The 47,810-nt window shown below is 47.5% G+C and carries 52 protein-coding genes, 1 pseudogene and 1 other annotated feature (1 of these 54 only partly in view); of the genes and pseudogenes, 41 read left to right on the forward strand and 12 right to left on the reverse strand.

Annotated elements, in window-relative coordinates; all coding sequences use genetic code 11:
• Positions 1-695 carry the 5' portion of a hypothetical protein gene (locus Q0339_RS00625; protein WP_298076840.1) on the reverse strand. Its footprint begins 235 nt before the window's first position, so only the first 695 of its 930 coding nucleotides appear in the window; its start codon is at positions 693-695; its stop codon lies beyond the left edge, outside the window.
• A 195-nt stretch (positions 696-890) separates the two neighbouring features.
• On the opposite strand from Q0339_RS00625, the gene Q0339_RS00630 reads away from it, so the two are divergent.
• From Q0339_RS00630 to Q0339_RS00640, 3 genes and pseudogenes are all read left to right on the forward strand, one after another.
• Positions 891-2,084 carry an acetate kinase gene (locus Q0339_RS00630; protein WP_298076841.1) on the forward strand — a complete coding sequence of 398 codons (1,194 nt, stop codon included), beginning with the start codon at positions 891-893 and terminating at the stop codon, positions 2,082-2,084.
• Positions 2,085-2,356: 272 nt separating this feature from the next.
• Positions 2,357-3,982 (forward strand): annotated as a pseudogene (locus Q0339_RS00635) (PTS transporter subunit IIBC); the annotation flags it as partial.
• Between the two features lie 81 nt (positions 3,983-4,063).
• A complete protein-coding gene (locus Q0339_RS00640; protein WP_298076842.1) occupies positions 4,064-4,900 on the forward strand; it encodes an endonuclease/exonuclease/phosphatase family protein in 837 nt (278 codons plus the stop codon).
• Positions 4,901-5,391: 491 nt separating this feature from the next.
• Here Q0339_RS00640 and Q0339_RS00645 read toward each other — a convergent pair whose 3' ends face one another.
• From Q0339_RS00645 to Q0339_RS00680, 8 genes are all read right to left on the reverse strand, one after another.
• Positions 5,392-6,054, reverse strand: coding sequence for a hypothetical protein (locus Q0339_RS00645; RefSeq protein ID WP_298076843.1), 663 nt, complete (start codon positions 6,052-6,054; stop codon positions 5,392-5,394).
• A gap of 17 nt (positions 6,055-6,071) precedes the next feature.
• Positions 6,072-6,710 carry a hypothetical protein gene (locus Q0339_RS00650; protein WP_298076844.1) on the reverse strand — a complete coding sequence of 213 codons (639 nt, stop codon included), beginning with the start codon at positions 6,708-6,710 and terminating at the stop codon, positions 6,072-6,074.
• 20 nt (positions 6,711-6,730) lie between these two features.
• Positions 6,731-7,333, reverse strand: coding sequence for a hypothetical protein (locus Q0339_RS00655; protein ID WP_298076845.1), 603 nt, complete (start codon positions 7,331-7,333; stop codon positions 6,731-6,733).
• 14 nt (positions 7,334-7,347) lie between these two features.
• Complete coding sequence (locus tag Q0339_RS00660; RefSeq protein WP_298076846.1) at positions 7,348-7,953, reverse strand: hypothetical protein; 606 nt, start codon at positions 7,951-7,953, stop codon at positions 7,348-7,350.
• Between the two features lie 167 nt (positions 7,954-8,120).
• On the reverse strand, positions 8,121-8,384 hold the full coding sequence (locus Q0339_RS00665; protein WP_298076847.1) for a hypothetical protein: 264 nt from the start codon (positions 8,382-8,384) through the stop codon (positions 8,121-8,123).
• A 9-nt stretch (positions 8,385-8,393) separates the two neighbouring features.
• Positions 8,394-8,954, reverse strand: coding sequence for a hypothetical protein (locus Q0339_RS00670; protein WP_298076848.1), 561 nt, complete (start codon positions 8,952-8,954; stop codon positions 8,394-8,396).
• A gap of 118 nt (positions 8,955-9,072) precedes the next feature.
• On the reverse strand, positions 9,073-10,311 hold the full coding sequence (locus Q0339_RS00675; protein WP_298076849.1) for a toxic anion resistance protein: 1,239 nt from the start codon (positions 10,309-10,311) through the stop codon (positions 9,073-9,075).
• On the reverse strand, positions 10,311-11,342 hold the full coding sequence (locus Q0339_RS00680) for a 5-bromo-4-chloroindolyl phosphate hydrolysis family protein (RefSeq protein WP_298076850.1): 1,032 nt from the start codon (positions 11,340-11,342) through the stop codon (positions 10,311-10,313). Before Q0339_RS00680 ends, Q0339_RS00675 begins: the two co-directional genes overlap by 1 nt.
• Before the next feature lie 169 nt (positions 11,343-11,511).
• On the opposite strand from Q0339_RS00680, the gene Q0339_RS00685 reads away from it, so the two are divergent.
• The 8 genes from Q0339_RS00685 to rnhC all read left to right on the forward strand — a co-directional run bounded on the left by Q0339_RS00685 (position 11,512) and on the right by rnhC (position 17,119).
• Entirely contained in the window at positions 11,512-12,093 is a 582-nt protein-coding gene (locus Q0339_RS00685) for an NUDIX hydrolase (protein WP_298076852.1), read from the forward strand.
• On the forward strand, positions 12,086-12,592 hold the full coding sequence (locus tag Q0339_RS00690) for a hypothetical protein (RefSeq protein ID WP_298076853.1): 507 nt from the start codon (positions 12,086-12,088) through the stop codon (positions 12,590-12,592). The genes Q0339_RS00685 and Q0339_RS00690 overlap by 8 nt, the downstream gene beginning before the upstream one ends.
• Positions 12,593-12,612: 20 nt before the next feature.
• Positions 12,613-13,314 carry a 5'-methylthioadenosine/adenosylhomocysteine nucleosidase gene (locus tag Q0339_RS00695; RefSeq protein ID WP_298076854.1) on the forward strand — a complete coding sequence of 234 codons (702 nt, stop codon included), beginning with the start codon at positions 12,613-12,615 and terminating at the stop codon, positions 13,312-13,314.
• Positions 13,314-13,862, forward strand: a complete 549-nt coding sequence (locus tag Q0339_RS00700) for a DNA-3-methyladenine glycosylase I (RefSeq protein WP_298076855.1) — start codon at positions 13,314-13,316, stop codon at positions 13,860-13,862. The genes Q0339_RS00695 and Q0339_RS00700 overlap by 1 nt, the downstream gene beginning before the upstream one ends.
• Positions 13,863-14,107: 245 nt before the next feature.
• A complete protein-coding gene (gene rpsD, locus Q0339_RS00705) occupies positions 14,108-14,716 on the forward strand; it encodes a 30S ribosomal protein S4 (RefSeq protein ID WP_023391913.1) in 609 nt (202 codons plus the stop codon).
• Positions 14,717-14,809: 93 nt separating this feature from the next.
• Entirely contained in the window at positions 14,810-15,070 is a 261-nt protein-coding gene (locus tag Q0339_RS00710) for a DUF3378 domain-containing protein (protein WP_298076856.1), read from the forward strand.
• A gap of 415 nt (positions 15,071-15,485) precedes the next feature.
• The gene (locus Q0339_RS00715; RefSeq protein ID WP_298076857.1) at positions 15,486-15,947 is read left to right on the forward strand and encodes a DUF3378 domain-containing protein; all 462 of its coding nucleotides are present in this window, start codon (positions 15,486-15,488) and stop codon (positions 15,945-15,947) included.
• Between the two features lie 212 nt (positions 15,948-16,159).
• Positions 16,160-17,119: a ribonuclease HIII gene (gene rnhC / locus Q0339_RS00720; RefSeq protein WP_298076858.1), complete on the forward strand. Its 960-nt coding sequence runs from the start codon at positions 16,160-16,162 to the stop codon at positions 17,117-17,119.
• A gap of 60 nt (positions 17,120-17,179) precedes the next feature.
• Here the strand turns inward: rnhC and Q0339_RS00725 are convergent, their stop codons facing one another.
• The gene (locus Q0339_RS00725; protein WP_298076859.1) at positions 17,180-18,091 is read right to left on the reverse strand and encodes a DMT family transporter; all 912 of its coding nucleotides are present in this window, start codon (positions 18,089-18,091) and stop codon (positions 17,180-17,182) included.
• A 166-nt stretch (positions 18,092-18,257) separates the two neighbouring features.
• On the opposite strand from Q0339_RS00725, the gene zapA reads away from it, so the two are divergent.
• From zapA to Q0339_RS00800, 15 genes are all read left to right on the forward strand, one after another.
• Positions 18,258-18,596 carry a cell division protein ZapA gene (gene zapA, locus Q0339_RS00730; RefSeq protein WP_298076861.1) on the forward strand — a complete coding sequence of 113 codons (339 nt, stop codon included), beginning with the start codon at positions 18,258-18,260 and terminating at the stop codon, positions 18,594-18,596.
• Positions 18,597-18,626: 30 nt separating this feature from the next.
• Positions 18,627-19,190: a CvpA family protein gene (locus Q0339_RS00735; RefSeq protein WP_298076862.1), complete on the forward strand. Its 564-nt coding sequence runs from the start codon at positions 18,627-18,629 to the stop codon at positions 19,188-19,190.
• 20 nt (positions 19,191-19,210) lie between these two features.
• The gene (locus Q0339_RS00740) at positions 19,211-21,565 is read left to right on the forward strand and encodes an endonuclease MutS2 (protein WP_298076863.1); all 2,355 of its coding nucleotides are present in this window, start codon (positions 19,211-19,213) and stop codon (positions 21,563-21,565) included.
• A gap of 74 nt (positions 21,566-21,639) precedes the next feature.
• A complete protein-coding gene (gene trxA / locus Q0339_RS00745; RefSeq protein ID WP_298076864.1) occupies positions 21,640-21,951 on the forward strand; it encodes a thioredoxin in 312 nt (103 codons plus the stop codon).
• A 396-nt stretch (positions 21,952-22,347) separates the two neighbouring features.
• Positions 22,348-23,067, forward strand: coding sequence for a F0F1 ATP synthase subunit A (atpB, locus tag Q0339_RS00750; RefSeq protein WP_070755101.1), 720 nt, complete (start codon positions 22,348-22,350; stop codon positions 23,065-23,067).
• Positions 23,068-23,101: 34 nt separating this feature from the next.
• Positions 23,102-23,317: a F0F1 ATP synthase subunit C gene (gene atpE / locus Q0339_RS00755; RefSeq protein WP_023391924.1), complete on the forward strand. Its 216-nt coding sequence runs from the start codon at positions 23,102-23,104 to the stop codon at positions 23,315-23,317.
• Positions 23,318-23,356: 39 nt separating this feature from the next.
• Positions 23,357-23,869, forward strand: coding sequence for a F0F1 ATP synthase subunit B (gene atpF, locus Q0339_RS00760; protein ID WP_298076865.1), 513 nt, complete (start codon positions 23,357-23,359; stop codon positions 23,867-23,869).
• Positions 23,866-24,423: a F0F1 ATP synthase subunit delta gene (locus Q0339_RS00765; RefSeq protein WP_023391926.1), complete on the forward strand. Its 558-nt coding sequence runs from the start codon at positions 23,866-23,868 to the stop codon at positions 24,421-24,423. Before atpF ends, Q0339_RS00765 begins: the two co-directional genes overlap by 4 nt.
• Entirely contained in the window at positions 24,424-25,944 is a 1,521-nt protein-coding gene (gene atpA, locus Q0339_RS00770; protein WP_298076866.1) for a F0F1 ATP synthase subunit alpha, read from the forward strand.
• A gap of 22 nt (positions 25,945-25,966) precedes the next feature.
• Entirely contained in the window at positions 25,967-26,908 is a 942-nt protein-coding gene (gene atpG / locus Q0339_RS00775) for an ATP synthase F1 subunit gamma (RefSeq protein ID WP_023391928.1), read from the forward strand.
• A gap of 3 nt (positions 26,909-26,911) precedes the next feature.
• Positions 26,912-28,369, forward strand: coding sequence for a F0F1 ATP synthase subunit beta (gene atpD, locus Q0339_RS00780; RefSeq protein ID WP_291431010.1), 1,458 nt, complete (start codon positions 26,912-26,914; stop codon positions 28,367-28,369).
• Positions 28,370-28,382: 13 nt separating this feature from the next.
• Positions 28,383-28,829 carry an ATP synthase F1 subunit epsilon gene (atpC, locus tag Q0339_RS00785; RefSeq protein WP_298076867.1) on the forward strand — a complete coding sequence of 149 codons (447 nt, stop codon included), beginning with the start codon at positions 28,383-28,385 and terminating at the stop codon, positions 28,827-28,829.
• A gap of 112 nt (positions 28,830-28,941) precedes the next feature.
• Positions 28,942-29,619: an MgtC/SapB family protein gene (locus Q0339_RS00790; protein ID WP_291427650.1), complete on the forward strand. Its 678-nt coding sequence runs from the start codon at positions 28,942-28,944 to the stop codon at positions 29,617-29,619.
• A gap of 332 nt (positions 29,620-29,951) precedes the next feature.
• Positions 29,952-32,600, forward strand: a complete 2,649-nt coding sequence (locus Q0339_RS00795; protein WP_298076885.1) for a valine--tRNA ligase — start codon at positions 29,952-29,954, stop codon at positions 32,598-32,600.
• Positions 32,601-32,686: 86 nt separating this feature from the next.
• A complete protein-coding gene (locus Q0339_RS00800; RefSeq protein ID WP_298076868.1) occupies positions 32,687-34,006 on the forward strand; it encodes a Mur ligase family protein in 1,320 nt (439 codons plus the stop codon).
• A 95-nt stretch (positions 34,007-34,101) separates the two neighbouring features.
• On the opposite strand, the gene Q0339_RS00805 is transcribed toward Q0339_RS00800, so the two are convergent.
• Entirely contained in the window at positions 34,102-34,305 is a 204-nt protein-coding gene (locus Q0339_RS00805) for a cold-shock protein (protein WP_023391935.1), read from the reverse strand.
• A 211-nt stretch (positions 34,306-34,516) separates the two neighbouring features.
• Positions 34,517-35,212: a DNA repair protein RadC gene (radC, locus tag Q0339_RS00810; RefSeq protein WP_298076870.1), complete on the reverse strand. Its 696-nt coding sequence runs from the start codon at positions 35,210-35,212 to the stop codon at positions 34,517-34,519.
• A gap of 184 nt (positions 35,213-35,396) precedes the next feature.
• Between radC and Q0339_RS00815 the strand changes: the two genes are divergently transcribed.
• From Q0339_RS00815 to mutS, 15 genes are all read left to right on the forward strand, one after another.
• Entirely contained in the window at positions 35,397-36,419 is a 1,023-nt protein-coding gene (locus tag Q0339_RS00815; RefSeq protein WP_298076871.1) for a rod shape-determining protein, read from the forward strand.
• A gap of 22 nt (positions 36,420-36,441) precedes the next feature.
• Positions 36,442-37,278: a rod shape-determining protein MreC gene (mreC, locus tag Q0339_RS00820; protein ID WP_291453915.1), complete on the forward strand. Its 837-nt coding sequence runs from the start codon at positions 36,442-36,444 to the stop codon at positions 37,276-37,278.
• Between the two features lie 2 nt (positions 37,279-37,280).
• Positions 37,281-37,823, forward strand: a complete 543-nt coding sequence (gene mreD, locus Q0339_RS00825; protein ID WP_298076872.1) for a rod shape-determining protein MreD — start codon at positions 37,281-37,283, stop codon at positions 37,821-37,823.
• Positions 37,824-37,941: 118 nt separating this feature from the next.
• Complete coding sequence (locus Q0339_RS00830) at positions 37,942-38,385, forward strand: MarR family winged helix-turn-helix transcriptional regulator (RefSeq protein ID WP_298076873.1); 444 nt, start codon at positions 37,942-37,944, stop codon at positions 38,383-38,385.
• Entirely contained in the window at positions 38,382-39,113 is a 732-nt protein-coding gene (locus Q0339_RS00835; protein ID WP_298076874.1) for an ABC transporter ATP-binding protein, read from the forward strand. The genes Q0339_RS00830 and Q0339_RS00835 overlap by 4 nt, the downstream gene beginning before the upstream one ends.
• Positions 39,106-40,623: an ABC transporter permease/substrate-binding protein gene (locus tag Q0339_RS00840; RefSeq protein WP_298076875.1), complete on the forward strand. Its 1,518-nt coding sequence runs from the start codon at positions 39,106-39,108 to the stop codon at positions 40,621-40,623. The genes Q0339_RS00835 and Q0339_RS00840 overlap by 8 nt, the downstream gene beginning before the upstream one ends.
• A 108-nt stretch (positions 40,624-40,731) precedes the next feature.
• Positions 40,732-40,805 (forward strand) — a sequence feature (ribosomal protein L21 leader region).
• A gap of 36 nt (positions 40,806-40,841) precedes the next feature.
• Entirely contained in the window at positions 40,842-41,150 is a 309-nt protein-coding gene (rplU, locus tag Q0339_RS00845; RefSeq protein ID WP_298076876.1) for a 50S ribosomal protein L21, read from the forward strand.
• A 5-nt stretch (positions 41,151-41,155) separates the two neighbouring features.
• On the forward strand, positions 41,156-41,500 hold the full coding sequence (locus Q0339_RS00850; RefSeq protein WP_023391945.1) for a ribosomal-processing cysteine protease Prp: 345 nt from the start codon (positions 41,156-41,158) through the stop codon (positions 41,498-41,500).
• Positions 41,501-41,513: 13 nt separating this feature from the next.
• Positions 41,514-41,804 carry a 50S ribosomal protein L27 gene (rpmA, locus tag Q0339_RS00855; RefSeq protein WP_070755088.1) on the forward strand — a complete coding sequence of 97 codons (291 nt, stop codon included), beginning with the start codon at positions 41,514-41,516 and terminating at the stop codon, positions 41,802-41,804.
• A gap of 162 nt (positions 41,805-41,966) precedes the next feature.
• A complete protein-coding gene (locus tag Q0339_RS00860; RefSeq protein ID WP_298076877.1) occupies positions 41,967-43,238 on the forward strand; it encodes an FtsW/RodA/SpoVE family cell cycle protein in 1,272 nt (423 codons plus the stop codon).
• Positions 43,228-43,611, forward strand: coding sequence for a YlbG family protein (locus tag Q0339_RS00865; RefSeq protein WP_298076878.1), 384 nt, complete (start codon positions 43,228-43,230; stop codon positions 43,609-43,611). Before Q0339_RS00860 ends, Q0339_RS00865 begins: the two co-directional genes overlap by 11 nt.
• Positions 43,608-44,174 carry a 16S rRNA (guanine(966)-N(2))-methyltransferase RsmD gene (rsmD, locus tag Q0339_RS00870; RefSeq protein WP_298076879.1) on the forward strand — a complete coding sequence of 189 codons (567 nt, stop codon included), beginning with the start codon at positions 43,608-43,610 and terminating at the stop codon, positions 44,172-44,174. Before Q0339_RS00865 ends, rsmD begins: the two co-directional genes overlap by 4 nt.
• A gap of 12 nt (positions 44,175-44,186) precedes the next feature.
• Positions 44,187-44,696, forward strand: a complete 510-nt coding sequence (gene coaD, locus Q0339_RS00875) for a pantetheine-phosphate adenylyltransferase (protein WP_298076880.1) — start codon at positions 44,187-44,189, stop codon at positions 44,694-44,696.
• A gap of 110 nt (positions 44,697-44,806) precedes the next feature.
• Entirely contained in the window at positions 44,807-45,607 is an 801-nt protein-coding gene (locus tag Q0339_RS00880) for a TIGR00282 family metallophosphoesterase (RefSeq protein WP_298076881.1), read from the forward strand.
• An 18-nt stretch (positions 45,608-45,625) separates the two neighbouring features.
• Positions 45,626-47,810, forward strand: a 2,185-nt coding sequence (gene mutS, locus Q0339_RS00885) for a DNA mismatch repair protein MutS (protein ID WP_298076883.1), incomplete at its 3' end; no start/stop codon positions are given.

The following is a 47,810-nucleotide window of genomic DNA, read 5'->3' on the forward strand; positions in this document are numbered from 1 at the left end:
CCATCAACTACTTGGAAGCGATAGGTGTTTTGCTTGCTATCGTTGAGGTAGTTGAAGGACATGGTGTAGTTGGTGAACTCAAGGCTGTAATCACTTGGCGCATTGACAGCTTGTTTGTGATAGGTCAATGGGCTTAAGTTTTTGGTGTCCACCCGGTAAGGGGCTTGATCTGCCGGTACGGCTTGGACAGTATTGTAGTCAGGTTTTTTGGTACCAGACTCCAAGTACTCAACATAAGGCGTAGCTGGATCTGGTTTTTGAAGGGTATTGGAAGCTAATTTAGGGAAAGCCAGGGAAATGGTCCCAAATTTGTTATAGAAGAGGTAGAATTGATGACCACGAATGGCTAGCCCATTGCTTGGGTCAGTATTAACTGTTACCCGAGTATTGACATAGATGGTCCGAATCCCTTCTTCAGGGTAAGCCGATTGCAGTTGAATGGTTTGGGTCGGAATTTGTTCGAAACTGACGGAGTATCTTGCAGAGTTAGAAATCAAGGTGCTGTTTGCAGCATCGAGTTGGAAGTTATCAGGGTTTTGTCCTAAATCTACATTTGGACGTCCATAGGTACGGTTGCCAAGATTCTCTACAGGTACTCCATAGATGTAATCATCTTGGGCGGATGCTTGGCTGAGAGGTAGGGTCAGTCCTAGCACCAAACCTAAGGCCAAAATAAGCTTAATAAATCGTCGCATTCTTATTACCTCCTTAATGCGAATTGAAAACGTATTTACCTTATGTTCCCATTATAAATTTCTAGGCAAATAGATTCAAGGGAAAAAAGTTGACTTTTTTGCGTTTTTCTAATGTCTTTTCTATGCAAAGGCTTGCCAAGGGTGCTATAATAGGAGTATCGATTATTTAAAACTCAGAATGGAGCGATTAAGACCATGTCAAAAACAATGGCGATTAACGCTGGTTCTTCAAGCTTGAAGTTCCAATTAATTGAAATGCCACAAGAAACGGTAGTTGCAAAAGGTTTGGTAGAGCGGATTGGTTTGGATAACTCAATCTTTGCGATCGAGTATGGCGACGACCAAAAATTTGAACTTGTAGAAGAGATTGCGACCCACGACCGGGCAGTTGAACTCTTATTCGAACACTTAACCGAATTAGGGATTGTTAAAGACTACCACGAAATCACTGGGGCTGGTCATCGTGTCGTAGCAGGGGGCGAACTCTTCAAGGAATCTGCCTTAATCAATGATGAGGTCATCCAACAAGTGGCTGACTTAGGCGAATTTGCACCGCTCCACAACCCAGCGGAAGCTGCGGTAATGCGCGCCTTCAAAGAACGCTTACCAGAAATCACCATGGCAGCTGTCTTCGATACTTCTTTCCATACAACCATGCCAGCGGTTAACTACCTCTACAGCTTACCATACGAGTACTATGAAAAATTCAAGGCTCGTAAATACGGGGCGCACGGGACTAGCCACCACTACGTAGCACGTCGTGCAGCTGAAATGATGGGCAAAGACATCAAAGACCTCAAGATTATTACCTGCCACTTAGGGAATGGGGCTTCTATCACCGCTGTAGACGGCGGAATCTCTGTTGATACTTCTATGGGCTTCACACCATTAGCAGGTTTAACCATGGGGACTCGTACTGGGGATATCGACGCATCCTTAGTAGCCTTCGTTATGCAAAAATTAGGCATTAGCGATGTAGCTGAAATGGTTAACATCCTTAACAAGAAGTCAGGTCTCTTAGGGATCTCTGGCGTATCAAGCGATATGCGTGACATCTTATCAGCAGCTAGTGAAGGCAACGAACGTGCCCAATTAGCTCATGATATCTTCGTCAACCGTATCCAAAAATACATTGGTCAATACATTGCGGTTATGAACGGGGTAGATGCCATTGTCTTCACTGCTGGGATTGGGGAGAACTCTATCCAAATCCGTGAGGAAGTCATCAAAGGCATCACTGTTTTCGGCTGTGACATTGATACTGAACGTAACAACACGCGTAAAGAAGCCATCATCTCACCAGAAGGTGCTAAGGTTACCGTCCTTAACGTACCAACTAACGAAGAAATGGAAATCGCTCGCGAAGTTGAGCGCCTAAAACAAGCATAATAAGAGCATGACAAGGACTGGGACAGGGTGCCCAGTCCTTTTTTGACACCATATCAGCAGGCAATTTATCAGTTTTTATGATACCGATATCAATCGTAAATCTTTCCCTTTATGAGCTTTACTTTTAGACTTGAAAACGCTAATATATAAGTGTAAGTACGTGTTGGAATCTTCATGTCATTATTATTGATTGTCACTTTGCCAACTTGAGATTCCGACAACATGTGCGAAGGGTAGAGAGACAATTAGCACTTATAGAAAGGAGACACAAGATGAAAAAATTCTTGAGTTTTGAGTTCTGGCAAAAGTTCGGTAAAGCCCTCATGGTCGTTATTGCCGTTATGCCAGCAGCTGGTCTTATGATCAGTATCGGGAAAACCTTAGCGATTAGCTTTGGGTCTATTCCATTTTTAGTTACTACCGGTGGTGTCTTAGAAAACATCGGTTGGGCAATCATTGTTAACTTGCACATTCTCTTCGCGCTTGCGATCGGGGGGAACTGGGCTAAGGACCGTGCGGGCGGTGCCTTCGCAGCAGGTTTGGCCTTCATCCTCATTAACCGTATTACGGGTGCAGTCTTCAACGTGAGCGACAAGATGCTCTTAGATGAAGCTTCTACCACCCATACCTTGTTTGGTACCCCAATCATGGTTAAAGGTTTCTTCACCAGCGTGTTGGGTGCACCTGCACTTAACATGGGGGTATTCGTTGGGATTATCTCAGGTTTCTTAGGGGCTAACGCCTACAACAAGTACTACAACTTCCGTAAGTTGCCTGATGCCTTGGCCTTCTTCAACGGGAAACGTTTCGTACCGTTTGTTATTATCTTATGGTCAGTGATTACTTCTTTAGTAATGGCAGTTGTATGGCCATTTATCCAAATCGGGATTAACAACTTTGGTCTCTGGATTGCAACTTCGCAAGACTCTGCACCAATTGTTTCACCATTTGTCTTCGGGACCTTGGAGCGTCTGCTCTTACCATTCGGTCTCCACCACATGTTAACAATCCCAATCAACTACACCGACTTAGGTGGGGTTTACCAAATCCTGTCTGGTGACAAGATTGGTGAAATCGTTCGCGGTCAAGACCCACTCTGGTTAGCATGGGCATCTGACTTAGCTCACTTCCGCAACATTGGCGACATGTCTCAAGTCGACTACATCTTGAAGAACTGGACTCCAGCTCGTTTCAAAGTAGGTCAAATGATTGGTTCTATGGGGACCCTCATGGGCTTGGCTTACGCTATGTACCGCAATGTGGACAAGGATAAAATGGCTGAATACCGCACCATGTTTATCTCTATCTGCTTGGCTGTCTTCTTAACAGGGGTAACCGAGCCAATCGAGTTCCTCTTCATGTTCGCCGCAATGCCATTATACTTGGTATATTCAGTGGTTCAAGGGGCATCCTTCGCTATGGCAGATATCTGGCCATTACGTGTTCACTCCTTCGGTTCTATCGAGCTCTTAACTCGTACACCAATGACTATTCAAGCAGGCTTGGCTATGGACTTAGTTCGCTTTGTCATCACGACTGTAGCCTTTGCGGTGATTATGTACTTCATTGCTGACTTCATGATTAAGAAGTTTAACTTTGCAACTCCAGGCCGTAACGGTAACTACGATTCCGGTACAACTGACAGCAAAGATTCAGGTGAAGCAAAACCAGCTGATGAACAAGTAACCACCATCATTGAACTTTTAGGTGGTCGCGAAAACATCGTGGATGTTGACGCCTGCATGACCCGTCTACGTGTCTCTGTTAAGGATCAAAGCAAGGTTGGTTCTGAAGAAGCTTGGAAGAAAGCTGGTGCTATGGGCTTAGTCCTCAAAGACACTGGGGTACAAGCTATCTACGGTCCAAAAGCCGATGTCCTCAAATCAGACATCCAAGACGCTTTAAGTCATTAATCATTTCAAAAGGTTGAAAGAGTGGCTCGCACCACTCTTTGACCTTTTTTTCATAGGAGGTAAATTATGAAATTATTGGACCTCAATACCCATAGTTGGATTGAAGTAGAGCAGGAGCGCAAGCTAGGGGAGTTGATTGACTTTATTCTGGCAGGCGATTATGACCTGATTACCCTTCAAGAAGTCAATCAAACCATGACGGCGCCTCTCTGGGAGCCAGATGCTTACTTCTGTCCGGTGGCTAAGCAACGTTCCATTAAGGAAGATAACTTTGCCCGTCTCTTAGTAGAAGGCTTGCGCCAAGCTGGCAAGGCCTACTACTGGGCCTGGGCAGATGCCCACATTGGCTTTGATCGCTATGATGAGGGTGTGGCCATCTTGTCTAAAGAGCCAATGCAGCCAGACGCTTATTGGGTTTCTGCCATCCAAGATCGGACGGACTATCACACCCGAGTCCTCTTACGGGCGCAAACCCAGATTGGGGAGCGATCCCTGCAAGTGGCTAGTGGCCATTTCTCCTGGTGGGATCCTGACAGTGATATTAGCTTTGGCTATGAATGGAAGAAGACGGAAACCATCCTACGTGGACATGCTGAGTTGCCATTGATTTTGATGGGTGACTTCAACAATCCGGCTGGCAAGCGCCAGGAAGGCTATGATTTGATTGTTGCCAGTGACCTTAAGCTCCAGGATGCTTTCCTAGTGGCTAAGGAAAAAGAAGGCGAGTTCACTGTCGAGAAAGCCATTGACGGCTGGGAAGGCAATGTGGACCAACTGCGAATTGACTTGGCCTTCTTAAGCCAAGACTTTGTGGTCGACAGCTACCGAGTTGTCTTAGACGGCCAACGGGGGCCACTTGTCAGTGACCACTTTGGTTTGGAAATTATCGCCCACTGGGCATAAAAATAAGAGAGAGGCTGAGATTCTTTGAATCTGGTCTCTTTTTTGTTTTGCTTCTGAGGAAAGGCAAGAGTCAGGCCGTAAACCTGGCAAAAGGGCCGAAAACTGGGGAGAAGCCAAGAGCTAGTGGTCCACTTTAAAGAGTGGACCACTAGCTCGGCCGGAAACTAGGAAAAAGGCCGGAAACCGGGAGAAAGTCAAGAGCCAGTGGCCCACTTTGAAGAGTGGACCACTAGCTCGGTCAGAAACCGGGAAAAAGGGCCGAAAACCGGGAGAAAGTCAGGAGCCAGTGGTCCACTTTGAAGAGTGGACCACTAGCTCGGCCAGAAACCGTGAAAAGGCCCGAAAACCGGGGGAAAGTCAGGAGCCAGTGGTCCACTTTGGAGAGTGGACCACTAGCTGGGTCAGAAGCCGGGAAAAAGGCCTGAAAACTAGAGAAAAGCCAGAAACTTCACCCAACAAAAAAGCGGCCGGCAATGCCGGTCGCTTTTGACTTATTTAGTAGGTGACCAAGTCTTGATAACTGGCTCCACTTGGTTCTTGATGAAGGCGTCATCTGTGATATAAGAAACGACTGATATGACATAATATTTATCTTTTTGGTCATTTGGTGCGAAGACATAGTAGACGATTTGGCTGGATAAGTCGGGATTATCGTTTGGCCCATATTTTGCCTGAATCCTGATGGCTTCATCAGCAAAAGGCAATTTAGTCTTGGTAATTTCGATAAAGTATGGGGTCAGAGTGGAATTAACATGGGACACCTTGTCCAAAGCATGTAGCTCCACGTCACTGGATTTTTTCATGAATGAAATCAGGTCTTCACGGTTATAAGGATCTAATTGCTCAAGGGTGACCACGACATCTTCGTTATTGCGGTCATATTGAAGCAGTCTACCTTCATATTCCTCCTTGTATTTAGTCAACTCTTTAAAATCTTCTGGCACATTGACCCAACCTGTTAGATCGCTCCCAACACGTTGGGATTTGCCTTCATTGTAAACTTCTTTCTTGGCTTCTTCGCGCAGCTTAGAGATAGACTCAACGGAAGAAGTGTTGTCCTGCTGACTTTGTTCTTCGGCTAAGATAGTAGTTGGCGCTAAGCTAGTAGCCAAAGCCAAACTTAAGAGGACGCTTTTCAATAATTTTTTAGTCATGTGATTCATCCTTTCTACTAGTTGGCTGGCTTAGCTTGCCATTTTTCTAAGTGCTTAACTAAGTTTTTAAGGGATTCTTCATTAGAGCTGAAGAAGGTCAAGCGCACGATACGGTTGGCATCATCAGGATGGGCGAAGTCAATGATGACGGACCGGCTATCATCTGATTTGGTCACATCAATTTGATAAACATAACCAAAAGGTTTGCCTAGGTTAACAGGGACAGTTGTTACCTTTTTGCCATGGGCTTTGAAGGCGTAGACGGACATGTCATTGTGGGCCATATAGTCTAGCGGCTTGAGTTTCTTGAATTTTTCAGGCAGGTCGCCTTCTTTGACGTCTTGGATATCGATGTAGAGTTCTTCTTTGTTTTCTTTGTCAATATAGTGAATCGTTTTGTCCGTGGTATCAGCTTTTTGCTCTTGGAAATTACCAGGAAGGTTGAAGTAGCCGGCATTAGGAAGCCCTACTTGGACTGATTTAGCTTGGGATTCGTTAGATTTTTTGAAAAATGAGTTTTTGCTTGACTCCTTGGCAGATTCTTGGCTGGTGCTACTTGCAGTACTTGATTCAGTAGCTTGAGCCACTGTAGTTAAGGCTAAATGACCGGCCAAGGCTAAGCTAGCCAAAGCTAATAGAGGGATAGATCGTTTCATTGGAAACTCCTTTCGTTGACTTACTTGGTATCAGACCAAGTTTTGGTAAGGGTAGGTAGTAATTTGTCGATGCTGTCCTTATCAAAGTTGTAGACGCGAATCAAAAGCAATTTTGCGCCTGTGCTAGCAGGGGTTACATTGTAATTCATCAGGGTAGGGACTTTTTTGCCATCTATTTCAAGTAGGATGGTCGCCGTGAGCGTCATACCTGCCTTAGGATCATCGGCCTTGATTCGGTCGACAGCTACATAGCCGGCATTGCGCTTGCCCATTTCCTCACCCAGATAGCCCATGGTATAGAGGTAGACGTCCGAGTTGTCAGGGGCATCTGCTACTGGCTGATGAGGATCCAGGGAACGCAAGATGACCGTAATGCTACCGTCGGCATTGGCCCATTCCTTGTATTTTTCTTCGTCCTTGGTCTGGCTAAAGTCAGCCGGAATGGTGACATAGCCCATGGTGTCCGTCCCCACGCGTTGGGTTTGGTCCATATTGAGGGTTGGAGCCGCAGGCACTTTATTATCTTGGGCCTTCACACTGCTTGGCGTCAGGCCAGCCAGCCCTATTAATACCAAGGTCAAGCTAATCAGGAGGCCACGCCAGAATTTTTTTCTAAGTTTCATGGTCAGGCTCCTTTCTATTCATACTTGGTTGGAGACCAGGTAAACATAATAGGGGCTAGTTTATCTATGGCAGCCCGGTCAGGTCCGGTGATGGTGAGTAGAATGACATCTTCCTTATTGTTAAGGCGGAGATAGTAGAAAGTAGATTCGGACCGGTCAGGTAGGGTAGTCGCGACATGGTAGAAGGTCAAATTATTGACGGTCGCAAATTCTCCCATATTGTTGCTACCACCTTCACCAATCCGCTCGCGCAAATTGAGGAAGCCAATCCAATAGACGGGTGACAGGTCTTTGAAGTCTTGAGGAATTTTGTCGTCAGTAGGAGCCTTAACATCGCGAATACCCCAGACGATTTCTTGGCCACTGGCTTCATCGCGGAAGCGGTAGGCCTGTTCGTCCTTGCTTTGGCCTTCGACTGGTACAAAGCGTAGAGGAATTTGCAGATAGCCGGCATCTTCATTGCCATAAACCGCCGTTTTTTCACCGAAAATGTTTTTGTCTTCGGCAGTTGGTGGGGGTGAATTGCTCTCTTGGGCATGAGCTGTCCCTGGGAGACCAGCTGTTAGGAGGCAGAGACTAAGTCCGGATAGCAGAAGTTTCCGGAGCCATGTATGACTCATAATCATCTTCCTTTCTCTAGCAAGTGCAAATCATTCTGAAAATGACACTTAACTATGCAACTATTATACCACTCTTTGAAAAGGGCTTCAAATCATGTCCTATAAGGCAAATGGTCATAAAAATAGCCCACCTCAAGTCAAGCACTTAGGTGGGCTATCTAGCCAAATTATTTCATAAAGCGAGTCAGAACCAAGCTTAAGACGGCACTGAGGATGGAGACTAGGATGAGGAGGCCCAACAACCATTCAAATTGCTTGAGCACTACTAAGACAATCCCCAAGAGAGCCAGACAGGCATAGGCCACGCTGAGAATGACGATTTCCCGATGGGAACTTAATTCTAAGAGTGTGACAATGTGGTCGCGGAACCAGTAGAGATAGCCGGCAAAAATCAGCAGACAGATAGGAATAAGGCTGAATAGGGCAGACATGAGAATCACCTACTTTTTCTTTTTCTTGAGAACTTGGCTTTTGAGTCTTGGACTGACTTGCTTGCTTGAAATTGGGGGCAGGGGATTCTGGCGTAAGGCCAGGAAGATCAGAATCTGACGTAGGGCTTCATAGGCGATGGCCAGAGCTAGCAGAATTTCCAGGACCAGGGATTGGCTCACCCGTTGGCTGATACCAATCAGAACGGCCAATAAGACCAAGACAAAGAGACTGATGTTGAGCTTGATCTTGGATAAGTCAAAACGCTTGTAGAAGGTCGGATAGACCGGAAGGTCAGCAGTCAGACTTTGCCAGTCAGCTCTTGGCGTCAACTTGGTCAGGTAGTACCAGGTCATGAGGCCATAGAGACCGGCGCAAATGGCTAAATTGAGCCAGATGGAGCTATCAGGCGCAAGCGAAATCATGGCGAAGACAACCAGAATCAAGAAGTTGCGATGATGGCAGGCTAGGTAGATGGGGCGCTTTTGCTCTGGAATTAAGGCAAAGGCCTGACGCTGGGCGTCGAATAAATAGAGGGCTTGTTGCTTGTCATTAAATAATTCATTAAACATATAGCGAGTCCTTTCCTCTCTCTCTACTTCTATTATATGCCCCTTTTCATTTTCTTACAAGAGGGCAAGGAATAGAAAAAGGACAGGAAGCTGACTTCCTGTCCGGGGGGAATCTAAATTATTCTTCTAGGTAGGCTTGTTGTTCGTTGGAGATTGCCATGAGCTTATCACGCAACTGACCTTCCATGAGCTGGAGTTCCTGTTCGGCGATTTGACGTTGTCGACGTCCTTCGCGTTGGATTTCCAGGGTTTGTTCGATGGTTTCAATCAAACTATTTTGAGTATGTTGTAAGGTCTCAATATCAATCACACCTCGTTCGGATTCGCGGGCTGTATCAATAGCCGATTGTTTGAGCATGTCGGCATTACGTTTGAGCAAGTCGTTAGTGGTTTGGGAGACTTGGCGTTGGCTAACCGCGGCATTTTGCTGACGAAGTAGGGTCAAGGCAATCATGACCTGGTTCTCCCAGAGCGGAATGGCCGTGTGGACGGAGACTTGAATCTTCTCAGCTAGGGCCTGGTTGGTATTTTGGATCATACGGATTTGTGGCGCTTGTTGGACCGTCATTTGGCGGGTTAGGCGCAGGTCGTGGGTCCGTTTGTCCAGGCGGTCTAGGAATTGGTTGAGGTCGTTGACGGTTTGGACGTCCATTTGGTCACCGGAAGCCTTGGCCTTTTCGATAGCCGCGGGGATAATCTCTTCTTGCAATTCCTGCATCTTAAGTTCGCCGGCTGCGATGTAGATGTTGAGGGCTTCGAAGTAGTCCTTGTTCTTCTGATAGAGCTGTTCCAACATGAGGTTGTCGTTGAGCAGCTCATTCTTCTCGCGTTCTAAGCGGATAGCTACGCGGTCAATGGCAGTGCCAATCTTCTGGTAGCGGGCTTGCGTTTCAGCGATAGAAGCCTTAATCTTACCAAAGAATTTTTGGAAGATATTAGGAGAGGCCGTTAAGTCACGCGGGTTAGAAGATTCCAGTTGGTGCATGAGGTCGGTTAGGACGTCGGCAATTTCACCTGTATCCTTGAGTTGGACCTTGTTGAGCATGCCATGGGAGAACTCACTCAGTTTCTTCTGGGCATTGGAGCCGTAGGCGATGACAGCACTCATATTCTGCTCGTCAATCTGCTTAGCCAAATCATAAGCCTGTTGCTGGCGATGCTCTGGCAGGCGGTCGATTAGCTTCTCAGTGGTAACAGCCCGCTTAGCCATCATTTCCGCATCCACTAGGTCATTGTGAGGGGAGGCAGGGCTAGGCGCCTCTTCTAGGTCGAAGGGATTATCCAGCAAGTCTTCTACCGTACTGGTTTTAGGTGTATGGGCTTGCATTTCTTCAAATAAATCGGGACGTTGTGACATTAGGCTTCATCCTTTCCAAGGTTAATGATATCTTCAACACTTTCATCTGATTGGAGCGCTTCTTGGCTCTTGAGGGTACGATTAGCTACATAGAGCTCATCTTCCATGGCCTTGAGATCTTCCTGGTGGAAGTGGACATAGGCATCGTTAATGGATTGGCAGAGCTTCTCAATGGTAGCCGCTGATTTTTCCAAAATCATGTAGGTTTGCTTGTTCTTGGCAACGTGGCCGTTAATTTCGTTATACTTCTTAAGAATATCTTCTAGGGAAGGCAGGTACTTATAGAGGAAGTCACTGGCTTCGACCAGGCGTTTAGGCTGATTGACGATGTCCTTGAAGTAATTTTGGCAGACCTTAACGGTATTGTAGCGAACTTCCAGAGTGCGGAGCTTAGCGTTTTGGTTGAACTCCTGCTCGATGCTTTGGATTTGAGGCTTGGCAGTGGCCAGTTGTTGGCGTAAGAATTGAATTTCTTGGTCCGACAGACCTGCTTGGCGGTAGTGTTGGACCTTGTTGTTGCTTGTGCGTGTGACAGAAGTCTTATAGGGGTCTTCCTCGCTAGGTCCGGCAAACTTGGCTAGAACTACCAAGCCGGTCACACAGGCCAAGCCGAAGAGCTCTAGGAAGATGAGAGCGAAGATCCATTCAAAGTCTAAATGGTTGCCCGAGACAATGGCATTGACAGCCAGAATGGTGCATGCAATGCCAATATAGAAGAAGTAGCGGACCCAGTCAGCAGGTTTGAGCTTATTAATCTGTTGGAAGCCAGTGGTTAGGATTAGCAGGCCCAGTCCATAGAGGACGAAAGCCAGGACTAGACGTGTGGCTAAGCCATAGCCTCCGCCAAATAAGTCTCTGAAGATAAAATTCAAGACGAAGAGTAGGCCGATGCCAAGACCGGCACGACGTTGAATACTTTTTTTATATGCTGCCAAACGGCTGGAGAAATCTAAGTTTCGATAAGCTAGGTGGAGGACAAGGGAAGTGATAATCAAAGGACTGATAATCATTAATTGACTTGGTAACCACATATTCAAAACCTCCTTATTCGTTTTACTGTCTCTATTGTAGCACAGGACCTGGACTTGTGTATCGGACTTGAGGCCTATTTTTAAGTAAGACTTAAGCCGTGGCCTTTTTCTTGCTTTATGGCAGGGGAGAGGCTATGCTAGAGTCAAGTAGTAAAAGGAGGTCTGCTCTATGAAAATTGCAGCCAATGAAGTCAGCTTTAATCAATCATCCCGCATGGTGTCGACCCAGTTAATCTTTGATGGCGTCATTCTGCAAACCTACCTTAATCAGGTAAGATTGGACCAAGGCCAGGTGGTCGAGCGTGAGCTTATCCATAAGAAACCGGCGGTGGCCATTCTAGCCGTCACGCCTGAAGACAAGGTCCTCTTGGTCAAGCAGTACCGGGCGGCAATCGATTCTGATACCTATGAAATTCCAGCTGGTATTCTGGATAAAGGCGATCAGGACCAGCCCCTAGAAGGTGCCAAGCGTGAGTTAGAAGAAGAAACCACCTATCAGGCAGCCCACTGGCAGAATCTGGGCGACTTCTATGCCTCGCCAGGCTTCCTAGACGAGAAGTTAACCCTCTATTATGCCCATGGTCTGGTCTCAGTCGAGAATCCACTGCCTCAGGATGATGATGAGGGCATTGAACTTTTTGAAATGACACGTCAGCAAGTCCAAAATCTACTGGACCAAGGACAAATTATTGACCTTAAGACCCTCTACGCTCTCCAACTCTGGTTAGGAGGAGGTGGCTTGCATGCCTGAGACCGAAACGCGCATGTCCCGCTACCACGGCAAGGACAAGCACCGACGGGAATATGAAGACTATGTCAAGGGGGGCGCCAGCCAAGAAAGCAAACAAGTGGATTGGCCAGCCCTAGAAGACCAAGACCAGGACTTGGGCCAAACTCAGGTCTACTCTAGTAAGAATTGGCAAGAAGATCCCTATGCCTATCATGAAGTTGAGGAAATTCCGCAAGCGTCCCATTATCAAGACTATTCCGCTTATGAAGATTCATCTTATGGGACTGAGACTTATGAGGATGAGGGCTACGACTATGATGCGCATCAGGCCTATGTGGCATATAAGGAAAATGAAGAATACGACGAATATGACGAATATGAAGAAGAGCCCGCGCCTGCTAGCAAGCCCCCTAAAGTCAAGGGACCTTATAGCCTGCGACTGGATCGTTTCCTTAATAATGCCCTGATACTGGTAGCTGTCTTGCTACTCATTGTCATGGTGATTATGTTTGTATTTTAATTAGAAGAAGGAGTTAATCTATGAAAATCGGACTTATTGGCGCCATGGAAGAAGAAATCCGCCTACTCAAACAAGCCCTCCAGCAGGAATCAGAGCAAGTTGTGGCTGGCTACACCTTCTACCAAGGTCAACTCTCTGGCCAGGAGGTAGTCTTGGTCCAATCCGGGATTGGTAAGGTCAATGCCGCCATGACGGTGACCTTGCTCAAGCAGCTTTTTGATGTGGACCTAGTCATCAACACCGGGAGCGCCGGCGCCCTGGGCCACGGCCTCAAGGTAGGGGACGTGGTGGTAGCAGATCAACTGCGCCATCATGATGCGGATGTGACAGCATTTGGCTATCAAATCGGTCAAATGGCCGGCATGCCAGCAGCCTATGAGACCCACTCAGCCCTATCAGACTTGGCAGCCCAACTCTACCAAGCCAAGGGCAAGCTGGTCTATCGTGGCCTGATTGTCTCAGGCGATGCCTTCGTAGCGGGACCAAGCCAACAGGCCCCTATCAAGGCAAATTTCCCTCAGGCCTTAGCCTGTGAAATGGAGTCAGCCGCCATTGCCCAAGCGGCCTATGTGCTCAAGACACCTTGTGTGGTCATTCGGGCCATCTCGGACTCTGCCGATGATCAAGCTAACATCACTTTCGATGAGTTCATTCTCTTAGCTGGTAAGGAATCTGCTAGCTTGGTCATGGAACTCTTGGAGCGTATGGGAGAGGTTATCTAATGAAACGATGTGATTGGGCCACCAAGCATGCTTTGGAGACTCACTATCATGACACCGAATGGGGCGTGCCCTCTTATGACGACCATTATCTCTTTAAGATGCTGATTCTTGAAGGTATGCAAGCTGGCCTCAGCTGGTTAACCATTTTGTCTAAGATGGAGACTCTCTGCCAAGCCTATGATGATTTTGTGCCTCAAGTAGTGGCCGAGTATGATGAAGCCAAATGGGAGGCCTTGTTAGCTGATCCTGGTGTGGTACGTAATCGCCTGAAGATTAAGGCCGTCACGACCAATGCCCAAGCCTACCTTGCGGTTTCTAAGGAGTTTGGCTCTTTTTCTAACTATATTTGGAGCTTTGTCCAGGGTCAGCCCCTTATCAATCACTGGACTTCAATAGACCAGGTGCCAGTTAAGTCAGACTTGTCGGATAAAATGAGTAAAGACCTGCAGAAGCGGGGCTTCAAATTCGTGGGGTCGACCACGGTTTATGCCTTTATGCAGGCAGTCGGAATTGTGAATGACCACCTAGAGTCTTGTGACTTTAAATAGGAGCAGCTAGGCAAAAATATTTGCGCGACAAGACTTGTCAGCGCCAGAAGAATTTGCTATAATCGTAAGAGTGTAAAATAATGCAGCATAAAAAAGGAAAGCGCGTCAACAGTTGATTGCCCCCTTGGGGTAGGTTAGTAACTGCGGCTGCAGAAAAGCGAACGCCTCACATCACCTGCACGCATTCGGTTTTTTAGGATTATTTTACTCCAAACAAAAATCTATTTTATTGGAGGAATTCAAGAATGTCTCGTTACACAGGTCCATCTTGGAAATTATCTCGCCGCTTAGGCATCTCATTATCTGAAACTGGTAAAGAGTTAGCACGTCGTAACTACGCACCAGGTCAACACGGCAACCAACGTAAGAAAATCTCTGAGTATGGTTTGCAATTACAAGAAAAACAAAAATTACGCCACACTTACGGCATGAACGAGCGTCAATTCGCGACCTTGTTCCGCAAAGCTGGTAAGATCAAAACCGGTAAACACGGTGAAAACTTCATGGCTTTATTGGAAACTCGTTTGGACAACTTGGTATACCGTTTAGGTTTTGCTACCACTCGTCGTCAAGCTCGTCAATTAGTAAACCACGGTCACGTGACTGTTGACGGCAAGCGTGTGGACATTCCTTCTTACTTGGTAACACCAGGTCAAGTGATTGGTTTGCGTGAATCTTCTCGCGACTTAGCAATCATCAAGGAAGCTTTGGAAAACACTGTTTCTCGTTTAGACTTCGTTTCTTACGATGCAGCTGCTTTCGAAGGGACTTTGACTCGCTTACCAGAACGTAGCGAACTTAACGCTGAAATCGACGAAGCCCTCGTCGTTGAATACTACAACAAATTAGGCTAATCCTAGCCTATAAGTAAACACGCCGGTTGACGGCGTGTTTTTTGCTAGGTAAAATACTAGAAGAGATTACCTAATATAGAAAGGAGCCTGCCCATGGCCTCTGTCACCCTCCAACTGAACGCAGCTGCCCGCGCCCAAATGAAAGCAAGCTACGCCGACTACCTGCTAGATCCTGTGCCTCATAGTGAATTCCGCGCCCAAGTCAACGGCGTCACCATTACAGCCTATGCCAGTGGTAACGTCCTCTTCCAAGGTAAGAACGTGGATGTCCAGGTAGCCCGCTGGCAGGGGCAGGCGCCAATGTGGATGCTTTTGCAGCCAAGCTCATTAAAAAGTTCGGTCCCGATGTCTTGAGAGACACTGCCAAGCTCCACTTCAAAAATACGGAAAAAGCCCTGGCCCTAGCGCGCAAGCTTAAGTAGGCTAGAGGCAAAAGAATAGCGATCTGTTTGCGAGTGAGTAAGCAGGTCGCTTTTTTGCTTTTATCGTGTTTTTTTAGGTACGTGCCTATCAAGAAGCTTGTATTATAGCGCTTATGCAAGCGATTTACGAAGGAAGTGAGTTAGCATCATGTAATTGTTGTAATAACTCAGGAATCATAAAATACCTCTTTAGTAATTCAGAATGAACACTTCATTAAGCGAATGATTTACTTATGCTTTGGAATACCGTATAATACCATTGTAAGATTAAATAAGAATAATTCAATAGTGTAAAAATGAGAAAGTACATTTTCTTTAACAGCTGAGTATGGTGAGGTGAAAATTAAATGGTAGAAAAGAGTATCACATTAAAATTGGAAGAAATCCAAAGAATGAAAAAATATTATGAACAATATTTACAAGATCCAGTTGAACATTCTGTATTTTTTGCTAAAGTGAATGGTGTTACTATCACAGCGTTTCAGAGTGGGGCAGTTAGATTCCAGGGGGCTAGCCAGGATAATGTAGATAAATTAGTAGAAAAGTGGAAAGAAAAACATGAGCAGAGTCAAAATGCTAGAAAGAGCTCCAAAAAGTTTATTTACTTGATTGTATACTTGATTGTATACTTGATTGTAGCTCTCATTATCTTTTTTGTCTACATGATAGCTATAAGGTATCTTTGGGGTGCGCTAAATAAAAAAGGAATTCCTTCGCATTTCACAATTTTTATGATTATAATTTTAGGATTCATTATCTCTATCTCTTCTTCGGTTACTTTGTATTTATACTTTAGAGAAAAGAAATAATACATCCTAAAGAATCAAAGTGATAGATGCTTTGACTCTATTTTTATGAATAGGGTAAGTCGGTATTATTTTTATGTTGTTTAGAAATGGAAATGGTTTTAAGTAAAGATGGTGTGGATAATATATTAGGTAAGAGATTACCGGTTAAATTATAGAATTGGCAACTCTTTAATTCTGAAAAATTCAATGCAATATTTGAAAGGAGCCTGCCCATGGCCTCTGTCACCCTCCAACTGGACGCAGCCACCCGCGCCCAAATGAAAGCGAGCTACGCCGACTACCTGCTAGATCCGGTGCCTCATAGTGAATTCCGCGCCCAAGTCGACGGCGTCACCATTACAGTCTATGCCAGTGGTAAGGTCCTCTTCCAGGGCAAGGATGTGGAAGCTCAAGTAACCCGCTGGCAGGGGCAGGCGTCTTCTTCGCCAAGCACCAAAAAAAGCGCTAGTTCTGCAAAGACCAAAACAGCCAATCACAACCACCTGCCTAATGACTTCGCCAACTGGACCATTATCGGCAGCGACGAGGTGGGCAACGGCTCCTACTTTGGAGCATTGACGGTCTGCGCCGTCTACTTAGATGCCGGCGACCGGGCCAAGATTGAAGGCTTGGGTGTTAAGGATTCTAAACTCCTGTCGGATGCCCAGATTCTGGAATTAGCTCCTAAGTTACGTCAAGTTCTGACCCATGAGTTAACCATTTGCTCGCCAGCCAAGTATAACGAGGCCAACAAGACCCGCAATGCCAATGCCATTAAGGTCAGCCTCCATAACTTCACTATTCAGAAGCTCTTAGCCAAGCTGTCTGCTCGCCAGAAGTTGGCCCTGCAAGGGGTTCTGATTGATGAGTTTACCAGTCCTCAGAACTATTTTAACTACCTTAAGAAGGAAGCTCATCCCCTGACCAAGGGCCTCTATTTCGCTGAGAAAGGGGAGAGTGCCCACTTGGCAGTAGCCTGCGCCTCTATTATAGCCCGGGCCTGGTTCCTGGAGTCCCTAACCACCTTCGGGGCGCCTTATGATGTGGTCCTGCCATCAGGGGCGGGTGCCAATGTCGATGCTTTTGCGGCCAAGCTCATTAAAAAGTTTGGTCCTGATGTTTTGAGGGAAACGGCCAAGCTCCACTTCAAGAATACGGAAAAAGCCCTGGCCCTAGCTCGCAAGCTTAAGTAGGCTAGAGGCAAAAGAATAGCGACCTGTTTACTAGCCAAGTAAGCAGGTCGCTTTTATTTCTTAGTTATTAACGGGATGTGGCGCCGCCTTGGGATGTAGGGAGACCCAGACAACTGCCGCGATAATGAGGATCATGCCCAATAAATCAATCAGGTAGAAGTGCTCGCTCATCAATAAGTAGGCGAAGAAGACGGCCGAGATGGGCTCTGAAGCCCCTAGGAGAGAGGCTTCCATAGGCCCCACCAAGGCTACTCCTTTAAGGAAGAGGGTGTAGGCAAAGAGGGTACCGACTACCACTAAGCCTGCCATGGCAAGAATCGTCAGAGGTTGCCAGTCAATTGGATAGGTCCAGGTCTGGTTAGCCAGGAAGAGGCTAGCACCGCCTAGTAGTAAGCCTAAGCCAGTCACCAAGGTGGCATTGTGGCGCTGTAAGAGGTCAGCTGGCAAGACCGTGTAGAGGGCGTAGCCGACAGCAGCCACTAAGCCCCAACTTAGGCCAGCCGGTGTTAGGCTGAGGCTGGTAATGTCGCCATGAGTGGCAATCAGAGCTGTGCCCAGAATGGCCAAAGCAATAGCAGCCAGCAGTTGGCCAGTTGGAGCCTGGCGGGTCTTGAGGCTGACATAGGCAATGACCAGAATAGGGCTAGTATATTGAAGGACAGTGGCTGTCCCGGCATTGGAGGCACCAATGGCTTCCAGATAGGTGAGCTGACAGAGGACAATGCCAAAGATAGCGAAGATGACTAGCTGGACTAGGCTGCGCTTATCTTGGCTTAGCGCTTTGAGCTGGGGCCGCTGACAGGCTAAGAGATAGGTCGTCATAATGAGACCTGCTAGTAACATTCGGATTGAGACGACAATCCGAGCCGGAATTTGGGCTGTCTGCATCAAGTACTGACCGCAGACTCCCGATAGGCCCCAAGAGGCTGCCCCCAAAATCGTATAAAGTCGTCCTTTCCATAATGCCGTCATGGTCTCTTCCTCCTTGTTTTCAACGCTTATCAGTATACACAATTTCTCAGTCCTTGTCATGACCCTTTTGCCCAGTCAGAGAGACTTATTGGCAGAATTGCTTTTAGTTTCTTTTGTACTTATTTTTTGATACACTAAGGTTAATCAAGCTAAGGAGTGACTGCTCATGGAAAATAAACGACGTTTCCGCGCCGTAATTGAAGGTACCGAATATACGATTGTGGGAAATCGCTCAGCGACTCACCTCAATCAGGTGGTAGAATTAGTTAACAGCCAATTGGCTCAGTTAGCCGAGTTAGCCCCTGACATGTCGGCACGCGATCGGGCCATCCTCATGTCGGTCAATGCCTTATCTGATCAACTAGTTAAGGAACAACGCATTGCGGAATTGGAAGCTCAGCTCCAAAGCCTACAAGCCAAGGGCAGCGCTCAAGCTCAGGCCCCTAAGTCTACAGTAGCCGAGCCTAAGAAGGCCAGCCCTCAGGTTCCCTTTACCAGAAAGTAATACAGAATGTAATTAAGGAGGAAATCCTTCATGTTAACCTTACTCATGCTCTTGATTCTTATCTATGCCTTCTACCGCGGTTATCGCCGTGGCTTGGTCATGCAAGTGGTGCGTCTGATTGGGTTTATCATTGCAATGACCATAGCTAATCGCCACTATCAACCATTGGCACGTTTTATCTCTAACTTTATTCCTTTCCCCTCGGTTCAACAGAATACCCAGATGACCTTCTATGATCAAGCCACTAGCTTCGTCATCGACCAGGCCTTCTATCGGGTCGTGGCCTATATTGCCATTGTGGTGGCAGGTTGGTTAGTGACCGAGTTTATTAGCCTCTTCTTCCGTAAGTTAGCCTTCTATGAAGTTTTCAAATGGGCTAACCACATCGGGGGCGGGCTGATTAGTGTCCTTATCGCCTATATCTGGATTTTCTTCTCGCTCTTTACCTTATCCTTGGTACCGCTAGAAGGCGTTCAACAACAATTTGTTAATAACCCGATTGCTTATCGGGTCGTGTCTCAAACACCTGTCTTATCTGATATGGCCAACCGCCTCTGGCTCCAGGCCAATCCAAATAATCACAACAACCGTTAACATAAAAGGAGGAATTCAAGGTGACTGATCAGAAGATTTTTAGCACCTTGGAATTCGGTAAAATCAAACAAGCCGTGCAACATTATCTCCAGACCGAGTCGGCTGAGCGCCTGGTTCAAGCCATGGCGCCTAGCGACCAGCTGGACATGATTCAAACATGGCAGTCAGAAACCGAGCAAGCGCTCGGTATTTTGATGCAAGGAAAAGTATTACCGATTCCACGCCTAGTCAATATCGACATGGCACTTAAACGCTTGGAATTAGGCGCCAGCCTTAATGGCCAGGAACTGGCCGGCATTGCCAAGCTTCTATCGACCATTCATCAACTCATGAAGTTCTTCGACCAGTTGGCAGCCGAAGAGAAAACCTATCCAGCCCTTACGGCCTGGGTCTACCAAGTGGTGACCTTGCCAGAAATTGAAGCAGAGCTAGCCCAAGCCATTGACGAAGATGGATCGGTCCTTTCATCGGCTTCGGTTCTGCTAGCTAGCATCCGTCGCCAACAAGGCCAGATGGAGCAGCAAATCCGCCTGCAACTTAACCAATTGCTTAAGTCTAAGGCCAGCCAATTGTCTGATGCTTTGGTCACTATGCGGAATGACCGCTATGTCTTGCCGGTCAAGGCCGAGTACAAGCATCAATTTGGGGGTACCGTCCACGACCAGTCTTCAACGGGGCAGACCCTCTATATTGAGCCCCAGGCTGTCATGGAGCTTAACAACAAGCGAGCTGAATTGCAACGAGCCGAACGCCAAGAAATTGAACGGATTTTAATGGCTCTGTCTGAGGCCCTCATGCCTTATCAAGAAGAACTCAAGCGCAACGAGTGGGTTGTGGCTCACCTGGACTATATCCAAGCCCGCGCCCACTATGCCAAGTCGCTAGAAGCCACTCGACCAAAATTCTCGGATCAGCAAATCGTGGCTATCTATCAGGCTCGTCATCCGCTAATTGCCGCGGACAAGATTGTAGCTAATGACATTATTCTGGGTGAACACTATCAGGCCCTAATCATTACGGGTCCTAACACAGGTGGGAAGACCATTTTGCTTAAGACGCTGGGTCTCTTGCAGTTAATGGGCCAGTCAGGTCTCCATATCCCGGCTGAGGCGGGCAGTCGTCTGGGTATTTTCGATGCCGTCTATGCCGATATCGGAGATGAGCAATCTATTGAACAGAACCTGTCCACTTTTAGTTCCCACATGACCAATATTGTCAGCATCTTGAATCAGGTGACCGACCGGTCCTTGGTCCTCTTTGACGAGTTGGGTTCCGGGACGGACCCTCAAGAAGGGGCCCTCCTGGCCATGGCCATCCTCAACCATTTGCGTAAAATCGGGACCCTAGTCATGGCAACCACCCACTATCCTGAGCTCAAACTCTATGCACACGAGACCGCTAATACCCTCAATGCTAGCATGGAATTCGATGCCCAGACCCTGTCGCCAACCTATCGTCTCTTGCTAGGGGTGCCGGGCCGGTCTAACGCCTTTGATATTTCAGGGCGTCTGGGTTTGAATCCAAGTATATTGGAAGAAGCCCGTAAAGGGATTAAGGAAGACAGCCAGGCCCTTAATGACATGGTGGCTAAGCTGGAAGAAGAACGGCGTCAGGCTGAGTTAGACCATGAAGCAGCCCAAGACTTGCTGGAAGAGGCCCAACAGCTACATGCCGATTTGCGACATGAATACAATCGCTGGCTAGAAGCCAAGGAGCGCCTGCAAGACAAGGCCAAGCAAGAAGCTAATGCCAAGGTTGCCCAGGCTCAGGCCCAAGCCGAAGCCTTGATTCAAGAGATTCGTGACTTGCAGTTAGAACAAGGTCAAAATCAGACCATCAAGGAGCATGTCTTGATTGAAAAACGAGCTAGCTTCGAGCAACTCAAGCAACCCGAAAATCTCAAGAAGAATAAGGTCCTTAAGAAGGCTAAGAACAACCGTCAACTCAAGGTAGGGGACGATGTGGAGGTCTTAAGCTATGGCCAACGCGGGACGATTATTGAAGTCAAGGGCAAGGAATACATTGTCCAAATGGGGATTCTTAAGATGAAGTTTGAGCAGGAAGAACTAGAACCGCTCAATCAAGTGGAGACTAAGACCAAGGTCAATGTCCACCGCCAAGCAGGACCCAAGGTGCAAACTAGCTTGGACCTGCGGGGCGAACGCTATGAGCAAGCCCTCTATCGTCTGCGCCAATACCTTGATGCGGCGCTACTGTCTAACCATCCTATGGTCACCATTATTCATGGTAAGGGGACCGGTGCGCTGAGACAGGGAGTTAAGGAAGTCCTAGCCAAACATCCTCAGGTTGACCGCTTCGAATACTCGCCAGCCAATGCGGGTGGTAATGGTTCAACCATCGTATATTTCAAGTAGTGAGCAAAAAAATAGGCGTCCTCACAGTCCAGTGATACAATAGGAGTATCACAAGCAAAAGGGGAGTCTGTATTATGGCAAAACATTTAACAGATGCTGAATTTTTAACTTCAACTGCAGAAGGCGTAACCGTTGTTGACTTTTGGGCACCATGGTGTGGGCCTTGTCGTATGCAAGGGCCAGTAATCGATGCGCTCAGCGAAAAATATGACGGTCAAGTAGAATTCTTCAAGATGAACGTAGATGAAGAGCAAAAAGTAGCTCAAGAGTTTGGCGTCATGTCTATTCCAACACTCTTGGTTAAGAAAGATGGTCAGCCCGTTGAAAAACTCATCGGCTACCATGACCAAGCTAAGTTAGAAGCTATTCTAGCACAATACTTATAAGCCAATTAGCCTGTGAGCTAGACGGCTTAGAAGCCAAGAGGCGACTCCCTGGTGAGTTCGCCTTTTTTGGTCGTCCAAATAGGAGGTCATTAGCTCCTATCTATAAGAAAAAACTATAGATAGGAGGCTCTGGAAACAAATGTATTTTTAGTGTCTTTTTATGGGGCATAGGGTCCATATATCAAGCGTTTAGACACCTAGTATCGAAATGTTAAATGAACAAATATTTTATAAAAAATTCAAAGACTAAAATTCGTTAATTGGAAGCGGTCACTTGAATTGTCAAGCAGATTTGAAAGTGATATAGTAGAGTAATAATGTGTGCTTTTCTATGGAATTGTAGTCAATCTCTTACGAACGCACAAAAAATACAATGGAGGAAAGAAGGGAAGACGTGTGGAAGAATCACGCATATTTGAACTCTTTGGCTTAGCCTTCAGTTGGAATACAGTGCTGGCGACCATTGCGACAGTGCTCCTGATATGGGGCTTGTGCGTTTGGTGTACGCGTAAACTGTCGGTTGACCAACCGGGTAAACCGCAACTGTTCCTAGAAACCATCATCGACTTTGTCCGCGGTATCGTGGGTGGGGCCATTACGGATCCCAATGCTCAAATGTACCAGCTACTTGGGCTGACATTGTTGTTGTTTGTTTTTGTGGCTAACATGCTAGGCTTACCATTCATGCTTAACTATGGCGAACATTCCTATTGGCGTAGCCCGACGGCTGACCCAATCGTCTGCTTGTCCATGGCGGCCTTAATGATTCTGCTCTCCCATTATATCGGGGTAGAGAAACAAGGGTTCAAGGGTTACCTGATTAACGGCTATACCAAGCCAATGAAGGCCATGATTCCTTTGAAAATCATTGAAGAGTTCACCAACACGATTACCCTGGCCTTACGGCTCTACGGGAACATCTTCGCGGGTGAAGTCCTACTGGGCTTGATTGCTAACTTGGCAACCTCTGCCGGTCTAGTCACTTGGCCTGTTGGGATTCTGATCCAAATTATTTGGCAAGGATTCTCACTCTTTGTAGGTTCCATTCAAGCCTACATCTTCGTCACCTTAACCATGGTTTACATGTCCCATAAGGTTGAGACGGAACACGAATAAACTGACTATATTTATTGATTAAAGGAGATATATTATGGATTACGCAATCGCTGCTGCAATCGCTGTTGCCTTCGCTGCATTAGGGGCATCAATCGGGAACGGGATGGTTATTTCTAAGACCATCGAATCAATCGCTCGCCAACCAGAATTGGAAGGTAAATTACGGATGACCATGTTCTTGGGTGTCGGTCTGATTGAAGCCGTGCCTATCATTGCGGTCGTTATCGCATTACTTTTCGCCTTCAAATAAGCCAGCTGACACTTGAAGGTCAAATTCGGGAGGCTATATATGAACACGCTGTTATTAAATACAAGTATCAATACCTCGTTGGGCCATACCATTGTTACCTTGGTGGCCTTCGTGATTTTGCTTCTCATCGTGAAACGCTTTGCCTGGGGCCCGCTGAATAAGATTTTGTCAGAGCGCAAACAGGTCATTGACCACGACATTCAGACAGCTGCTTCTGAGAAGGCAGCTGCCCAAGACGCCAACCGTGATGCGCAATTAGCTTTGCGTGACGCACGGGCGGAAGCAACTCAAATTATCTTGCAAGCTAAGAAACAAAGCCTGCAAGTTCAAGACACCATGCTCAAGGAAGCCAAAGAAGAGGTTATTCGCATGAAGGAGACGGCTCAGAAGGATATTGCCTTGGAACGTCGCCGTATGTTAAGTGACTTACGGGCAGAATTGACTGACATCTCCATTGAGATTGCTGAGAAGATTATCCAACGGGAAATCAAACCAGAAGACTATCACCGTTTAGTGGACGACTTTATTGAAGGAATGGATGATTTATCATGACAGAAGAAGTAAAGCAAGCCTCTGTCTCTCTCAAGCGTCCTCAAATTGCTGATATGGAAGAGGCTAAGAAGAAGCGGGAGAAAACCTTCGAAGATAAATTGTTGCGCAAGATGCAACAAGAATACCTGGAAACCTATCATGGTGAGGTCGCCCAGGCTGCGGCTAGTAATCAAGCAGGGGAATCGTCTGATGCGGATCAGGTTCGGGACGAGAACCGGACCCAGTATGAGGACCGTCTCTTAGACAAGCTCATGGCGCAAATTTCAAGTGGTTATGAAAACCATGATGAACGTCGCCGCCAAGTCCGTTCTGAGACCTTGATGATTACCAGTGCCGTGCCTTTGACTGAAGATGAGAAGGAAAAGATGACCCGTAAATTCATGGAAATTACTAAGAAGCCTCTGCGTCGCATTACGACGGTGGTCGACCCTAGCTTGATTACTGGGGTGCGTCTACAGTCAGAGACCTTCTACTATGAAGTGACAGGGCAGAAGAAATTAAGAGAAATACGTGCCTTCTTAGAAAAAGGCTGGTTACAAGGAGATGAATCGTAGATGACAGAGCGTTTAGAAGATCGTTTACGTCAACAGATCCGCCGCTTTAGATCGCAAGACAATTTAGAAGAAATCGGGACGGTCACCTTTATCGGTGACGGGATTGCCCGTGTTATTGGGCTAGAGAATGTCATGTCAGGTGAGATGGTCGAGTTCGCCAATGGCTCTATCGGCATGGTGCAAAACCTAGAATCCAATGATGTCGGGATTATCATTTTCGGTAAGTACGAGAATATCCACGAGGGTGACTTAGTCCGCCGTCTGGGTAAAATCATGGAAGTCCCAGTGGGTCCTGGCTTATTGGGGCGTGTTGTGGACCCTCTAGGTCGTCCTTTGGATGGCTTAGGCCGAATTGACAGCAGCCGGACCCGTCCTGTTGAGACACCTGCGCCTGGTATCATGGATCGTCAAAGTGTGAATGAACCAATGCAAACAGGGATTAAGGCAGTTGACGCCTTAGTACCAATTGGTCGTGGTCAACGGGAACTGATTATCGGGGACCGTAAGACAGGTAAGACTTCCTTAGCGGTTGATGCCATTATCAACCAAAAGGGTAAGGATGTTATCTGTATCTACGTGGCCATTGGTCAGAAGGAATCCACCGTTAAGAACCTGGTTAACACCTTAGAACAATATGGGGCCATGGACTATACTGTCGTCGTGACAGCTTCTGCCTCACAACCTGCGCCTTTACTTTACCTAGCGCCTTATTCAGGGACCGCTATTGGGGAAGAATTCATGTATAATGGGCAGCATGTCTTGGTGGTCTACGATGACCTATCTAAGCAAGCTGCGGCCTATCGTGAAATGTCCCTCCTGCTCAAACGACCACCAGGTCGTGAAGCTTATCCAGGGGACGTCTTCTACTTGCATTCACGCCTCTTAGAGCGTAGTGCCAAACTCAGTGACGCCTTAGGTGGTGGGTCCTTGACCTCACTGCCAATCGTGGAAACCCAGGCTGGCGATATTTCGGCCTACATTCCAACCAACGTCATTTCCATTACCGACGGTCAAATCTTCTTGGAAAGTGATCTCTTCTTCTCGGGTATTCGACCTGCTATTAACGCCGGTCTGTCAGTTTCCCGGGTAGGGGGAGCAGCCCAGCTCAAGCCGATGAAACAGGTCTCGGGTACCTTGCGGATTGATTTGGCTAGCTACCGCGAATTAGAAGCCTTCACTCAGTTCGGGTCAGACCTTGATGCAGCAACCCAACACAAACTCAACCGTGGGAAACGGACCGTAGCGGTGCTCAAGCAGAAGCTGCACAAGACCTTGCCAGTTGAAGAACAAGTGGTCATCCTCTATGCCTTGATTCATGGCTATATGGATTCTGTGCCACTGGAAATGATTGAAGACTATCAAGACCAACTTATGACCTTCTTCCGAGATAACTACGATATCATCTTGCATGAGATTGTGACTAAGAAGGTTCTACCTGATCAACAACTCATGGATAGTATCTTGGCTGAATTCGGCCAACGCTTCCAACCATTGAGTGCGCGGCCTTTGGTCGCTGACTAAGCCTGAGGAGGGGCGGACATAAATGGCTTTAAATGAAATTAAAAAGCGGATTGAGTCCACTAAAAAGACTGCCCAAATCACCAATGCCATGCGGATGGTGTCGGCTGCCAAGTATAATAAGATGGCCCAAGATGCCAAGGATTACTTCCTCTATGCCGAGAAAGTACGCAAGATGGTCTCCCATGTGGCGAAGTCTCAGTTGGAGCTCTTAGACGATGGGGTGCCCATTCGTCAAGACGGGCTCAACTATATCGACTTTCACGATATGCTCTTAGAGCGTCCCGTTAAGAAGACCGGCTATCTGATTATTTCCTCAGACCGTGGTTTGGCGGGGAGCTACAACTCCTCCATTATCAAGGCGGTTCAACAGATGTTTGAAGAAGACCATGCCGACAAGAGTGAGATTGTGGTCTTGGCCATTGGGGAGCCTATTGCCAAGTTTTGTCGGGAGAACGGCTACTATGTAGCCAAGGAAATGCACGACATTTCTGACCGACCAACCTTTGGCGAGGTGCAAGCCATTGTCAAACGGGCGGTCAAGCTCTTCAAGGAGCAGGCCTTCGATGCCCTCTATGTCTGCTACAATCACCATATTAACGCGGTTAGTTCCCAATTCCGGGCTGACCAGGTCTTGCCTTTGACTGATTTAGATGTCTTAGATGAGGACGAGGATGATATGGCCAATGTTGACTATTTAGTAGAGCCCTCTCAAGGGGCCTTGCTAGACGTGCTCCTGCCACAGTTTGCGGAGAGCCAGATCTATGGGGCCATTGTCGATGCCAAGACGGCTGAACACGGCAGTCGTATGAATGCCATGCGCAGTGCGACAGACGCAGCCAATGAGATGATTGACGCCTTGAAGCAGCAATTTAACCAAGAACGTCAATTACGAGTAACCAATGAAATTTTAGAGATTATCAATGGGGCCAACGCCCTGAATGATAATAAGAAGAAGGAGGATTAGACCATGCGGATTGGACGAATTGAGCAAGTCATCGGCCCAGTTGTCGATGTGGCTTTTCCGGTTGAAAATGGGGTACCTGATATCCACCATGCCTTGGTGGTCACCCGTCAACCCGTCAGTGAAGCAATGGACTTGTCAGATGTAGACCTGTCCCAATCCATTACCTTGGAAGTTGCCTTAGACTTAGGGGATGGGGTGGTGCGGACCATCGCCATGGAATCTACCGACGGGCTCCAGCGTGGGCTAGCCGTACTGGATACAGACCGTTTGATTGAAGTGCCCGTAGGGGAAGTAACCCTGGGCCGGGTCTTCAACGTCTTAGGTCAACCAATTGATGATATGGGTCGCCTAGATGGTGATCATGAGGTGCGGGGGATTCACCGTCCAGCACCAACTTTTGAAGAATTAAGTTCTAGCTATACTATTCTTGAGACCGGGATTAAGGTCATCGACCTCTTAGCCCCTTATATCAAAGGGGGTAAAATCGGCCTCTTTGGTGGTGCCGGGGTAGGGAAGACCGTCCTCATTCAAGAATTAATTCATAACATTGCCGAACAATTAGGTGGGATTTCGGTCTTCACTGGGGTCGGCGAACGGACGCGTGAAGGGAACGACTTGGTTTTCGAAATGCGTGAATCCGGGGTTAACAAGAAGACCGCCATGGTCTTCGGCCAAATGAACGAGCCACCTGGTGCCCGTATGCGGGTTGTCTTAACTGGTTTGACCATGGCCGAATACTTCCGTGACGAGCTCAAACAAGACGTGCTGCTCTTCATCGACAACATCTTCCGTTTCACCCAAGCGGGTTCAGAAGTCTCTGCCTTACTGGGCCGCATGCCTTCTGCCGTAGGTTACCAACCAACCTTGGCTTCAGAAATGGGGGCCATGCAAGAACGGATTACCTCAACTAAGAATGGGTCCATTACCTCTATCCAGGCCGTCTACGTGCCTGCTGATGACTATACGGACCCAGCGCCAGCCACAACTTTCGCCCACTTGGATGCGACTACCAACTTGGAACGTCGTTTGACCGAGCAAGGGATTTACCCAGCGGTGGATCCGCTGGCTTCCACTTCAAGTGCCTTGGCAGAAGAAATTGTCGGCCAACGCCACTACAACATTGCCCTAAAGGTACAGAAGATTCTGCAACGCTATCGTGAGTTGCAAGATATTATTGCCATTCTGGGGATTGAAGAATTATCTGATGAAGAGAAAATCGTGGTTAAACGTGCCCGCCGTCTGCAATTCTTCCTATCGCAAAACTTCCACGTAGCCGAAGCCTTTACCGGGATTCCTGGTTCCTTCGTGCCAATTGAAGAAACCCTTCATGGCTTTGAAGGAATCGTGGACGGTAAGTACGATGCCTTACCTGAAGAAGCCTTCCGTAATGTGGGGCCAATTAGCCAAGCCATTGAGAAGGCACGTAAAATGGGCGTTGACTTGCCAGCAGGCTTAGATTAAGAAGGTGACCACTATGGCCAAACCAAAGGACCAGCATACCATGCGGGTACGCATTTACTCGCCTCAAGGGGTTATCTACGATCACCAAGCCCTGTCCTGTAGTGTACGGGCAGTAGACGGTGGCCTAACCGTTCTACCTAACCATACGCCAATTTTGGCACCGCTAGAACTTAGCGTTGTCAAGGTAGTGCGGGTACATGAAGGCTTTACTGATGACTTTATCGCCATTAATGGTGGCGTCTTGGAAATGCGCAACAATGAAGTAGAGATTATCTCTAACTATGCTATTCGTGGGAAAGACATTGATGAAGCTCAAGTCAGCGTTGAACAACAAGAAGCTGAGATTAATATGCAAGAAGCTATTGCTAACAAGGATAACAAGGCCTTTGTTGAGGCTAAGATTGAATTGGACCGGGCAATGAACAAGATTACGGCCTTCCGCCGCAAGCGAGGCCTCTAGGAAAAGGGCTGAATATCAGCCCTTTTTTCATGCCTAAGAGGGCAATTAACTCGCATTTTTAAGTGGGATGGGCTATAATGGAATGTTATTTAAAGTCAGAAAGGAAGCGCTCATGTCAGCTTATGTTATTTTAGTCAGACTCTGTCTGGCCATCCTCTTCGCTGGGGTTATCGGTTATGACCGCCAACGTAAGAATCGGCCGGCCGGTCTGCGTACCCATATTTTAGTCTGTATCGGAGCTACCGCTATCTCCATGATTCAAGCGGCGGTCTTCTATCAAAAAATGCACGGTTTCCCTGAAATCGAAGTGGACCAAGTGCGTTTGCTAGCGCCTATTGTCAGCGGGATTGGTTTCTTAGGTGCTGGGACCATTGTGGTCACCAAGCAAAGGGTTGCTGGCCTGACTACGGCTGCTTCCCTCTGGACAACTGCGGCGCTGGGGATAGCCCTCGGTATGGGTTACTATGAAATTGCTGGTTTAACCTTCTTAGGGGTGATTTTCTCCCTAACGGTCATTCGCTTTATTGTCCGCATCCCGGATGTTCGTCGCTTGGAAATTCAATATGTGCACCGGGTGGCCACCAAGGAATTCTTTGCCGACTTCTTCAAGACCCACCACATTGAACTGACCGATGTTCAATTCGATGTAACCAATGTAGACGGCAAGAAGATTTACCGCAATACCTTTACCATCCACTTGCCTAAGGACCTAACTCACGTCCAATTAATCGAAGAATTATCCACTAATCCAGATATTATGAAAGTTCGCCTAGTCTCAATTAATGAATAGCTTGTCATGACTCAACTTTTCTGCTACACTTAGTGTATTCACATAAGAGACGATGAAGAGAAGGGGTTCAACCGCCTAATCCAGAGAGGAAGCCTCAGGCTGAAAGCTTCCACAGGATGAACCAAGTAGCTCAGAGTATCAGGTGCCAACGACAGCCCGCTGTCCAGTAGTCCCTGACGGAGGAGACACTCCGATAGCAACAGACGAGTGATAAACTTAGGTGGTACCGCGACTTAGCTCGCCCTAGGCAGCCTTGTGCTGACTAGGGCGATTTTTATTTTGCCCCCGAGACTTCATCAATCAAAGCAAACCAATCATCAACCATCAGGAGGATTCTTATGACCAAAGAACTATCAACCAAGTATAATCCCCAGGCCATTGAAGCCGGGAAATACGAAGAGTGGTTAGAACGTGGCGTCTTTAAGCCATCGGAAGACCCAGAAGCAGAGCCTTATTCCATTGTCATTCCACCACCAAACGTAACCGGTAAACTCCACCTGGGCCATGCCTGGGACGTGACCTTGCAAGATATGATTATTCGTCAGAAACGTATGCAAGGCTTTGACACCCTCTGGTTACCAGGGATGGACCATGCTGGGATTGCCACTCAAGCCAAGGTCGAAGAAAAATTACGTGGCCAAGGCCTGTCTCGCTATGACCTGGGCCGGGAGAAATTCCTGGAACAAACCTGGGCTTGGAAGGACGAATATGCCGGCCACATTCGTCAACAATGGGCTAAGATGGGGATTTCTGTCGACTATAGCCGTGAACGCTTTACTCTGGATGAGGGCTTGTCAGAAGCCGTTAAGAAGGTTTTCGTAACCCTCTATGAGAAGGACTTGCTCTACCGTGGCGAATACATCATCAACTGGGACCCAGCAGCTAAGACTTCCTTATCTGATATCGAAGTCATCCATAAGGATGTAGAGGGCGCCTTCTACCACATGAAGTATCCTTTGGCAGACGCTTCTGGCTACTTAGAAGTGGCGACTACCCGTCCTGAAACCCTCTTAGGGGATACAGCCGTGGCAGTCCATCCAGATGATGAGCGTTATCAAGCCTTGATTGGTAAGAAGGTCATCTTGCCACTGATGAATCGTGAAATTCCAATTATTGCCGATGAATATGTGGAGCAAGACTTTGGGACTGGGGTCGTAAAAATTACGCCAGCTCACGACCCGAATGACTTTGAAGTGGGTAACCGTCATGACCTGCCACGTATTAATGTCATGAACGATGATGCTACCATGAACGAATTAGCTGGCAAGTACCAAGGCATGGATCGTTTTGCTGCACGTAAGGCTGTTGTAGCGGACTTAGAAGCTGCTGGCCTCTTAGTTAAGATTGAACAACACTTACACTCTGTGGGTCACTCTGAGCGGACTGGCGTGGTAGTAGAACCTCGTCTGTCGACTCAATGGTTCGTCCGCATGGGGCCTTTGGCTGAGCAAGCCATTGCCGCTCAGAAGGCTCAAGGGGAGAATACCGTTAACTTCTACCCACCGCGCTTTAACGATGCCTACATTCGTTGGATGGAAAACATTCACGACTGGGTAGTATCTCGTCAACTCTGGTGGGGGCACCAAATCCCAGCCTGGTACCACAATGAGACAGGTGAGGTTTATGTGGGCATGGAAGCACCTGCAGATAGCCAAAACTGGACCCAAGATCCAGACGTCTTAGATACCTGGTTCTCAAGTGCCCTCTGGCCATTCTCAACTATGGGTTGGCCTGATGAAGACTCAGCTGACTTCAAACGCTACTTCCCTAACAACACCTTGGTAACGGGCTATGACATCCTGACCTTCTGGGTTAGCCGCATGATGTTCCAGAGTCTGGAATTTACCGGTCGTCGTCCTTTCCAAAATGTCCTCATCCATGGTTTGATTCGGGATGCGGAAGGTCGCAAGATGTCCAAGTCCCTGGGTAATGGGGTGGACCCAATGGATGTCATCGAGCAGTATGGGGTAGACTCCCTGCGTTGGTTCCTAGCCAATGGTTCAGCACCTGGCCAAGATGTCCGCTTCTCGACTGATAAGATGGATGCAGCTTGGAACTTCATCAACAAGATTTGGAATGCCAGCCGTTATGTGCTCATGAACGTGGGCGACTTGACCTTGGATAACTTGTCCATTGGCCAAGACTTGACCCTAGCGGACCGTTGGATTCTAGCACGTATCCAAACCACCATTGCAGATGTGACCCGTCTCTTCGAACGCTTTGAGTTCGGGGAAGCTGGCCGTATCCTCTATAGCTTCATCTGGGACGACTACTGTGACTGGTACATTGAAATGACCAAGGAGCAACTCCAAGACAAGGAAGCCGCTAATACAACCACCAAATCTATTTTGGTCTTCGTCTTAGATCAATTCCTGCGTCTGCTCCACCCAATCATGCCATTTGTGACGGAAGAAATCTGGCAACAAATTGGTGGCCAAGATAAGTCCATCGTGGTGGCGGACTACCCACGTCTAATGGAGGCATATCAAGATAGCCAAGTGGAGGCCCAAATGGCCCAATTAATGGAATTGATTCGTGCCGTGCGGACCATCCGTAACGAGATGAACACGCCATTATCTAAGCCGGTAGATCTCTACATTAAGGTCCAAGATCCAGCAGGCCAAGCCCTCTTAGAGGCTAACCAAGCCTACATCAAGCGCTTCTGTAACCCAGCGCAGCTGGTGATCAGTCAAGCGCCTGAGCATCCGGAAGAAGTGGTCACCCAAGTCTTGAGCTTCGCTGAGATTTTAATGCCACTTAAGGGCTTGATTAAGCTAGAAGATGAATTAGCCCGTCTGGAAGGCGAACAAGCTAAGTTGGAAAAAGAAGTCGCACGTATTGACGGCAAATTGTCTAACGAGAAATTCGTTTCACGCGCGCCTGAGCATGTGGTGGCGGAAGAACGCAACAAGCGTCAAGGCTACCTTAGCCAATTAGAGACCGTTAAGGAACGTATTCAACAAGTAAAAGACTTAATGTAAGCAGAAAGATAGTAGAAGGCTAGGACGGGCGTCCTAGCCTTCGGTCTATGCCTTGATTTTAGTTACTTGATTAAGAGGAGGATGTCATGGGACAAGAAATTACAAGTATTGAAGCCGCACATGATTGGCTCAGTCGCCAGACCAGTCACCAGCTTAGACCAGGATTTGACCGCATGCGCCATGCTTTAAGCCTGTTAGGCCAGCCACAAGCGTCTCTACCAAGCATTATTCAACTAGCTGGTACCAATGGCAAGGGCTCAACCTTGGCCTACTTACAGGGTTTGTTTATCAGCCAAGGGCTGAGAGTAGGGGCCTTTTCCTCACCCCATATCCTGGCCTTCAACGAGCGACTCATGGTAAACGGCCAGCCCATTGAGGATGAGAAACTACTGGCATTGGTCCGTACTATGGTTGAGCTTAATGAAAAATTGACGGCTCAAGATTGGGGTCCGCTCTCTGGCTTTGAGCTCTATACCGTCATGATGTTAGTCTATTTTAGCCAATGTCAGCTTGATGTCTGCCTGATTGAAGTAGGGGTAGGGGGGCTCTGGGATTGCACCAATGTGTTGGAGGCTGATATGGCCCTAATTACCACCATTGGCTTTGATCACCAGGACCGACTAGGCCATAGTCTAGCGGAGATTGCCCAGCAAAAATTTGGCATTATTAAGCCAAGCACTAAGATAGTGGGGCTGGGGCGACTGCCACAAGAAGCCTTGGCAGTCTTGCCTGAAATGCTGGTTAATCTCAACTTCCAGGGGGAGCTTATGCAACTAGGCTGGGATTTCAATGCCACTCCTGTGCAAGAAAGCAAAGGGCTGGCTAAGCGGAGCTGGCAAGTGACTTTGCCATCAGGGCGACACTTTGACCAGGTGACCATTGCTATGTTAGGTCAGCACCAAGGGGATAATCTAGCCCTAGCCTTGGCTAGCTTTGAGGCTTGGATGAATCAAATGAAACGTGAAATTGACTGGGATCAGGCCCTAGCTGCTCTAGAACAGGTAAACTGGCAGGGGCGTCTAGAGTGCTTAAGTCAGTCGCCACTTATTTTGGTTGATGGTGCTCATAATAGTCAAGGGCTCCAAGCCTTGGATGACTTCCTGACGCATGATTTGGCAGATTACCAGGTGACGGTAATTTTTGCTGGCCTCAAGCGTAAGGACCAGGCCAGCCACCTAAATTATCTGAATAAGTGGGCGGAAGAGGGTATGGCAGTCTATCTGTCGACCTTTGACTATCCTGGTGCCATGACACAAGCTGATTGGCAGGCGCAAACAGCTTTGCCTTTCTTAGACTGGCAGCCTAAGCTAGCCGACTATCAAGTTAGCAAGCAGGAAGCGAAAAAAGCCTTGATTTTGACTGGGTCTCTCTATTTTATTAGTCAGGTTAAGGAATTTTTGAAATAAATTATATATAAAATTAAATTACAAAAACCGGTACCGAAATTGGTCAAAAAAATAAAGCGATGGAAGTTCCATCGCTTTTTGTGTGTTAATTGGCATTAAGCTAATTTTTCAACATTTGCTGCTTGAGGACCACGAGCGCCTTCTTCAACTTCGAAGTTAACAACTTGGCCTTCTTCTAAGGTTTTATAGCCTTCACCCAAAATCGCAGAAAAGTGAACGAATACATCGTTGCCGTTTTCGCGTTCGATAAAACCGAAGCCTTTTTCTGAGTTAAACCATTTTACCTTACCTTGCTCCATTATGCAATTCCTCCTTGTGCTGTCGCACAGTCTATATTATATTCTAGCCGTCGTTAGAAGGTGATAGGGACATCGCGATCTTACTAAACATAAAATATAAGTTTATTATAGCACTCACCATACAAATTGCAAGCGTTATACTAAAAATAATTGGAAATACTATGCATATCTATTAAAGATACTGACGCAACTTATTGGTTGTACGGACAATTTAGTGGAATAGTTTAGTCGTTTCCCGCAAGCTAATATAGTCATCATGGCCAATAATAAAGTGATCTAGCAGTTCGATGCCCATCAAATCGCCACATTGAATCATACGTTGGGTGAAGTGCAGGTCAGCCTGAGAAGGCTCAGGATCCCCAGAGGGATGGTTGTGGGCGATGATGAGGCGGGCAGTCGGATACTTGACGGCTTCCTTGAAGATTTCGCGGGGATGGGCCACGCTAGCATTGACCGAGCCAATAAAGATAATCTGTTGGCGAATGACCTGATTCTTGCTGTTTAGGAAGAGGGCCATGAGGTGCTCCTGTTGCATATCGCAGAGGGCGTCATGTAACCACTGGCCAGCAGCTTTGGTGGAGGTAAGGGTGCCCAGCTTAGGTGGCCGCTTTTGGGCAATGCGTTGGCCAAGTTCGATGCAGGCTTGAAGTTGGATGGCCTTGACGGGCCCGATGCCCTTAATGGCTTCAAACTGATCTAGACTGGCAGACTTGAGCTCGCTCAAGTCCCGAAAATGGGTCAGGATAGCTAGGGATAAGTCTAGGACTCCCAAGTCTTGACTGCCGGTCCCTAACAGGATGGCCAGCAATTCTTGGTTAGAGAGGGCCTTGGCGCCAAAGTTGACCAGTCGTTCCCTGGGTAGGCTATCGGGAGGTAACTCTCTTAGGTAGCTGACAGTTTTTCTCATAAAAATCACTCCTCATATATATATAGCCCAAAGGGGTGGCGTTCGCATTTTTTAGGGCCAAGATTTTTAAGGCGGAGGCGTGTCAGGCAAATTTCAAATATTTCAACGGTCAAGAGTAGAATGAAGGGGGCTTTTTTGCTATAATGGATTGTAGCTATAATTTCTAGTGAAGGAGGACATCTTAATGGCTTTATTCGGCAAGCAACGCTTAGGGATTGATCTAGGGACCGATAATACCATCATTTACATTGAGAATAAGGGCATTGCGTTAAGAGAACCTTCTATTATCGCAATCAATTCAGAAACCAAAGAAGTCGTGGCTTATGGCAAGGAGGCAGCGGCTTTAGTTGGGCGTACGTCCGACAAATATGAAACCATTCATCCCATCCAAGATGGGGTCATCGCAGATTTTTCCTTGACCAAGCAACTCTTGGCTTTCTTCATCAAGAAGGCCCTCCACCGCAGTTTGTCTAAGCCTGAGGTGGTTATCTCAGTCCCAAGCAATATTTCCAAGGTTGAGCGTCGTGCCGTTGTGGATGCCCTCAAGGACCTAGGAATTGGCCGGGCTATGATTATTGATGAATCTTTCTCGGCAGCCGTAGGGGCTAATTTGCCGATTTATGAGCCACGTGGCCATCTCCTAGTCGATATTGGCGCGGGGACTACTAATATTGCCCTAATTTCCTATGGTGAAGTAGTCAAATCCTTGACCTCGCGGGCAGCAGGTAATGCTATGAACCAAGCCATTAAGGAATTAGTGCGAACCCATTACCACTTGGTGATTGGGGACCAGGCAGCGGAAGACTTGAAGCTGTCCATTGGTAATGCCGCTTATGCAGATTATGACAAAGAAGATACCCTGGTCGTCAAAGGCCGTAATTCGGGCACTGGTCTGCCTGACAGCAAGGAAGTCACAGCAGCCGTTGTGGCCCAAGGCCTAGACGAAGTCATTCGCCAAATTGCGATCGGCATCCGCCAGGTCTTAGAAGTGACGCCGCCTGAATTGGCTGCGGACATTAGCGAGAATGGCATTGTCTTAACCGGGGGCGCAGCCCTCTTGAAACGCCTGCCTGAACGCTTGCATGATAGCGTGGGCGTACCCGTTCATTTGAGTCAGCAGCCTATTGATGCCGTGGCGATTGGGGCTGGCAAGATGCTTAAGACTATGACTGACCAAGCCAAAGAAAAAGAGCGGAATGCGCGTTAGGCAGAAAAGGAGATATACTTGAATGTTAAATAATAAGAAATTAATCTGGATACTCCTGTCTGCCATCGCAGTAGTATCCGTGGTCGCCTACACCATGATTAATGGGGCCAACAATGCGGTGACCAGTGCCATTAATGATGCGACCGCCTGGGGTGGCCGTCTCTTTTCTGAGCCGGTCTCCATGGTCGTGCGCTTCGTGGATTCAGTCGACAACTTGATTAACACCCATGAAGAAAACCAACACTTAAAAGAAAAAATCGATAAGATTTACGAACTCCAAGTGCGGGTAGCCGATTTAGAGGCTGAAAACGGCAAGATGAAGCAAGAACTTAACTTGACCGAGTCCCTGTCCGAATATACCACTGTTCATGCGACCGTTATTGCCCGGAATCCCGATCAATGGATGGAGAGTCTGGTGATTAACGTAGGGGCTAACGAGGGCATCCAGAAGAACATGTCGGTTATGTCTGGTAACGGCTTGATTGGCCGTATTATCGAAGTTAACCCAACCAGTTCTAAGGTCCTACTCCTGTCCAATGAACAATCCAATGACGGTAAGGTAGCGGCTAGCATTCAGATTAAGTCTGGTTCAGCCAACGGCATTATCTCCGGCTATGACCGCAAAACTAAGGAATACTTGATGACGCAAGTTGACCCAACTGTTCAAGTGGCAGCCGGGGACTTGGTTCAGACCTCTGGCTTAGGGGGCGTGACGCCATCTTCACTCTTAATCGGGGAAGTGACCGAAGCCAAGATGGATGACTATGGTCTCTTCCAAACGGTTCGGATTAAGCCAGCCGGTGAAATGACAGATATCCGCTTTGTGACGGTTATTAAGCGTCAGGGACGGAGTGAGTAAGTATGAAGGTTACTAGAGAACGCAAATTACGTTGGTTTATCCCGCTAGTCTTCTTCTTCTCCATTATCATCGATTCCGCCTTGCCAGCTATCTTCCCAGCTGAGTTTTTGGCTGATAGTCAGCGGATTGTCAGTCATCTTATGCTCTATTGGGTCATCACCTTTGCTTTCTATTTCCGTGAGCGTGAAGTCCTCCTCTATAGCCTCTTGTTTGGGGTGGTTGCAGATAGCTATAACACGACGATTATTGGGGTTTTCGCCTTTGGCTATTGGTTCATCGCCTATTGTGTGACTCGAATTAAACGTTATCTGCCTAAGCGTGGGTTGGTGCATTTTATGCTCTTTATCGTCTTAATCAGTCTCTTGGACTTTGCTATCTTTGTCTTCTATCGGGAGACAGGCTATACCCAGGTGACCTTGAGTCGCTTTATTATGGAGAACTTGGTACCGACCTTGATTTTCAATACGGTCCTATCCTTTGTCCTCTATTTCCCAACCCGGTCTATTCTGACCTGGTTAGGTTACGAGAATTACTATATCGTTTAAAACTGACTCCGTGCTTAGCGCGGAGTTTTTTGATGGGTGGATATAGTCAAATGTTTTGACTAACTTTGAAATTATATGCTAAGCTAGTCATAAGGTAAATTGAAGGAGGAGGGTGACCATGACAAAATCACCAATTGATCGCCGCTATATACGGCTCTGGGACCAACAAGTGTGTCTCTTTGAATGCTATGCCCGCCGGGTGGGCCTCCAAGGTAAGAGTCTGGTCATCTTGCTCTGGCTCTATCACTCGCCAAATGGCTGCTCACAAGGTTATCTGGCCGAGAAGACCCAGTCCACCAAACAGGTAGTCCACGCTACTATTAAGAGCTGGCTAGCCAAGGGCTATGTCAGCCTATGTTCAAACACGAAAGACAAGCGGCAGAAGAAGGTGTGCCTGATGCCAGAGGGTTTGGCCTTTGCTGAGCCTATTATCAGCCGCCTACATGCCATGGAGCAAGCGGCTATAGCTGATTTTTCGGAGCAAGAATTGGACCAGCTGGTCGCCTTAAGCTCACGCTATGCAACCGCCTTAGAGGCTCAAATGAAGGAGATGACCTTATGATAAGATTTGAAGCAGTAAGTAAAGAATTTGACGGGGCACGAGCCCTAGATAATTTGACTTTTGAGATAAAAGCAGGGGGGTTTTTCATCTTAGTTGGTAAAAGTGGGAGCGGCAAGACCACTACGCTTAAGATGATTAACCGCCTGATTGAGCCGAGTCAGGGCAAAATCTATCGGAATAATCAAGCCATTAAAGACCTTGACCTTAGAAGCTTGCGCCTGGATACGGGTTATGTCCTCCAGCAGGGGGCGCTCTTTCCAAATTTGACGGTGGAAGAGAATATCGAACTCATCCCTGAAATGAAAAAATGGCCCAAGGCCAAGCGTCAGCAAGCCGTCCAGGACTTAATGACTAAGGTAGGCTTGGCGCCAGACAAATATAAGGGCCGTTATCCAAGTCAACTGTCAGGTGGGGAACAGCAGCGGGTAGGGATCCTGCGAGCTATCATCTCTCAGCCTCAATTATTGTTAATGGATGAACCTTTTAGTGCCTTAGACCCCCTTTCTAAGACCCAGCTCCAGGATTTAATCAAGCAATTGCACCAAGAATTAGGCTTGACTATCGTTTTCGTCACCCATGATATGCAGGAAGCTCTTAAATTAGGGGACCGGATTTGCGTCATGCACGAAGGGCAGATTCTGCAAATGGCGGATCCTGCCACTATCCTAGCAGAACCAGCTAATGAGACAGTCGCCCAATTCTTTAAGGGAGGTGAGCAGCATGCATAACTTAGTAGAGGTCTTTATTAATCGTTTTGGTGATTGGCAGACGGCTATTTGGCAACATCTGCAAATATCCTTGGCGGCCCTCTTGCTAGCCATTTTGATTGCTGTACCACTCTCCATTATTCTGGTTAACTATCGTCGTTTGGCGTCTTGGATGCTGCAGTTAACGGGGATTGTGCAGACAATTCCCTCACTGGCAATCTTGGGCTTACTGATTCCCTTTATTGGGATTGGAACTCTGCCGGCCATTGTGACCCTAGTGGTCTACGGGCTCTTTCCAATTGTGCAAAATACCATCACTGCCTTCTGGGAGTTAGACCCTCAACTGGAAGAAGCAGCGACAGCCTTTGGTATGACGCGTTGGGAAAAACTACGTAAGTATCAGCTTGCTCTGGCTATGCCGGTCATGATGTCTGGCATTCGGACGGCCGCCGTCATGATTATCGGGACTGCGACTTTGGCGGCCTTGATTGGGGCGGGAGGCTTGGGTAGCCTCATTCTCTTAGGGATTGACCGCAATGATTCTGCCTTAATCTTGATTGGGGCCATTAGCTCGGCATTCTTGGCAGTGGTCATTAGCTTAATTCTGGGAGGGCTGACAAAGCGGCGTCCTAAGACCTTGCTTTTAAGCTTCTTAACAACAGCGATCTTAGTGGTGGCAAGCTTTGCCCAACCTTATTTCCTACCAATGGGTAACAACAAGCTAATTATTGCAGGTAAATTAGGGGCAGAACCTGACATCTTGATTCATCTCTATAAGGAGTTAATTGAACAGGATAGCCACCTGCAAGTCGAAGTCAAGCCAAACTTTGGTAAGACCTCCTTCCTCTATGAAGCCCTTAAGGCCGGCAGTATCGATATCTATCCTGAATTCTCCGGGACCATTACAGCTTCGCTGCTAACCAATCCACCCCAGGTGACCAATGACCAGGAAGCCGTCTACGAGGCGGCGCGGGATGGCATTTACCAGCAGGATAAGTTAATTTATCTCAAGCCTATGGCCTACCAAAATACCTATGCTATCGCGGTCAAAGAAGCCTATGCCATGGAGCATGGCTTAGAGACCATATCGGACTTGAAGAAGGTAGAATCGACAGCTCGCACTGGTTTTTCCTTAGAGTTTAATGACCGTCCTGATGGTAAAAAAGGGCTAGAGTCCCTCTATGGTCTAAAACTTAACATTCAAACCATGGAACCGGCCTTACGTTATCAGGCGCTAGAACTGGATAAGCTGGATATCATCGAAGTGTATTCGACGGATAGTCAGATTATCAAGTATGGCCTCAAACTCCTACAAGATGATAAACATCTCTTCCCACCATATCAGGGGGCACCACTCTTACGAGAGGAGACGCTTAAGCAGCATCCTGAGTTAGAGGGCATCCTCAACAAACTTCATAAGAAGATTACGGCGACCGAGATGGCTACCATGAACTATCAAGTTGACGTGGAAGGCAAATCAGCCAAGGAAGTGGCCCATGACTTCTTGTTACGCCAAGGTCTTCTTAAGTAGGGTAAAAAAACTAGGAAATTAGGACTTGAACTTTTCTAAGAAGTCACTACTAGCAGTTGACTTTGCTAGCGGGATGGTCTATAATATGACTGTTGTTTATGTGTAGCACCACATCTGCAACCGCGCAAGTTGAGTCTAAGTGCCAGTTTTGGCCACTTAACATGGCGAGTCTAAGTGCAGGGGATCAACCCCGAAAGAAAAATAAAGGAGGTGCTTGAATGTACGCAATTATCAAAACAGGCGGAAAGCAAGTAAAAGTAGAAGTAGGTCAAACAATCTTCGTTGAAAAACTCAACGCAGAAGCAGGCGAAACTGTTACCTTTGACCAAGTAGTCTTAGTAGGTGGCGAATCAACTAAAGTTGGGACTCCATTAGTAGAAGGCGCTTCTGTAGTGGCTAAAGTTGAAAAACAAGGCCGTGCTAAGAAAGTCGTAACGTTTAAATACAAACGTCGTAAAGACTCTCATCGCAAACAAGGTCACCGTCAACCTTACACTAAATTAGTTGTTGAAGCGATCAACGCTTAATTCTTATGATTAAGATCAAAGGCCAAGTGGATACCAAAGGCGCTATCCGTCAACTGGAACTGTCCGGTCATGCCGGTGCAGGGGAGTATGGCGAGGATATTGTCTGTGCGGCAGTATCAAGCCAGGTTATCTCAGTAGAGAATTCACTTGAACGATTAGTCGGGCTGCCCTACGATGTCCAAGTCGATGAGGTAGCAGGTGGCTACTTGAAGCTGACGGTTCCGGCTTGCTCTAATAAGCAACAGGAGCATGATGCGCAAGTCTTATTGCGTCATTTGGTGTATGCTTTGGAAGTCCTAGCTGACAATTATCCAGAGTTTATACACCTGAAGATTAACCAAGCAAAATAGGAGGTGCTCGAGAATGTTGAAATTAAACTTACAATTATTCGCCCACAAAAAAGGGGGGGGTTCGACTTCTAACGGTCGTGACTCTCGTGCAAAACGTTTAGGTGCTAAGGCAGCTGACGGCCAAACCATCACTGGTGGTTCTATCTTATACCGTCAACGCGGTACTAAAATCCACCCAGGGGTAAACGTTGGTAAAGGTGGCGACGACACATTGTTCGCATTAGTGGACGGCGTGGTACGTTTCGAACGTAAAGGTCGCGACAAGAAACAAGTTTCTGTCTACCCAGTAGCAGTTGAAGCTTAATAATGAGAGAGGTTAGGACTTGGTCCTAGCCTCTTTTTTGCTTCTTATTGAGTGTAAAATCTGGATCTATGCCCATTTGCCGGGCTTTTGAGTAGCTATGGGTTTCTTCATGCTCAGTCCTATGGTATAATATGTGTACTATGTAGGGAGGCCTATCACAGCATGCAAAAAGCAAAGCATCCGAATCATGCCAAGCAGTCAGGACAGCACTTCTTGGCCCAGATTCGCTATAACTTCAGCCGTATGGATTGGTGGATACTCTTGATTGTCGGTCTATTGAGTGTCTATAGCCTGATTATGGTCTATAGTTCAACACAATATTTATTGGAGAACGGGGCAACAGTTCCCATGCCGCTGCATTATCTTAGCCGCCAAATGTTTGGGATTGGCTTAGGGCTAGCGGTATCGGCAGTGGCTATTTGCCTGCCTTATCGACTCTATATTGAGCCTTTCTGGCTCTTTATAGCCAATGGCCTGATTGCCTTCTTAATCTTACTGACGCGTTTTATCGGGGTATCCGGTGGTGGGGCCAAAAGTTGGCTCAGCTTTATGGGCTTGAACTTCCAACCAGGTGAGTTGGCTAAGATTGGTTTGATTCTCTTGATGGGCATTCTTTGTGTCAAGTCAAGACGTGAAGTGCTACTAACTAAAGAACGTTGGTTTGCCAATATGGACTATGAATCTGTCATTTCCATCGGTTTGATGCTTTTGGATTTAGTCCTCATTTTTTTCCAGCCTGATATGGGGATGTTTATGATTATTTCAGCCACTTTATTGTTGGTGGCCTTAGCCTTAGTCATGAATAGCAAAACCCAAAAAGGCGTCTTATTAGCACTTGCATTAGTAGGTGTCGGGCTTGTCACCTGGATTTATACCAATGCGGATAAACTGGCGACCAGTGACCATTATCAATTACGGCGCTTTGGTTCCTTTGTTAACCCCTTTAAGTATGCCAAGGCAGCGGGTTACCAATTAGTCAACGCCTATATCGCCATAAGTCGTGGTGGACTCTTTGGCCGAGGGATAGGGCATTCCTTGACCAAACAAGAAGGCTTGCCAGCGGGTCATACGGACTATATTTTGGCGGTGATTGGGGAAGAGTCAGGCCTAGTGGGCTTAGTCGTGGTAGTCTTACTACTATCGGCCTTAATTTTCCTCTGCTTCCGTTGGGCCGCCAAGAGTCAAGATACCTTCCGACGCGCTGTCTTCACCGGGATTGGCTGTCTGCTCTTAGTTCAATCAAGCCTCAATATCGGCGGGGTATCCGGCTTGGTGCCTCTGACCGGGGTTACCTTACCCTTTGTCTCCTATGGGGGGACCAGTATGGTCTTGACTATGATGTTGGTCGGGGTCTTACAAGTCATGATTATTGAAGAAAAGCGGGTCTTAGAAGCGCAAGTCTCGCAAGTAAAGGAGGACTATCATGGAATTTAAGATGGTCAAGCGTAAAGAGCTCATTGTCTGGCTCTATTCCTTGAAACAAGTCAAGAACATTCGAAAATACGGGCATGTTCACTATATTAGTGATCGTCTACGTTATGTGGTACTCTACGTTAATGCCAATCAAGTAGACCAAGTGACCCAACAACTCAATCGCCTACACTTCGTTCGTAAGGTGGAAGCTTCCATGCGCGATGACATTGATATGACCTTTAAAGATGCCATTCCTAACCGTAAGGATCCGGACCTCAAACCAGAGAGCGGGAAAGGCAACTTGGCCGGCCAACACAAGGATAATTTCTTATCTGATTTGGCCTCTTCACTAGATAAGAACGAGGCGGCCGCTGAGAGTGGGGCGCCAGCATGAGAGTAGTTGCAGGACGTTATGGCAGTCGTCCACTTAAGCCTGTTCCAGGTCTCAACACGCGGCCTACTACCGACAAAATTAAGGAAGCCATCTTCTCATCTTTGGGTGGCTTTTTTGATGGCGGCCTCTGCCTGGATTTCTATGGGGGGAGTGGAGCTCTGGCTATTGAAGCGGTCTCCCGCGGTATGGACCGCGCGATCATGACGGAAAAGTACCGTCCGGCCTTGCAGACCATTAAGCAAAATGTCGCCGTGACCAAGGAAGAAGACCGCTTCACGGTCTTAGCCGGAGACAATCGCAAGAGTCTTCAGAGCCTAAAAGTCTCAGAAGCAGACTTGGTTTTTGACCTAGTCTTATTGGATCCACCTTATGCCAAACAGAAACTGGTAGAGGATATGGAATGGCTACAAGCCCAAGGCTTAATCGACCCTGAAACGACCCTGGTCTGCGAGACCGATGATGTGACGGATTTGCCAGAGGTCATTGCAGGCTATCAACGCTATCAACACAAACGCTATGGCCAAACCCAGATTCATTTCTACGGGATGCCAGAAGCGGATTAAGGAGGAAGGCTTATGGCCGACAGACAAGAAACCGTGGCCCTCTTTGCAGGGAGTTTTGATCCCATTACCTTGGGACATGTGGATTTGATTGAACGGGCCAGTCGCCTTTTCAATCGTCTCTATGTAGTGGTGGGAGTTAATGCCCTCAAACAGCCACTCTTCAGCTTAGAAGAGCGCTTAGGTCATTTGCAGGCTTGCTTGGGTCATTTACCTAATGTGTCAATCCAGGTGCTAGAAGGCCAACTCATGGCCGACCTAGCCAAAGAACTTGGGGCCATCTGCCTAGTTCGTGGTCTGCGCCATTCAGGGGATTATGTCTATGAATTACCCATTGCCCAAGCCAATCGAGGCCTCAATCCTGACCTGGAGACTATTTTCCTGCAAGCCCAGCCAGCCTATCAGCACATTAGCTCTAGCCTAGTCAAGGAAATTGCCAGCTATGGCGGCGATTTGACCAGTTTGGTGCCAGCTAACCTTCTTGGTCCTCTCCAGTCTAAATATCAAAGTAAAATAAGCGACTGAATCTAGGGATTCAGCGCTTTTTTTAATGGGCTCAATGACGCCTTTTTCCTTTATTTTAGGGCTAAGGATTGGTAAAATAAAAGAGATGTCAAAAGAGAAAGAGGGAGACCATGAAGCTATTATTTGTTGGCGATATTGTGGGCACTGCGGGTATGGAGGCCTTAACTAGCTATCTGCCTTATCTTAAGCAAACCCACCGGCCCCAAGTAACCATCGTCAATGCGGAGAATGCCGCCGATGGCCGAGGCTTGACCGAGAAACTCTACAAGCAAATTTTAAGCCTGGGTGTAGAAGCTATTACCCTGGGCAACCATGCCTTTGATAACCGGGACCTCTATAACTTCATCGAAGGAGCCAAGCCTTTGGTCCGTCCGGCTAACTTGCCGGCCACAACGCCAGGCAAGGGTATCCACTATGTGCGCTATAACCAACATCAAGTGGCGGTCATAAATGTCCTGGGCACTGTCTTTATGAACCCAGTCACCAGTCCCTTTCTCATGATTGATGAACTAGTAGATCAGGCCCGCGAGCAAACGCCTTTTATCTTTGTAGATTGCCATGCGGAAGCGACTAGCGAAAAGTTGGCCCTGGCCCATTATTTAGATGGCCGTGTGTCGGCTGTCGTCGGGACCCATACCCATGTTCAAACTAACGATGCCAAGGTCTTGGCGGGAGGCACTGCCAGTCTGACTGACGTTGGCATGACAGGAGCTCAAGACAGTATCCTGGGCTTTGCGGCCAAGGAAGTCATTCAGCGCTTCACCAGCCAGTTGCCAAGACGCCTAGTTCAAGAAAGCAAGGGGCCACTGGTGCTCAGTGCCTGTCTGATTAATTTAGATGATAAGACAGGGCTCGCTAAGTCCATTGTTCCTATTCAGGTGACCCAGGAGTCCCTAAGCAAATACTATTAAGAAGGGAGGACACCCTCCGTGGCTGCAGAAGCTAAAATGACGCCCATGATGGCGCAGTATCATGAAATTAAAGCCCAATATCCGGATGCCTTCCTTTTCTATCGTTTGGGGGATTTCTATGAGATGTTCTTCGACGATGCCCTTAAGGCTGCCAAGATACTGGAAATTACCTTGACCTCTCGCAATAAGAAGGCTGACAATCCCATTCCCATGTGTGGGGTCCCTTATCATTCCGCCAAAGACTATATCAAACGTTTGATTGAGTCGGGTAATAAGGTGGCCATCTGCGAGCAGGTGGAAGATCCTAAATTAACCAAGGGCATGGTCAAACGGGAAGTGGTTCAAGTCATTACCCCTGGGACCCTTATTGAAGAAGAAGCTCTTGAGGTCAAGGAGAATAACTACTTAGTAGCCTTGCGCCAGGAAGGCAAGACCTTCTACCTGGCGGCCATTGATGTCTCCACTGGGGAAATCAAGGTCACCCAGACACCAAGACAAGCCCAGCTCTTTAGTGAGCTCTATGCCCTCAAACCAAGCGAGATAGTAGTCGATAGCAGTCTGGATACCGAGCTCAAAGACCAAATTATCCAGCACTTGGCCATTTATCTGTCTAGCTTTGACCTGACTGACCAGACGGAAGTTGGGACCCAGTGGGTGCTAGACCAAGCCAGCCCTCAAGAAGCCAGCCTCTTGAATCTCCTGCTGGCCTATCTCTACAGTATTCAAAAACAAGCTCTAGGTCATTTGCAGCCTGTTGTCCGTTATGCCTTAGCTGACTATCTGCAGATGAATCATTTTGCTAAAAGTCAGTTGGAATTAACCAAGTCTCTGAGAACAGGGCGTAAGAAGGGCAGCCTACTCTGGCTGATTGACCACACCAAGACGGCCATGGGTGGCCGCATGCTGCATCAGTGGCTAGAAAAGCCCCTGATTGACGAAGGTATTTTGCGCCAGCGCCACCAACAGGTCGCCCAGCTCATGTCGGCCTATTTTGAACGCTTGGACTTGATTGCGGCCTTTGAGACTGTCTATGACTTAGAACGTCTGGTGACGCGGATTAGTCTGGGGACTGCCAATGCTCGTGACGTGGACCATTTGCGTCAATCCCTTGGCCAGATTCCGCATATTAATCGGATTTTAGACGGACTCAATGCTAGCCAGAATCAGGTGCTCTTTGAGCGCTTGCCGGACTTTCAGGAGCTCTATCAGCTCATTGACACAGTTTTAGCGGATGAACCACCAATATCAGTGACCGAAGGCAATATCATTCGGCCGGGCTACCATGAGGAATTGGACCAATACCGGGATGCCTTAGCTAATGGCCACCAATGGTTGGCAGAATTACAACAACGTGAACGTGAAAGAACGGGGCTGAAAACCCTCAAAGTCGGCTACAACAAGGTTTTTGGCTACTACATTGAAATGAGCCGCCTTCAATCAGCTAACTTTGATGATCCGCGCTATATCCGCAAGCAAACCCTCAGTAATGCGGAGCGGTTTATTACGGAGGAACTCAAGCAACTTGAGACTACCATCCTGGGTGCCCAAGAAAAGGCCACCCAGTTAGAATACCAGCTCTTCACCGAGTTGCGCCAAGCCATTGCGGCTTATACAGGCCAGTTACAGACCTTGGCTAGCCAGATTGCCAGCCTAGATGTCTTGGCTAACTTTGCCAGTCTAAGTGAGCGGGAAGATTACTGCCAGCCAGAATTGGTGTCAGAAGCCAAGCATTTCCAACTGGAGGCTAGCCGCCATCCAGCCTTAGAAAAATTAATCGGTAAGGCTGCTTTTGTGCCTAATGACTTTGTCCTCTTACCAGACCAGCCTCTGCTGCTTTTAACAGGTCCTAACATGTCAGGGAAGAGTACCTATATGCGGCAGATTGCCTTCTGCGTCATTCTCAACCAGATTGGTTGTTTTGTGCCAGCCAAGTCGGCCAAGCTGCCAATTGTCGATAAGATTTTCACGCGTATTGGGGCTTCTGATGATATTTCCAGTGGTCAGTCGACCTTCATGGTGGAAATGATGGAAACCAATGTGGCCCTGCGTGAAGCAACGCCACGTTCTCTCCTGCTCTTCGACGAAATCGGACGGGGGACTGCCACCTTCGATGGCATGGCTCTAGCAGAAGCCATTCTTTATTATCTGGCTCAAGAAGTGCAAGCCGCTACCGTCTTCTCCACCCACTACCACGAATTGACTG

Origin of the sequence: uncultured Abiotrophia sp. (assembly GCF_938010525.1) — a bacterium.
Lineage (GTDB): Bacteria > Bacillota > Bacilli > Lactobacillales > Aerococcaceae > Abiotrophia.

Bases quoted from the DNA above. Each gene is read 5' to 3' on its own strand.
- Q0339_RS00835 (WP_298076874.1), top strand. From the start codon at position 38,382: ATGATAAGATTTGAAGCAGTAAGTAAAGAATTTGACGGGGCACGAGCC.
- Q0339_RS00685 (WP_298076852.1), top strand. From the start codon at position 11,512: ATGAAAATTGCAGCCAATGAAGTCAGCTTTAATCAATCATCCCGCATG.
- Q0339_RS00830 (WP_298076873.1), top strand. From the start codon at position 37,942: ATGACAAAATCACCAATTGATCGCCGCTATATACGGCTCTGGGACCAA.
- mreD (WP_298076872.1), top strand. From the start codon at position 37,281: ATGAAGGTTACTAGAGAACGCAAATTACGTTGGTTTATCCCGCTAGTC.
- atpA (WP_298076866.1), top strand. From the start codon at position 24,424: ATGACAGAGCGTTTAGAAGATCGTTTACGTCAACAGATCCGCCGCTTT.
- Q0339_RS00630 (WP_298076841.1), top strand. From the start codon at position 891: ATGTCAAAAACAATGGCGATTAACGCTGGTTCTTCAAGCTTGAAGTTC.
- rsmD (WP_298076879.1), top strand. From the start codon at position 43,608: ATGAGAGTAGTTGCAGGACGTTATGGCAGTCGTCCACTTAAGCCTGTT.
- Q0339_RS00715 (WP_298076857.1), top strand. From the start codon at position 15,486: ATGGTAGAAAAGAGTATCACATTAAAATTGGAAGAAATCCAAAGAATG.
- Q0339_RS00860 (WP_298076877.1), top strand. From the start codon at position 41,967: ATGCAAAAAGCAAAGCATCCGAATCATGCCAAGCAGTCAGGACAGCAC.
- Q0339_RS00700 (WP_298076855.1), top strand. From the start codon at position 13,314: ATGAAACGATGTGATTGGGCCACCAAGCATGCTTTGGAGACTCACTAT.
- Q0339_RS00815 (WP_298076871.1), top strand. From the start codon at position 35,397: ATGGCTTTATTCGGCAAGCAACGCTTAGGGATTGATCTAGGGACCGAT.
- Q0339_RS00690 (WP_298076853.1), top strand. From the start codon at position 12,086: ATGCCTGAGACCGAAACGCGCATGTCCCGCTACCACGGCAAGGACAAG.
- Q0339_RS00735 (WP_298076862.1), top strand. From the start codon at position 18,627: ATGTTAACCTTACTCATGCTCTTGATTCTTATCTATGCCTTCTACCGC.
- zapA (WP_298076861.1), top strand. From the start codon at position 18,258: ATGGAAAATAAACGACGTTTCCGCGCCGTAATTGAAGGTACCGAATAT.
- Q0339_RS00710 (WP_298076856.1), top strand. From the start codon at position 14,810: ATGGCCTCTGTCACCCTCCAACTGAACGCAGCTGCCCGCGCCCAAATG.
- Q0339_RS00850 (WP_023391945.1), top strand. From the start codon at position 41,156: ATGATTAAGATCAAAGGCCAAGTGGATACCAAAGGCGCTATCCGTCAA.
- atpE (WP_023391924.1), top strand. From the start codon at position 23,102: ATGGATTACGCAATCGCTGCTGCAATCGCTGTTGCCTTCGCTGCATTA.
- rpmA (WP_070755088.1), top strand. From the start codon at position 41,514: ATGTTGAAATTAAACTTACAATTATTCGCCCACAAAAAAGGGGGGGGT.
- Q0339_RS00640 (WP_298076842.1), top strand. From the start codon at position 4,064: ATGAAATTATTGGACCTCAATACCCATAGTTGGATTGAAGTAGAGCAG.
- atpD (WP_291431010.1), top strand. From the start codon at position 26,912: ATGCGGATTGGACGAATTGAGCAAGTCATCGGCCCAGTTGTCGATGTG.
- Q0339_RS00645 (WP_298076843.1), bottom strand. From the start codon at position 6,054: ATGACTAAAAAATTATTGAAAAGCGTCCTCTTAAGTTTGGCTTTGGCT.
- Q0339_RS00805 (WP_023391935.1), bottom strand. From the start codon at position 34,305: ATGGAGCAAGGTAAGGTAAAATGGTTTAACTCAGAAAAAGGCTTCGGT.
- rplU (WP_298076876.1), top strand. From the start codon at position 40,842: ATGTACGCAATTATCAAAACAGGCGGAAAGCAAGTAAAAGTAGAAGTA.
- atpG (WP_023391928.1), top strand. From the start codon at position 25,967: ATGGCTTTAAATGAAATTAAAAAGCGGATTGAGTCCACTAAAAAGACT.
- mreC (WP_291453915.1), top strand. From the start codon at position 36,442: ATGTTAAATAATAAGAAATTAATCTGGATACTCCTGTCTGCCATCGCA.
- Q0339_RS00790 (WP_291427650.1), top strand. From the start codon at position 28,942: ATGTCAGCTTATGTTATTTTAGTCAGACTCTGTCTGGCCATCCTCTTC.
- coaD (WP_298076880.1), top strand. From the start codon at position 44,187: ATGGCCGACAGACAAGAAACCGTGGCCCTCTTTGCAGGGAGTTTTGAT.
- Q0339_RS00650 (WP_298076844.1), bottom strand. From the start codon at position 6,710: ATGAAACGATCTATCCCTCTATTAGCTTTGGCTAGCTTAGCCTTGGCC.
- rpsD (WP_023391913.1), top strand. From the start codon at position 14,108: ATGTCTCGTTACACAGGTCCATCTTGGAAATTATCTCGCCGCTTAGGC.
- Q0339_RS00880 (WP_298076881.1), top strand. From the start codon at position 44,807: ATGAAGCTATTATTTGTTGGCGATATTGTGGGCACTGCGGGTATGGAG.
- Q0339_RS00655 (WP_298076845.1), bottom strand. From the start codon at position 7,333: ATGAAACTTAGAAAAAAATTCTGGCGTGGCCTCCTGATTAGCTTGACC.
- Q0339_RS00680 (WP_298076850.1), bottom strand. From the start codon at position 11,342: ATGTGGTTACCAAGTCAATTAATGATTATCAGTCCTTTGATTATCACT.
- Q0339_RS00695 (WP_298076854.1), top strand. From the start codon at position 12,613: ATGAAAATCGGACTTATTGGCGCCATGGAAGAAGAAATCCGCCTACTC.
- radC (WP_298076870.1), bottom strand. From the start codon at position 35,212: ATGAGAAAAACTGTCAGCTACCTAAGAGAGTTACCTCCCGATAGCCTA.
- Q0339_RS00725 (WP_298076859.1), bottom strand. From the start codon at position 18,091: ATGACGGCATTATGGAAAGGACGACTTTATACGATTTTGGGGGCAGCC.
- Q0339_RS00670 (WP_298076848.1), bottom strand. From the start codon at position 8,954: ATGTTTAATGAATTATTTAATGACAAGCAACAAGCCCTCTATTTATTC.
- atpF (WP_298076865.1), top strand. From the start codon at position 23,357: ATGAACACGCTGTTATTAAATACAAGTATCAATACCTCGTTGGGCCAT.
- Q0339_RS00840 (WP_298076875.1), top strand. From the start codon at position 39,106: ATGCATAACTTAGTAGAGGTCTTTATTAATCGTTTTGGTGATTGGCAG.
- atpC (WP_298076867.1), top strand. From the start codon at position 28,383: ATGGCCAAACCAAAGGACCAGCATACCATGCGGGTACGCATTTACTCG.
- Q0339_RS00675 (WP_298076849.1), bottom strand. From the start codon at position 10,311: ATGTCACAACGTCCCGATTTATTTGAAGAAATGCAAGCCCATACACCT.
- Q0339_RS00665 (WP_298076847.1), bottom strand. From the start codon at position 8,384: ATGTCTGCCCTATTCAGCCTTATTCCTATCTGTCTGCTGATTTTTGCC.
- trxA (WP_298076864.1), top strand. From the start codon at position 21,640: ATGGCAAAACATTTAACAGATGCTGAATTTTTAACTTCAACTGCAGAA.
- Q0339_RS00865 (WP_298076878.1), top strand. From the start codon at position 43,228: ATGGAATTTAAGATGGTCAAGCGTAAAGAGCTCATTGTCTGGCTCTAT.
- Q0339_RS00765 (WP_023391926.1), top strand. From the start codon at position 23,866: ATGACAGAAGAAGTAAAGCAAGCCTCTGTCTCTCTCAAGCGTCCTCAA.
- Q0339_RS00800 (WP_298076868.1), top strand. From the start codon at position 32,687: ATGGGACAAGAAATTACAAGTATTGAAGCCGCACATGATTGGCTCAGT.
- rnhC (WP_298076858.1), top strand. From the start codon at position 16,160: ATGGCCTCTGTCACCCTCCAACTGGACGCAGCCACCCGCGCCCAAATG.
- Q0339_RS00660 (WP_298076846.1), bottom strand. From the start codon at position 7,953: ATGAGTCATACATGGCTCCGGAAACTTCTGCTATCCGGACTTAGTCTC.